Genomic DNA, 54611 nt, shown 5'->3' with positions numbered 1-54611 from the left:
GGAGATGTCACTGTGGGTTTGCGTGAACGCATAACCCTTCAGCTCGAACGGCGTGGGTGTGGGATCGCCCTTGAAAGTGAGCGGTACCTGCGCATCCGGGTTGTCGGCGCGAGCGATGGTGTCGGCATCGGCCTTGGCGGTGGCGGCGAGCAGGGCGGCAGGATGGCGGTCGATGTCGTCCAGCAGCACGGCGAGCAGATCGTAGATGGCGTGCACGCGCACCGCATAGGTTTTCAGCATATGCGTTTCCAGCAACAGCGCGGGGCGGTTCTGCAGTGCCGCGTAGCCGGTGGAGAAGCGCGGGCCGGAGCCGAAATTCTCGATGCCCTTGCGCGGATCGCGGCCGTCCTTGAACTCCAGGTAGATCGAGGCGAGATGGCCGCGCTTTTCATAAGCGGGCATGGCTTCGTCGACGATGGTTTTGCGCTGCCACTGGTCGATGGCCGGATCGAGCTTGTGCGGATCTTCGGTGTACCAGGTCAGGTCGTACTGGTAGTCGGCGCCGTCGGTGGTGTGCACATCGACCAGGAAGTCGGGCAGCCAGGTCTGCCACAGCTTCAGCCACGCCAGCATTTCGGGCGCATCGGCCTTGATGTAGTCGCGGTTGAGGTTGAGGTATTGCGCCTGGCCGCGGAAACCCATGCTGTCCGGGCCGTTCTGGTTGATGCGGTTGTAGGGCGAGCTGTTTTCGTGCCCGTCCACGCTGAACACCGGGATGTACACCAGCACCACATGGTCGAGCAGGTGCGCGTATTTGCCGGTGATGGCGATATCGCGCAACAGCATCAGGCCCGCGTCCTTGCCTTCGATTTCGCCGGGGTGGATGCCGGCCTGCACCAGCACCACCGGCCTGTGCGCCGCGCGTGCCGCTGCCGGCGTAAACGTACCGTCGCTGCTGGCGATCACCACCGTCATCGGCCGGCCTTGCGGCGAGATGCCGAAGCTTTCCAGCTTGATCTTGCCCGGCGCCGCCTGCTGCAGCCGCTGCAGATACGCCAGCGTCTGTGCGTAGCTGGGTGTGGTGCGGAACTGCGCCGTTTCGGCCGGCGTGATCCAGGTACTGTCCTGCGGGGTGGCAGCATGGGCGGCGATGGCGAATGCCCCCAGCAGGAAAGACAGCAACACGCGGCGATGACTCATTCACGATCCCCTGAAGATGCGGCCGGCAAGGCGGTGGCCGAGGCGGGCAAGGTATCAGGGGCGGCGGCACCGCCGGAAATGATAAAAGCCATGGCCTGGTCCATGGTCCAGTCGGTGGGCGTGAGTTCTTCCACCGGCACCATCTCCAGATAACCGCCAGTGGGATTGGGCGTGGTCGGGATATACACCGCCGCGATCTCGCGGCCGCTGCCTTGCTCGGTCATCACGCGGGTGACGAAGCCCACCGCCTTCATGCCCTTGCGCGGAAAATCCACCAGCACCACGCGCTGCGTTCCGCTGGGCTTGTTCTGCAGCACGGCGGTGAGCTTCTTGGTGCCGCCGTAAATGGTCTGCACCAGCGGAATGCGTTGCAGCAAGGTATCGAAGGCGTGCAGCAGACGCTGGCCGACTACGCGGTTGGCCAGAAAGCCGATCAGGTACAGCGCCAGCAAAGTCAGCAATAGCGCCAGCACGAACGTGGCCCAGCTGTGATTGAGCTGATCGGCGGTGCGTGGCGCCACGAAGCCGAGAGTGCCGAGCAATGCGGTGACCAGCGGCGCACCCAGTTCGGCCAGCACGCCGAGAATGAATTTGAAGACCAGCCAGGTCACCCACAAGGGCATGAAAGTAAGCAGGCCGGTGATGATGTAGCGTTTGAAGCGTAGCCGCTGCATGGCAAGATTTTTCGGGGGATGGGGAAGGGCTCATTGTAGGGAAAGCCCTTCACCACCGCTTGACACGGCGCTGCACGGATCGATGCTTCGGTGCCTATGCCTATGCCTATGCCTATGCCTATGCCTACGCAGATGCGGCCGTATTCGGCCGTTCGCGCGGCTTCAATCGCACATAGATCTGCTTGCGCACCACCGCGACCAGCTCGCCGGCTGCCGTTCTGATTTCCACCTCGAACCAGCGCAGCACTTTTTCGCCGACAGCAGCTGCGGCGCGCAATTCATCCAGTACCTGCGGCGTGAGCTGGAAGTGGGCGTATACATCGGCCCGCCCCGGTGCCACGAAATCGATCGCGCCGGCCTTGTCCCATACGTAGTGGTCTTTGCCCAGGTGTTGCAGGATCAGCAGCATCCAGAACGGATCGGTCATGGCGAACAGGTTGCCGCCGAACTGGGCCCGCACGTAATTGCGATTCCAGGGCCGCAACCGCAATACCACGCGCGCCTCGGTGTACGCCTCGTCCAGGCTCAGCACGCGGATGCTATTGCACAAGAACGGCGGCCACAGGTTGAGCAGGCGGCGAAACAGGGAAGCGCGCATACGAAAAGTGCTCCGGGGCGGAGCACTCAGTTTGCCATACTTATGCGTATGGTTTGCGGATCAGAACAGCAGCGAAGCCATCCGGCGGCGGTAACGACCGACCAGTTCGGCGTCGTCCAGCGTATTGAATGCGGCCAGCAGGCGCTTCTTGGCGTGGCCATCGTTCCAGTCGCGCGCTTTTTCCAGCATCAGCAGCCAATGCTCCAGGCCGGCCTCCGGCTCGTTGCCGAGCAGCAGGCGCACGCCGAGCAGGTCGTGCGCTTCCCAGTCCTGCGGATTGGCCTGCACGCGCTGTTGCAGCACATCCAGCGCAGGTTTGCCTTCCAGTGCGCGCACCAGGTCGAGCTGGCTGCGCAGGCGCACTGCGCGCGTGTCGGTGGCGAGATTGGCGGGCAGGGCGTTGAGCTCGGCTTCGGCGGCCGACGCATGCCCGGCCTGCGCCAGCGCAATGGCCAGGTCCAGCTTGAGCTCGGGCTGCTCCGGCTGGGTCGCAATTTCCTGCTGCAGGCGGTTGATGGTCTGTTCCGGCGATTCCGGCGCCGCCGCCTCGGGCGCGGCATCGTTGGCGCTGCCTTCCAGCGCCTGCACGTGGCGCGCCAGGAATTCGCGCAACTGGCCTTCCGGCAGCGCGCCGGCAAAGCCATCGACGATTTGGCCGTCCTTCACCAGCATCACGGTAGGAATGCTGCGGATGCCGAACATGCCCGCCAGCTCCTGGTTCTTGTCGACGTCGACCTTGCCCAGGCGGAAGCCGCCGTTGAATTCATTGGCCAGCTTTTCCAGCAGCGGGCCCAGGGATTTGCACGGACCGCACCAGGTTGCCCAGAAATCGACCAGCACCGGGGTGCTCAGCGAGGCCTGTAATACATCTGCCTCGAAATTTTCCTGGTCTACGTCGAAGATGTGCTGGGTGGTGACGGCGGCGTTCACGATAGGCTCCTGGAATTCATCCGGGTTAGATGCGGGGCGGCGCGGAGCATATCAAGTGCGCAAGAAAGCTGTGGATTTGCGAGAATCGGCCGCATGAATTCACCCATCACCGACCGCGGACAGATCGATCCGGCGCTGAGCTCGCCGCTGCTGATCTGCGAGCACTGCGACACGGTCTATCGCCGCCGCCCGCTGGCCTGCGGCGACGTGGCCCGTTGCGCGCGCTGCGGTGCGGTGCTGGAGCGGCATCAGCGGATCAGTCTCAATATGATGCTGGCGCTGGTCGCCACGGTGATGGTGGTGTTCGTGCAGGCCAACCTGTGGCCGATCATCACCTTGAGCTTGAACGGCGAGCAGATCCATACCCGGCTGTGGGGCATCATCGTGATGATGTGGAATGCGCATTCGCAGGTGGTGGCGGTGCTGGCCGCGGGCACGCTGTTCTTTTTCCCGCTGTGCAAGATGCTGGCGCTGGGCTGGCTGCTGATCTACGCCAGGCTGGGGCGTCGCGCGCCCGGTTTCCGGCAGACCATGGTGGTGTTGCATTACATCGGGCCGTGGACGATGAGCGAAGTGTTCGTGCTGGGCGTGCTGGTGTCGATCGTGAAGGCGCATCTGTATTTCGACGTAACGCCCGATGCGGGCGTATTCGCCTATGCGGCGCTGGCGATCCTGATCACCGTCTTCGCCGGCATCGACGTGCGCCAGCTGTGGGACAAGATCCCGGATACAGAGGGCGCCGCGTGAGCGCCCTGCCGCGCGCGCACGAACTGGGCCTGATCGGCTGCCATATTTGCGGGCTGGTTTGCCGCGATACGCAGGTGGCCGATGCGGCCTGCCCGCGTTGCGGCAGCGCGTTGCACCGGCGCAAGCCCAACAGCTGCGCGCGTACCTGGGCGCTGCTGATCGCCGCCTTCATTCTGTATCTGCCGGCCAACCTGCTGCCGATCATGCGCACGGTGAGCCTGGGTGACGTGGACGACAACACCATCCTCAGCGGCGTGATCGAGCTGTGGGTGAAAGGCTCGCCGGACCTGGCGGTGATCGTGTTCACCGCCAGCATCGTGGTGCCGATGATGAAGTTCCTGGTGCTCGGCACCTTGCTGCTCAGCGTGCATCGCGGCACCAACTGGGCGCGTGCGCAACGGGCCAGGCTGTATCGCCTGGTGGAATTCATCGGCTACTGGTCGATGCTGGACGTGTTCGTGGTATCGCTGCTGACCGCGCTGGTGCAGTTCGGTTTTTTCAGCGAAGTGGAGCCTTTGCCCGGCGTGGTGTATTTCGGCCTGACCGTCGTGCTCACCATGCTGGCTTCGATGAGTTTTGATCCGCGCCTTATTTGGGATTGCCAGGACGAAGATGACTGACAACAAACAACCCGGTGTTGGGAGCAACGACGCGCTGCCGGAACCGGTGGTGCGCCATCGTCGCGTCAGTGCTTCGCTGATCTGGCTGGTGCCGATCGTGGCGGCGCTGGTGGGGCTGTCGCTGGTGATCAATGCGTGGATGCAGCAGGGGCCCACCATCACCATCAGCTTCGAGAGCGCCAACGGCCTGGATCCGGGCAAGACGGTGGTGAAGTACAAGGATGTAGTGATCGGCAAGGTCGCCACCATCCACCTCAGCCCCGATCGCCACAAGGTGATCGTGAAGGTGGATCTGGAAAAGAGCGCGGCCGGCATCGCGGTGGCCGATACGCGCTTCTGGGTGGTGCGCCCGCGTATCGGGCTGGGTGGCGTGTCGGGTATCGACACCTTGCTGTCGGGTTCGTTTATCGGTGTGGACGTGGGCTCCTCGCAACAGCAGCAGACCGATTTCACCGGCCTGGAAACGCCGCCTTCGGTAACCCACGATGCGCGGGGCAAGAGTTTCATCCTGCATGCCGGCGACCTCGGCTCGCTGGATATCGGTTCGCCGGTGTATTTCCGCCGCATCCAGGTCGGGCGCGTGGCGTCCTACAAGCTCAACGACGACGGCAAGGGCGTGACGATGCAGATCTTCGTCGAGAACCCCTACGCCCGTTTCGTTACCACCGATTCGCGTTTCTGGAATGCCAGCGGCGTGGATGTGTCGCTGGGCGCCGATGGTCTGAAGCTCAACACGCAGTCGCTGGCCACGGTGCTGGCCGGCGGCGTGGCCTTCCTGGATGCGCCGGGCCCGCATAGCGGCAGCCAAGTGGCGAACGAGGATTCCGCCTTCACCCTGTTCGATACGCAGACCAATGCGATGGCGCCGCCGGATGGCGAGCCGCATTACATCCGCATGCGCTTCGACCAGCCGCTGCGCGGCCTGGCGGTGAACGCGCCGGTGGAATTCCTCGGCATCAATATCGGCAACGTGGTGTCGATCCGCATGGACTACGACGAAAAGACCGGGAACTTCCCGATCTACGTCGGCGCCGTGGTGTATCCGGAACGCCTCGGCAAGGCGCACGACAAACTGGTGGCGCTGGCCAAATCGCGCGGCGACAACGACGATCTTTCGCACATGATGGGCACCCTGGTGGAGCATGGACTGCGCGCGCAGGCGAAGATCGGCAACTTGCTTACCGGGCAGTTGTTCATTTCGATGGACTTCATCAAGAACGCGCCCAAGGCTGCCTATGACGCGAATGCACGGCCGCTGGAAATTCCCACCGCGCCGGGCAATTTCGACAAGCTGCAGGAACAGCTGGCCGACATTGTCGACAAGATTCAGAAAATTCCGTTCGACAGCATCGGCAACAACCTCAACCAGACCCTGGCCAATCTCAACAAGACCCTGGTGCAGGTGAACGGGCAGGTGCTGCCGGAATTCCAGAACACGCTCAAGGGTGCCAACCAGACCTTCGGCACGGCCAACAATGCCCTGTCGGCGGATTCGCCCTTGCAGCAAAACCTCGCCGGCACGCTGGAAGAATTGCAGCGCATGGCGCGTTCGCTGCGTGCGCTGACCGATTACCTCGGCGCCCATCCGAGTTCGCTGATCCGCGGACGCGGTGCCGATGCGCCGCCGCCGAACGCCAACCCGCCCGCCGCCACGCCGCAACCAGGGAGCAAGCCATGATTCGTATGCGACATGTGATGGCGCCCCTGGCGGCCCTGGCGCTGGCGGCCTGCGCCTCGGCGCCGATGCATTACTACACGCTGATTCCGGCGCCGGACAGCAGCCCGGCCGCCGCCGCGCCGCCGGCCAGCTTCCAGTTCGAGCTGTTGCCGGTGGGCATTCCGGCGCAGGTCGATGTGCCGCAGCTGGTGGTGCGCCAGGGCGGCCAGTCGGTGGCCCTGCTGGATGGCCAGCGCTGGGTCGCACCGCTGGCGGACGAAGTGCGTGGGGCGCTGTCGGTCGATCTGTCGCAGCGGCTCAATGCGCAGGACATCGGCAGCGGCCTGCCGGTCGACGGCAAGCCGGTGCTGCGTATCAAGCTCGACGTGCGCCGTTTTGAATCCGCGCCGGGTCAGTACGCACTGATCGATGCCACCTGGTCGGTGCGCCCGACCAAGGGCGACGCGGTGCTTACCTGCAGCAGCCACATCAGCGAGAACCCTGGGCAGGGCTACGACAGCCTGGTCGCCGCGCACCAGCAGGCCCTGGCTGCGCTGGCCGGGCAGATCGCCAGCGTGGCGCCGGCACTGGCTGCAGGCAGCACGCCAGCCTGTCCGGCGCCCTGACTTCCTCTCCCCTGCGGGGAGAGGGCTGGGGTGAGGGGCAGCCTCGCGGTGGGCTGCAATGGTGCGTTGATCAAAAATCTGAGCGGCGCTTCGGCCAAGCATTTGTGCAAGTCGTGGCCCCTCACCTCAATCCTCTCCCCGAAGGGGAGAGGAGGCGAACGCAAAGAGCCATGCTTTTCGCCCATTTCTGCTAGTCTGCCCCGTTCAACGCAGCGCACGGCGACGGACGCCCTGTGCTGGCGAACACGCATAACGGCGCCGGATCATGCAGGACATTCAAGACCAGGGTTCCCCCAACGACTACAACCCGCAGGCGGTGGAATCCGCCGCGCAGCAGTATTGGAATGCGCAGCGCGCGTACGAGGTGAAGGAGGATCCCTCCAGGCCCAAGTACTACTGCCTGGCGATGCTGCCGTATCCCTCCGGCGCGCTGCACATGGGCCATGTGCGCAACTACACCATCGCCGACGTGATCAGCCGCTTCCAGCGCATGAACGGCAAGAACGTGCTGCAGCCGATGGGCTGGGACGCGTTCGGCCTGCCGGCGGAAAACGCGGCGATCAAGAACAACACCGCGCCGGCCAAGTGGACCTACAAGAACATCGACCACATGCGCGAACAGCTCAAGTCGCTGGGCTACGCCATCGACTGGTCGCGCGAATTCGCCACCTGCCGCCCGGAGTACTACCGCTGGGAACAGCAGATGTTCACCCGGCTGATGAAGAAGGGCATGGCCTACCGCAAGAACGCGGTGGTGAACTGGGATCCGGTCGACCAGACCGTGCTGGCCAACGAGCAGGTGATCGACGGCCGCGGCTGGCGCTCCGGCGCGCTGGTGGAAAAGCGCGAGATTCCGCAGTGGTTCCTCAAGATCACCGATTACGCGCAGGAACTGCTCGACGGCCTGGATACGCTGCCCGGCTGGCCGGATGCGGTCAAGACCATGCAGCGCAACTGGATCGGCCGCAGCGAAGGCCTGGAAATCCATTTCGCGGTGGAGCACGAAGCCGAGCCGCTGACGGTGTTCACCACGCGCCCGGATACCTTGATGGGCGTGACCTTCGTGTCGATCGCCGGCGAGCATCCGCTGGCGCTGAAGGCCGCGCAACACAATCCCCAGCTCGCCGCTTTCCTGGATGAGCTCAAGCACGGCGGCGTATCCGAAGCCGAGCTGGAGACGCAGGAAAAGCGCGGCATGGATACCGGCGTGTTCGCCATCCATCCGATCAGCGGCGAAAAGCTGCCGGTATGGGTCGCCAACTTCGTGCTGATGGGCTACGGCACCGGCGCGGTGATGGCGGTGCCCGGCCATGACGAGCGCGATTTCCAGTTCGCGCACAAGTACAAGCTGCCGATCAAGCAGGTGATCGCCGTGCAGGGCGACGATGCCGGTTACGATCCGCAGCAGTGGAAAGAGTGGTATTCGGACAAGACCCGCAGCGACATGCGCGTGGTCAATTCCGGCGAGCTCGACGGCAAGAATTACCGCCAGGCGTTCGATTTTCTTGCCGACCGCCTGCAGGCCGACGGCAAGGGCCATCGCCGCGTGAACTGGCGCCTGCGCGATTGGGGCGTCAGCCGCCAGCGCTACTGGGGCTGCCCGATCCCGGTGATTTATTGTCCCAAGTGCGATGCCGTGCCGGTGCCGGAAGACCAATTGCCGGTGGTGCTGCCCGAAGACGTCGCTTTCTCCGGCGTGCAGTCACCGATCAAGGCCGACCCGGCGTGGCGCAAGACCACCTGCCCGCAATGCGGCGGTGCCGCCGAGCGCGAAACCGATACCTTCGATACCTTCATGGAATCGAGTTGGTATTACGCGCGCTACACCAGCCCGGGCGCCAACGGCCAGGTGGACGAGCGCGCCAACTACTGGCTGCCGGTGGATCAGTACATCGGCGGCATCGAGCACGCGATCCTGCATCTGCTGTATTTCCGCTTCTATCACAAGCTGATGCGCGACGCGGGCATGGTGCAGTCGGATGAGCCGGCCACCAACCTGCTGTGCCAGGGCATGGTGATTGCCGAAACCTTCTATCGCGAAAACGCCGATGGCTCGAAGGATTGGATCAACCCTGCCGAGGTGGAAATCCATCGCGACGAAAAAGCCCGCGTTACCGGCGCGGTGCTCAAGGCCGACGGCCAGCCGGTGCTGATCGGCGGCACCGAGAAGATGTCCAAGTCCAAGAACAACGGCGTCGATCCGCAGACCATGGTGGACAAGTTCGGCGCCGATACGGTGCGCCTGTTCTCCATGTTCGCCGCGCCGCCGGAACAATCGCTGGAGTGGAGCGAGGCCGGTGTGGAAGGCATGGCGCGCTTCCTGCGCCGCTTCTGGCGCGAAGTGCTTACTCATGTCGGGCAGCCCGATCATCCGGAAGTCGATCCGGCAGCACTCGATGCCGGCCAGAAAGCGTTGCGCCGCCAGCTGCACGAAACCATCCAGAAGGTCAGCGACGACTTCGGCCGCCGCCACGCCTTCAACACCGCCATCGCTGCGCTGATGGAACTGCTCAACGCGGTCGGCAAATTCACCGACCAGAGCGACCAGGGCCGCGCTGTGCGCCATGAAGTGCTGCAGACCATGGTGCTGCTGCTCAACCCGGTGGTGCCGCACGTAAGCCACACCTTGTGGCAGGCGCTGGGCCACCCGCAGCGGGTGGTCGACGACCAGCCGTGGCCGACGGTGGATCCGCAGGCACTGGTACGCGATACGCTGACCCTGGCCGTGCAGGTGAACGGCAAGCTGCGCGGTACCATTGACGTGGCCGCCAACGCCTCCAAGGAAGAGGCCGAGGCGCTGGCGCGGGCAAACCCGAACGTGGCAGCTTTCCTCGAAGGACAGACCGTGCGCAAGGTGATCGTGGTACCCGGCAAGATCGTCAATATCGTCGCAGGATAAAAGCATGACTCGCGTATTGAAATCAGTGTTGCTGTTATCCGCCTGCGCCATCCTGGCGGCCTGCGGTTTCCATCTGCGCGGCAGCGCCGCCTTGCCCGATGGCATGCAGCGCGTGTATCTGACGGTGAACGGCAGCGGTGATTTCCAGCGCAAGCTGGCACGCGCCCTGGCGGCCTCGAACGTGGTGCTGGAAGACAAGCCCGGCCCGGGTATCGGCGAACTGCATGTGCCGGCGCAGAACTTCAACATCCAAAGCCTGACCATCAACGGCGCCGCGCAGGTAACCGAATTCGCAGTGCGCTACCACGTAGCGTTCACCGCGCAGGATCCCAAGGGCAAGACCATCGTGCCGATGGAAACCATCGACCTGCAGCGCGAATACAGCTACGACGCCAGCCAGCCGGTGGGTACGCAATCGCAGATGGAACAGATCCAGGGCAGCCTGATCGACGACGCCATCCAGGCCTTGCTGTTCCGCCTGCAGGCGGTGGCCAGGCACGGTACGGAAGCGGCCGCCAAGGCGGCGGGTCCGCTGCCGGCGGGTGCCAGCACCACCCAGCAGCCGACCCAGTACATGTCTGCGCCGATCGACGTCAATTAAGCCGTATGCCGCTTAATCACGCGCAGTGGCAGAAGGCTCTGGCGGCGAATGCCCTGAGCCCCGTGTACCTGCTCGCCGGCGAGGAACTGCTGGTGCTGGAAGCGGCCGATGCCCTGCGCGCGCAGGCGCGCACGCTGGGCTACAGCGAGCGCACCGTGCTGGATGTCGGCGCGCATTTCGACTGGGACGAACTGGCGCGCTCCGCGGCCGGCATGTCGCTGTTCGCCACGCGCCGGCTGCTCGACCTGCGTCTTCCCACCGGCCGCCCCGGTACCGAGGGCGCCAAGGCCATCGTCGAGTTCTGCGGCAATCCGCCGCCCGATGTCACGCTGTTGATCAGCGCGGTGGCGTGGAGCAACAAGCACGAAGGCGCGTGGACCAAGCAGGTGGATGGCGCCGGTTCGATGGTGGTGTTCAATGCGCCGCGCCCAAACGAATGGCAGGCGTGGATCGGCGCGCGCCTGGCCTCGCGCGGACTGGCTGCTGTGCCCGAAGCGGTCGCCTTGCTGGCCGAACGCGTGGAGGGCAACCTACTCGCCGCGGCGCAAGAGATCGACAAGCTGGCGGTATTGCACGGGCAGGGCAAGATCGATGCCGCCGAAATGGAACACCTGGTGGCCGACAGCGCACGCTACGACGCCTTCAAGCTCACCGACGCGGCGCTCGGCGGCGATGGCGCGCGCGCGCTGCGCATCCTCGAAGGCCTGCACGCCGAAGGTGAGGAACTCATTGCCTTGATGGGCTGGCTGGTGAATCAGTTGCAGCTCGCCCTGCGCCTGGCCAACGCGCAGGATTTCGCCGCGCAGGCGCGCGCCGAACGCCTGTGGCCGGCGCGCGAGCAGTTGTTCCGCAAGGCACTGCGCCGCGCGCCGCGCGAACACTGGATGCACTGCCTGGCCCGCGCCGCGCGCATCGACCGCATCGCCAAGGGCCGCGAGGCCGGCGATGCATGGCTGCAAGCCCAGCGTCTGATCGCCGCCATCGCCGAACCGCGCGCCGCGCAGGCGCTGGCGTGACCAACGGCCGCCACGGCCAGTAGGAAGCTTTGCATGAAACCGCTCGCGATCTTTGGCGGCACGTTCGATCCGATCCATATCGGCCACCTCAGCGTGGCCTGGGAAGCGGCCGAGCTGCTCGACGCCGAAGTGCGCCTGATGCCGGCCAGTGTGCCGCCGCATCGCTCGTCGCCCACCGCTACGGCGGCCCAGCGCGTGGCGATGCTGCGCGCTGCGCTGCGCGGACAGTCGCGACTCAGCCTGGATACGCGCGAACTCGATCGCAGCGGCCCCTCCTACACCATCGATACCCTGCACGAACTGCGCAATGAATTCGGCGATCGCCCGCTGGTGCTGCTGCTCGGTGCCGATGCCTTTGCCGGCTTGCGCAGCTGGCATCGCTGGCGCGATCTGTTCGAGGTTACGCATATCGGCATGATCAACCGCCCCGGCATCGATGCCTGCATGCCGGTGGAACTGGAGCGCGCGGTCGCGCCGCGGCGCACCGAAGATCTCAACGTGATTCGCGCGCAGCCGGCCGGCCGCGTGATCGAACTGGTGGTGACGCCGCTGGAAGTTTCCGCGACGCGCATCCGCGAATTGCTTGCCGCCGGACGCGATCCGCGTTACCTGCTGCCGGCCGGCCTGTTTGACGATACCACCTTGCTGGCCCCCTACCGCGATTCCTTCGGCCACTGACCCGACACCCATCCGTAGGTTGGGTTAGCGCAGCGTAACCCAACGATTTATCTTCGATAGCGACATCGTTGGGTTACCCCGGATCAAGCCCGGGGCAACCCAACCTACGCATCAATCACGGTGTGGCGATCAGCTCACCCGAAACGCCACAAACTCCATCGCCACCGAGTTCATGCAATAACGCAAACCCGTCGGTGCAGGGCCATCATCAAACACATGGCCGAGATGGCTGTCGCACCCCGCGCAATTGATGGCGGTGCGAATCATGCCGAAGCTGGAATCGCGACTCTCGATCACGTTCTGCTTGGCGATTGGCTGCCAGAAGCTGGGCCAGCCGGTGCCGGAATCGAATTGCGTGGCGGCATCGAACAGTGCGGTACTGCAGCCGGCGCAGCGATACAGGCCTTTGCTGCGTGGCTTCTCGTGCGCACCGGTGAAAGCCACTTCGGTGCCGTCGCGGCGCATCACGGTGAAGGCGACATCGGAGAGACGCAGGTGCCATTGCGCATCGGTCAGCACCAATTTGGTCACGTGGCAGGGGCCGAGCTGATGGCCGTCGTCATCGGAAAAACATTCCAGCAGCAGATCCTGCGCGGGTGTCGCTACGGGTGCCGCGGCGGTCATCACGCCGTTGCGCTTGCCGCCCGGCCCGAGCAGGCGGATGGCTGTCACGCTGCTCACGGCAAGCGCGGCGCCGCCGCCGAATACGGTGAGCAGGAAACGGCGCCGGTCCATGGTCTTGCTGGCGTAGGTGGAGCTCATGCGAATCTCCTGGAGCCGTGGGGAAGGGGCTCAGCCGAAAGTGAAGGCGTAGACGTGTACGTCCGGATCGAGGAACGTGATGTCGAATACGCGGTCGCCGGTGCCGTGCGCCTGGCGCACCAGCTGATACAGGCGCTGGCCGTCGACGGTGCCATTGCCATCGGCATCGATATCGGTGCCGTGGTCTGCGCCGGGCGCCTTGCCGTCGAGCGTGACGCGAAAGCGCACTGGCTTGCCGTCCTTGCCGGGGCCGAGCACCAGATGCAGATCGCGCCCGCGGAAGCGATAGATCACGCTGCCGTCGGCCTGGGTAAGTTGCGCGCTCTGCTTTTGCACGGTCCAGTGTCCGTTCAAGGACCATTGGTTGGTGAGCAGGGTTGTGGGCGCGCGGTAGTTCCAGCTGTCATCGTGTGCGATCTGGCCGCCGGCAAAATTCTCGCTGCGTGCATAACCGACATAGGTTTCGGGCGAGCGATGCGCGTCGCCGGAGTCGGCAATCTCGGCGCCTGCCGCATTCGGTTGCACGTAGCCGCCCGGAAGGTCCTTGTAGCCGGCGTCGCTGAGCAGGCGGCGGATCAGATCTTCGCTGCCGATGTAATTGCCTTCGCCGAAATGATGGCCGCGAATCTGGCCATGGGCATCGATAAAATAATGCGCCGGCCAGTATTCGTTATTGAAGGCTTGCCAGATCGCGTAGTCGCTGTCGACCGCCACCGGATAGCTGATGCCGAAATCGCGCACCGCCTTGGTCACGTTGGCGGGATCTTTCTCGAAGGCGAATTCCGGCGAATGCACGCCAATCACTACCAGGCCGTGATCGCGGTATTTCTGCGCCCATGCATTCACGTACGGTAGCGAGCGAATGCAGTTGATGCAGGAATAGGTCCAGAAATCCACCAACACCACCTTGCCGCGCAGCGATGCGGGCGTGAGCGGCGCGCTGTTGATCCATTGCGTGGCGCCGGCCAGTGACGGCAGTTCGCCTTCCACCGGCAAGCTCGCGCCGGCCTTGGGCGGCGGCATCGCCTTGGCGGGCGCAGGGCGCGCCACATCCAGCAGGCGTTGCTCGATGCTATTGGTGCCAGCCAGCGAAACGCGCGTCAGCCAGCCGGTATCCATGCCCAGCGCGATCGCCGCGACACCGCACAGCACCAGCGCGCCCAGTCCGCGGCGCAGCCATTCGCCGGCGCCGAGCGAGCGCTTCATCAGCGTAAACACACGTCCACCCACCAGCAGCGCCAGCGCCAGCGATACCGCTGCGCCGCCGGCATAGGTGAGCAGCAACAACGCCGTTTGTACGTTGGCGCCGTTCAAGGCTGCGCCGGTAAGAATGGTGCCGAGAATGGGGCCTGCGCACGGTGCCCACAGCAGTCCGGTGGCGATGCCCAGGCCGGCCGCCGACCAGGGTGAATCGGTCTGCAGATCCGAACGCTGGCTGAGCCGGTTGCCAAGCTTCACGAAGGGGCGGCTGATCCAGTCGGCCACTCGCGCGGACAGCAGGCTGATGCCGAATACCGTCAGCACCACCAGCGCCAGGTCGCGCCCGTATTGATTGGCATGCACCGCCCAGCCGCCCGCGACCGCCGCCAGCGAGGCCACCAGCGTGAAAGTCACCGCCATGCCGGCAAGCATCGGCAAGCCGTTGCGCATGAAGGGGCGATCCGCCCGTGCAAATACAAACGGCAGGATCGGCAGGATGCACGGGCTGAGAATGGTGATCAGGCCGCCCAGGAATGTGGCAATCAGCAGAAGCATGCATCGGCTCGTGAAGTTCGTTTCAGTCGGCTATTCGGTGTGCATGATGCGCCGGTTACGCCTGCGCCGGCCTGGCGCGCGTTGTAACCCGCGCCTACTGTGGACCGAATACAGCGGCAAGTGTCCAAATGCATGCCGTCATGTCGATATCTGCGGGCCCGAATACCTTGACCTTTGATGGCGCGTGGGTACTACTACGCGGGCCTTCACGCCGGGTCCCGGGTAACGTCAAGTCCGTGCAAGCCGAATCCAACAGTGCCAGCGAACAGGCTGACCGGCAGCGGGCAGCGTGGATGGGCGCCGCGCAAGCGGGCGACCAGCGCGCCTATGCGCGCCTGCTGAAGGATTCGGTGGCGCTGATCCGCGCGGTGGCACGGCGCCAGGGCGTGGCGGTGGATGCGCTCGATGACGTGGTGCAGGAAACCCTGCTCACTGTGCACCGCGTGCGCCATACCTTCGATCCGTCGCGTTCCTACGATGCGTGGCTGGCGGCGATTGCCGCGCGCCGCGCCATCGATGTGCTGCGCGGACAGGGCCGGCGCGACCGGCGCGAAGTGCACGACGAGCATGCCTATGAAATGCACGCCGACCGTGAGGATGCCAGCGCCGATGCCGAGCGCGCGCAACAGGCGCTGCGCCTGCGCAAGGCCATCGACACTTTGCCGCCGGGACAGCGCGAAGCGGTCGAGCAGTTGGGCCTGAAGGAACGTTCGCTGGCCGAGGCCGCTGTGCAGACCGGCCGCAATACCGGCGCGCTGAAAGTGAATTTGCATCGCGCGCTGAAAAGCCTGCGCGATCGACTGAACGGAGAATCCTGAACCCGATGTCCGACGCACCACGCCATGAAGCCCTGATCGACGCACTCGGCGCCGAGCTGACGCCGGTGCGGCGTCTGCTGCCGCCGTGGCGGCGCGCGCTGGGCTGGCTGGTGGTGGTGGCGGCGGTCGCGGTGCTGCTGTTCTTCCACTATGGCGCCAGCACTATGCTGCATCGCTGGGTGGCGGCGCCGGACCTGGGCTGGGCGGCGCTGGGCGCGGTGGTCACGGCGGTCACCGCCGCGCTGGCCGCGTTCATGCTGGCGGTGCCGGGACGCTCGCCGTTTTGGATGTGGTTGCCGGTACCCAGCGCGGTGCTGTGGATCGGCGCCAGCGGCCTGGGCTGCTTGCGCGCGCATATACCGGGCATGCCGGTGCTGGATTTGCACGGCGCCAACGACTGCCTGATCTTCATCATCAGCTTCTCGATCCCGCTGTCCGGCCTGCTGATCTGGCTGCTGCGGCGCGCCTGTCCGCTGCGGCCGACGGTTACGGCGGTGATGGTGGGGCTGGCCAGCGCCTCGGCCTCGGCCAGCCTGCTGGAGATCTGCCACAACTTCGACGCCGCGGCCACCGACCTGATGATGCACGCGCTGGCGGTGGCGATCGTGGTGGTCGCCAATGTGCTGATGGGCGGACGGCTGCTCTCGCGGGCCTGAGGCCGCTGCCGGCGAGGTTCCGCTTGACGTGGCCTCATGGCAGGGCGGATATACTCCATCCGCGCGTCCCGCGCTGCCGATACGCCTAAGAGGCCCCGACTCTTGACCACCTCCCGCCATATCAAGGCCGACACCACGGCCGCCCTGCGCAAGACTGTCATCGCCGCACTTGAAGATCTCAAAGCCAAAGACATTCGCGAGATCGATGTACGCGGCAAAACCTCTATCGCCGACCTGCTCGTGATTGCTTCCGGCACCTCGGCACGCCACGTCAAATCCATCGCCGACGAAGTGGTCAAGTTCGCCAAACAGGCGGGCGTGATGCCGCTGGGTGTCGAAGGCGAGCGCGAAGCGGAGTGGGTGCTGGTGGACCTGGGCGACGTGATCGTGCACGTCATGCTGCCGCGCATTCGCGAATTCTATGGGCTGGAGCGCCTGTGGACCGTGGGTGACCGCGACGCCGAGGGCGAGGCCGCCCTGGCGACCGGGTAAACAAATCCGGCATGCGCGCGCGCCTGATCGCCATCGGCGAACGCATGCCTGCATGGGTTGCAGAAGGGTTTGCCGAATACCGCAAACGGCTGTCCCACGATTTGCCCCTCGAATTGATCGAACTCAAGCCCGGCGTGCGCGGCAAAGGCCGCGACGATGCGCGCGCGATGCAGGACGAAGGCGCCGCCATCCTCGCCGCGCTGCCGCGCGATATCCAGGTGATTGCCCTGGACGGGCGCGGCAAGACCTGGTCCAGCGAAGAACTGGCCGAACAACTGGCGAAGTGGCGCATGGCCGGGCGCGATCTGGCATTTCTGATCGGCGGTCCGGATGGCCACTCGCCGGACGTTTTGGCGCGCGCCGATCAAAAGTGGTCATTGGGCCCGCTGACCCTGCCGCATATGCTGGTGCGGCTGGTGCTGGCCGAGCAGCTTTATCGCGCGACGACCTTGCTGGCCGGCCATCCTTACCACCGCGCGTAACGGCAGGCTGACCGTCTCCGCTGCCGGCGCATCGGAGATCGCATGTATTTCGCCATTCGCCAGGCCGGCATCCACGATCTGGATACGCTGGTGCCGTTGTTCGACGCTTACCGGCAGTTCTATCGGCAGCCTGCGGATCCCGCTCGCGCGCGACACTTCCTCGCGGAGCGCTTTGCGCATCACCAATCGGTGATCCTGCTGGCCTGCGACGAGCAGCAGGCAGGCCTCGGCTTCGTGCAGCTCTATCCGCTGTTTTCCTCGGTGCGCACTGCGCGCATGTACTTGTTGAACGATCTCTTCGTCGCCGCCAGTGCGCGCCGGCATGGCGTGGCCAGGGCGCTGATGCACGCCGCGGCCGGGCAGGCGCGTGCGCTTGGTGCGGCAAGCCTGACCCTGGCCACGGCGCTCGACAACCAGCCGGCGCAGGCCTTGTACGAATCGCTGGGATGGCAGCGCGAGCAGCGCTTTTGCGAGTACGCCCTGAGCGTGAGCTAGGACGTTTCGCAGCCGGCATGCGGCCGCAAGGCGAAGGACTACATCGCAACGGCTGCCACAGAGGTGAATATCCAGCGCTGCGCAGATATGGCGTTCTTTCGGCTGGTGCGATGGTTCGCGCAAGCACTTGGCACGGAACCACACCATGGCAGTTACCTCGGAAAACATCATCCAGACCGGCAAGCCCAGTCGCACGGCGTGGCTGATGGCCAACTTGCGCGCAGTGCATCAGCTGCTGGACCAGCCGCTGGTGCTCGACGATCCCGTCGCGCTGCGCATACTCGGCACCGAAGCCGCGGCGTTATTGCGTGACGATCCCTATGTCTACAACGATCCGTTCGCACGCGGCCTGCGCGCGATCCTGATCGTGCGCAGCCGGGTAGCCGAAGACGAACTGCTGCGCAGCGTGGCCGCCGGTGCGAGGCAATACGTGGTGCTGGGTGCGGGGCTGGATACCTTCGCCTATCGCAATCCGCATCGTGCGGCCGGCTTGCGCGTGTTCGAGGTGGATCATCCTTCGACCCAGCAATGGAAACGGCGCTGTCTGCGCGATGCGGGTATTGCATTGCCGCGGGAGCTGGTCTTTGCGCCGATCGACTTCGAGCGCGGCACGCTGGCCCAGGGCCTGGCCGAAGCCGGTTTTCGCAGCGATGTGCCGGCCTGTTTTTCCTGGCTCGGCGTAACGATGTATCTCAGCGAAGAGGCGGTGCTGGAAACCCTGCGCTTCGTTGCCACGCTGCCGCAGGGCAGCTCGATCAGCTTCGACTATCACGTCCCGGAATCGATGCGCAGCCCGGTGCAGCGCATCTTTACCGAAGTGCTGGGACAGCGCGCCGCGGCGGCGGGCGAGCCGTGGATTTGCGAATTCGATCCGGCGCTATTGCGCCAGCGCCTGCTGCAACTGGGCTTCAGCGCGATCGAGGATTTTTCGCCGGAGGCGCTCAATCGCCGCTATCTGGACCGGCGCAAGGACGGCCTGCACATGGGCGGCCGGATCATGTGCGCGCGGGTCTGAGTTCCACCTGGACAAAATAAAGCGCCCTCCCCGGTGACAGGGAGGGCGCTGGTGTTGCATCGGGACAGCTTGCCGCGGATTACAGGCCGATCGCGGTTTCCGCCTTCACGTACGGCAGGTTGTGCGCCTGGGCCACCGGCTCGCAGGTGACCTTGCCTTCGCATACGTTCAGGCCGTTGCGCAGGTGCGCGTCCTGTGCCAGCGCCTTCTTCCAGCCGTGGTTGGCCAGGGCCAGCGCGAACGGCAGGGTGACGTTGTTGAGCGCGAAGGTGGAGGTGCGCGCCACGGCGCCCGGCATGTTGGCCACGCAGTAGTGCACCACGCCGTCCACCACGTAGGTCGGGTCGGAATGGGTGGTGGCGTGCGAGGTTTCCACGCAGCCGCCCTGGTCGATGGCAACGTCCACGATCACCGAGCCCGGCTTCATGGTGCGCACCATATCGTGCGTGACCAGCTTCGGCGCGGCAGCGCCCGGCACCAGCACGGTACCGATCAGCAGGTCGGCGCGGCGCACCAGTTCCTCGATCGCCGAGCGGGTGGAGAACACGGTGGAGATCGAGGTACCGAACTGGCTGGCCAGGCGCTTGAGCGCATCGGCCGAGCGGTCGACCACGGTGACCTTGGCGCCCATGCCCACCGCGATGGTGGCCGCGTGGGTGCCGGACACGCCGCCGCCCAGGATCACCACTTCAGCCGCCGCCACGCCGGGCACGCCGCCGAGCAGCACGCCGCGGCCGCCCTGGGCCTTTTCCAGCGAGTGCGCGCCGACCTGGGGAGCCAGGCGACCGGCCACTTCGGACATCGGCGTCAGCAGCGGCAGCGCGCCGTTGGCGGCCGTGACCGTTTCATAAGCCACGCAGATGGCGCCGGAGGCGACCAGGTCGTGGGTCTGCTCGGCGTCGGGCGCCAGATGCAGGTAGGTAAACAGGATCTGGTCCTTGCGGAGCTTCTTGCGCTCGACCGCCAGGGGTTCCTTTACCTTCACGATCATGTCGGCTTCGGCGAAGATCTGGTCGGCATTGTCGACGATCGTGGCGCCAGCGGCGACGTAATCGGCGTCGGACAGGCCGGCGCCCACGCCCGCATCCTTCTGCACCATCACTTGGTGGCCGTTATGCACCAGCTCCTGCACGGAGGAGGGGACGAGGCCTACGCGGTACTCGTGGTTCTTGATCTCTTTCGGCACACCGATGCGCATGGATGTTCTCTCTCAGAAGGATGCGCGCACCGGACCGCCCGGTTCTGCGCGGACCGCAGTATGATCGAGGTATTGCGCAATTTCTCGCTCATTGTGAGCCTATAAGGGCTAGAAATTCGCACTGAATTCTATGTAATCGAAAATGTGTGGAATGTATGGCGAATAATCTTCCCCCGCTCGACGACCGCGACCGCGCCATCCTCCGGCTGCTGCAGCAGGACGGGCGACTGGCCAATCAGGATCTGGCGCTGCAGATCAATCTGTCGCCATCGGCCTGCCTGCGGCGGGTGAAGCTGCTGGAGGAGCGGGGGCTGATTTCCGGCTACGTGATGCTGCTGGACGAGAAAGCCGCCGGGTTGGCCGGCACTGCCTTCGTGCTGGTGACGCTGGACCAGCAAGGCCGCGCCGCGCTGGATGCCTTCGAGGCGGCCATCCAGCGCCATCCCGAAGTGACCGAGTGCTGCCTGCTGGCCGGCGCAGCCGACTACATGGTGCGGGTCGCCTATGCCGACTCCGCCGATTTCGAGCGCATCCACACCGAGATCCTCACCCAGCTGCCCGGCGTGGTGCGGGTGCAATCCACGCTGGCGCTGCGCACGGTGAAGAAGACCACGGCCTTGCCGGTATGAGCCGCGGCCTGGGTGGCATGCGCAGCGTCGGAGCCGGCCATGCAGCTTGCTCCCACGCTATGCTCGCCACCCTCACTGCTAATGGAGCAAGGCGTGCTTTATCTCGCTTCGCAGTCGCCGCGCCGGCGCGAACTGCTGCAACAGGCCGGGCTGGATTTTGCCGTGCTTGAGGTCGATATACCCGAACTTCGCGACGCCACCGAATCGCCGCAGGACTACGTGCAGCGCGTCGCGCGCGCCAAGGCGCGCGCAGGTCTGGCGCAACTGGCGGCGAGCGAGGGCGGCGTGGTGCTCGGTGCCGATACCGAAGTAGTGCTCGACGGCGATGTGTTCGGCAAACCCGTCGATGCCGACGATGCGGCGGCCATGTTGCGCCGTCTTTCCGGTCGCACGCATGAAGTGATGTCGGCGGTATGGCTGGTGGCAGAAGGGCGCGAGCAAGGCGATGTCTGCCTATCGCGCGTGCGCTTTGCCACGCTCAGCGAAGTCGATATCGCAGCCTATGTCGCCAGCGGCGAACCGTTCGGCAAGGCCGGTGCCTATGCCATCCAGGGGCACGGCGCCACGCTGATCGAGCATCTCGACGGCAGTTATTCCGGCGTGATGGGGCTGCCCTTGTTCGAGACGGTGCGTTTGCTCAGGCGCTTCGAGCTTGCCGCGGCGCGCTAGTTTTCAGGTCGCCGCAAACAGCGCGATCAGCGCGAACAAGTTGTAGACGCCATGCGCGATCACTGCCGGCCATAGCGACGCGGATTTCAGCCGCAGCCAGCACAGCACGGCGGCCAGCAGGATCAGGTTAGGCACGGCATACCATTGGAAATCCAGTCCGGCCAGGTGCACGGCGCCGAACAGGCACGAGCACAACACCACCGACCAGAGCATCGACAGGCGATGCATCAGCGCGGACAGCAATACGCCGCGGAACATCAGTTCTTCGATCATCGGCCCGACCGTGACGGCCACGATGCCCAGCGGCAGGCGCAGACTGCCGGACACCTGCCTGCTCAGCTCTTCCACGTTCTGCGTGACCTGGTGGCCGTGTGCCAGCAATTGCGTCAGCACCGCGCCGATCGGCGGCATCGCCAGGCCGATCAGCAGCGCCACCAGATACCAGTTGGCCGAGGATGGCGCCGACCAGCCGAAACCGGGCGGCCGTCGGCCGGTCCACAGCAGCGGCCAGTGGCGGCGCACAAACCACAGCATCAGCAGCGCAATCAGCGGCAATACCACGATCACCAGCAGCGCGTTGCTGTCGGGGCGCTGCAGCAGCTCCATGACGCGCGCATGCACTTGCGCCTGGGACAGTTCCGGATGGCGCACGCGCGCCACCAGGCTGAGCGTAAAACTGATCAGTGCGCTGGCGATCAGCTGCAGCAGGAAATAAATCGCGATCAGCGCCAGCGCATACAGCACGCCTGGCGCTCGCGGCGCCTCGGGCGGCGACGGCGTTGCCGCCGGCTTGATCGGCCATGCCGCCATGCGGATCTTTCAGCCGACCAGCATGGCGCGGCCCAGGCCCAGCGCGGCCATCACCATCACGGCCGCCCAGCCGATCATGCTGACCAGATAGCCCGGCCCGCGCTTCTTGGCGTCCTGCAGATAGGCCAGCGCATACCAGCTGCGGCCCAGGATCCACACCAGCCCGGCGACGCCGGCCCACAATACGTAGCCGTAATGCGCGGCCAGCCATAGCGCGGGCAGGAACATCACCGCGTTTTCCAGCGTGTTCATCTGCACGCGATACGCGCGTTCGAAGCCCGGATGGCCGCTGGTCGCCGGCGCCTGGATGCCGTATTTGCCACGTGCGTGCCCGACGGCGTAGACGGTGCCGAACAACAGCAGCAACGTCAGCAGTGTGACCAGGGCGGGCAGGTTTTGGATCATGGCCAGGCTCATGCAAGAAGGTGCTGCCACTGTAGCCGTTTGGTGCGATGCTGTGGGACGGGGGCTGAAGGGGCAGCCGGCGATGGCAGCGCACTGCGCGGGGGATCTATGGACTGGCAGAAGGGCGAAGAAAGTCAGAACGTCGAAGTCGACAGCGGCGGTGGCGGCGGCCGCGGTTTCGGCGGCGGACGCATGGGCCTGGGCGGCCTGATCATCCTGGCCCTGCTGGGCTGGATCTTCTTCAAAAATCCGCTGGCGCTGCTGGATCAGGGCGGCACTCAGCCGGGTGCTTACGCACCCAGCGGACAGCCGGCGCAGGTGGATCCGCAGCAGAAGGAATTTGTGTCGCGCATTCTGGGTTCGACGGAAAAAACCTGGGGCGACATTTTCAGCGGCATGGGTCGCAGCTATGTCGATCCCAAGCTGGAGCTGTTCAGCGGCGGCGTGAACACCGCGTGCGGCGCGGCGTCCACGGCGGTGGGGCCGTTCTATTGTCCGGGCGACCAGAAGGTGTACCTGGATCTGGATTTTTTCCGCGAGCTGGGCACGCGTTTTCATTCCAGCGGCGATTTCGCCCGCGCCTACGTGATCGCGCATGAAGTAGGCCATCACGTGCAGAATCAGCTCGGCATTTTTGCCAAGGTCAGCCAGCTGCAGCGGCAGGGCGTGCCGATGGAAGGCGCCGATGGACTGTCGGTACGGCAGGAATTGCAGGCCGATTGCTTCGCTGGCGTGTGGGCCAATCGCACCCAGCAACGCCTGCAGTGGTTGCAGCCTGGCGATGTGGAATCGGCGCTCAATGCCGCCAGCCAGATCGGCGACGATACCTTGCAGCGCGAAGCGCGCGGCACGGTGGTGCCCGATTCCTTCACGCACGGTACGTCCGCGCAGCGCGTGAAATGGTTCAAGGCCGGTTTGCAGAGCGGCGATATCCAGCAGTGCAATACCTTCAGCGGAGCGCTTTGAAGTAAGGCTTCGGCGCGACATGCAAGGTCATTCCGGCGCGATCCGGAATGACCTTCAGCAACTCAGCGCATGACCGGCGTCGCGTCGTCCTGGAACGCCAGCACGAACTGGCGCAATTCGCTTTGGTTGAGATCGGACACCGCCACATAGCGCATGCGTCCGCGGGTCCAGCACAGCACGTTGTAGCCATGCCATTGCGTCGCCGCTGTATCGGCGGCGTCTGTGCTGACCGGCCATTGATAGAGATTGATGATGTGCAGGCCGTGCTTATAGACCAGCGCCGCCACGCTATGGCCTTCGAGTGCGTCGAGGCGGCCACCGACCAGCGGATAGCCTGCACCGGCCAGGTCTTTGACTCGTGGCGCGAAATCGAGCTTGCCGTCGAACCAGGGTTTGACCGTGTGCTGATCCGTGGATACCACGTCCATCAGGTGCTGCTGTTGCAGCGAGCGGATGTGACTGGAAACGACCTCGCTGAGGCCGGTATCCGCACCGCCGGCCTGCTGCCGCGATGCGTAGAACCACAGCGGTGTGGCAAACAGCAAGGCTGCCGCGAATCCCGCCGCCATGGCCAGGGCGATCGGTGCACGCCTTGGCCTGGGTGAGGAAGCCGGCGCCGCCGCCGCAGGCATGGCTGCGGTCCATTGCGCGCGCAGTGCATCGGGTGCGCGCCGATAAAGCGATCCCTGCGTCATGGCCTGGCGCAACTGGGCGAAATCGGCATAGTGCGCCGTGCAGTCGGCGCAAGCCTGCATATGCCGGGTCATCGCCACGCTTTGCGCGGCATCCAGTTCATCGTCGAGGTAGGCGTGCAACAGCAGCCTGGCGTCATGGCACATCATGCTGGCGTGCCTCCTTCGATGGGCAGCTGAGTTCGAGTCGGAGCCGTTCGCGTGCGCGGGCCAGCCGCGACATCACAGTGCCGATCTTCTGTCCGGTAATGGATGCGATTTCCTTGTAAGAACATTCTTCCAGTTCGCGCAGCACAATCGCCTCGCGCAACGGGTGCGGCAGGTTTTCCAAAGCGCGTTGCAAGGAGCCCACATCGAGCGCCAGCAACGTCTGGGCTTCGGGGCCGGGTTGTTCGTCTGGCGGTGCATGCATTTCATCGTCGAATGCTTCATGCACGCCATCGGCCGGGACCTTCATGCGCAGCGAATAGAACGTATTGCGCACGATGGCCAGCAGCCACACGCGCGCGTCGCCGCCGTGGAAACTGGCGTAGTAGCGCAGGGCGCGCAGCAGCGCTTCCTGCACCACATCCTGTGCGTCGGTGTCGTCCCGGGCCAGCCAGCGTGCGAGGTTGTAGGCCGCATCCAGATGCGGCAATACCACCCCTTCGAAGCTCGCGCTTGCGCTGGCCTGCGGGTTTGGCGGATGGCGGTGAAGCTTGTTGGGCATAAGGGTTATTACCGCGTCTGCGGCGACTTTATTCCCGACCCGAAAAAGGCGGAATAGGCCGCCGGTCAGGCCGGTAATGCACAAGAGGGCCGCAGCGGGCGGCCCGCCTCCACGGAGTACCCGACGATGCAAGACACCCATGACAGCCGGCGGCAATTTCTCAAATGCATGGCCTGGGCCGGAGCCGGCACCGTCTGGCTGATGAAAGGCGGCGTGCTGCAGGCGCAGGCACTGGGCGGCGATCCAGCGACGGTGAAGGATGCCAGCTTCAGCTTCGTGCAGATCAGCGATTCGCATATCGGCTTTCACAAGGCGCCGAACATGGACGTTGCCGGCACGCTGCGGCAGGCGCTGGCGCGGATCCAGGCAGAGCAGACACGGCCGGCGTTCCTGTTGCATACGGGCGATCTCACCCACCTGTCCAGGCCCGAAGAATTCGACACGCTGGCAGGGCTGATGCAGGAAGCTCGTGTGGGCCGCAGCTTTTATGTGCCGGGCGAGCACGACGTGATCGGCGACAACGGCGCCGAGTTTTTTCGCCGTTTCGGCGAGCGTGGGCCGGCCGGCGGCTGGTACAGCTTCGACCATGGCGGCGTGCATTTTGTCGGTCTGGTCAATGTGCTCAATCTCAAGGCCGGTGGCCTGGGTTCGCTTGGCGCAGAGCAACTGGCCTGGCTGAAGAACGATCTGGCCGGCCGTTCCGCGTCGACGCCGATCGTGGTGTTTGCGCATATGCCGTTGTGGTCGCTGTACCCGGCATGGGGCTGGGGCACGGACGATGCGGCCGAAGCACTTACCTATTTGCGGCGCTTCGGTTCGGTCAGTGTGTTGAACGGGCATATCCACCAGATCCAGCAGAAGGTGGAAGGCACCGTCACGTTTTATACCGCGCGCTCCACCGCTTATCCGCAGCCCGCGCCTGGTGTTGGCCCGGGCCCCGGTCCCTTGCAGGGCGTTGCGCCGGATGCCTTGCATCGCTATCTGGGCATCCGCGATGTGCGGCATGTGCAGGGCGCAGGCACGCTGGCCGTGACCGAAGAGGTGCTGGCATGAAGCCCCTGGTCGGTAGCATCAAGCTGTTGATCGGATTGCCGCTGCTATGCACGTTCGATACATCGGCGCTTGCCGCGAATACGCCGCTTGCAGCGGACGCCGGGACGTATCACGTGGAGATACGCAACTTCGCGTTCGCGCCGAAGACGCTGACCGTTCCGGCCGGTACCCGGGTGGAATGGACCAACCGGGATGACGAGCCGCACGTGGTGACCAGCGCCGGTGCCTCGTTCGCCTCGTCCAAGGCGCTGGATACCGGCGACTCGTACACGGCGACGTTTGCCAAGCGGGGAACCTACACCTACTACTGCTCGATCCACCCGATGATGGTGGGCACGATCATTGTGCAGTAGCGGTCGCCGCCTGCGTGTCGAAGCGATAGGCGTCCATGGCCAGGAAACCCAGATCAATGCCGGCATCGATCCGTTGCGCCGCCGGGTGTGCGCCGGCAGCGCTCCATGCCACGTAGAGCGGCAGCAGATGCTCGTCGGTGGGATGCGCACGTTCGGCGAACGGTGCCTGGCGGCGATAATCCAGCAGCGCCGCTACATCGCCGTCGTGCATCTTCTGTTCGATCCATTGGATAAACGGACGCACATAAGGTGCTTCGCGCTCATCGCTGTAGCCGGCGCGGAAGTCGTGCAAGTTGTGCGTGATGCTGCCCGAACCGATCACCAGCACGCCTTGTTCGCGCAGCGGTGCCAGCGCGCGGCCCACTGCATACTGGTGGGCCGGCCCAAGTTCCGGCTGGATCGACAGCGGCACTACCGGGATATCGGCCTGCGGATACATCAGGCGCAACGGCACCCAGGCGCCGTGATCGAGGCCATGGGTGGCGTCGAATTGCGGTGACAGCCCCGCCTGATCCAGCAATTGCGCCACCTCCATTGCAAGCTGGGGCGCACCCGGTGCGGGATAGCGCAGCTCGAACAGTTCGCGCGGGAAACCGTAGAAGTCGTGGATGGTGTCCGGCCGCGCAGCGCCGCCCACCGTCGGGTGGTGCGCAAGCCAGTGCGCGGTAGCGATCACGATCGCCTTGGGGCGCGGTATGGCGCGGGCCAAATCGACCAGGCGCTCGCCGACCTTGCCGGGGTGCAGGGCGGTCATTGGCGAGCCGTGGGAGATGTAGAGGCTGGGGAGGGTGCTCATAGCCCCCAAAGTATGGGCTGGCTTGGGCATTTGCAGCAGTCGACAAATGGGAACGCAGCGTCGTCGAGACAGAACAATAAGACGGCCAGCGAGTAGGTTGGGTTAGCGCCGCGTAACCCAACTGTTCGAAGTGCCATGCTTGCGTTACCCCCGGATCAAATCCGGGGTACCACACCGCGCCCTTTCCCGGAATTACTTCCGGCGCGGCGGCTTGCCACCGCCCTGTCCATGCGGCCGCGGCTTGCCGCCATGGCCACGCGCTTGCGGCGGGCGAAAGCCGGGCTTGCGCGGTGCGCGTTCGCCGCTGTCGCCGCCATCGTCCTGGCCATCCCATTCCCTGATCTGCAGCATCTGCTGGTTCACCCACACCTTCTTCAGGTGCTGGAAGATCTCGCCCGGCATGCCGTCGGGCAGATCGATCAGGCTGTAGTCGCCGCGGATGCTGAGGCGGCCGATGTACTGGCTTTCCAGTCCCGCTTCATTGGCGATGGCGCCGATGATGTTGCCGGGCTTCACGCCATGCTCATGGCCCACTTCGATGCGATAGGTGCGCTTGCCGTTTTCGGTGACGTGGGCGCGCACCTGGCGCGGTGCGAAATCGCGTTGTTCGCCATCGCGGTGGGAACGCGGTTCGCGCGCCGGGCGGCGGCCTTCGCCATCGTGCGCATGCGTGGGCCGCGGTTCGCGCTCGCGCGTGTGTTCGCGCTTGGCCGGCGGTTCCAGCAGCAGCGGACGATCGCCCTGCGCAATGCGCGCCAATGCGGCGGCAATCTCGATCGCGGGAATGTTGTATTCCTGCTCGAACTGCTCGATCAGCTGCTGGAACTGCTCCAGGCCGCCGACCGCAAGCGTGTCGCTGATGCTCTGCTTGAAGCGCGCGATGCGGCGATCGTTGACGGCTTCCACCGTGGGCAGCTTCATTTCCTCGATCGGCTGGCGGGTGGCGCGTTCGATCGCGCGCAGCATGCCTTTCTCGCGCGGCGTGACGAACAAAATCGCCTCGCCGCTGCGGCCCGCGCGGCCGGTGCGGCCGATGCGGTGCACGTAGCTTTCGGTGTCGTAGGGGATGTCGTAGTTCAGCACGTGGCTGATGCGCTCCACGTCCAGGCCGCGCGCGGCGACGTCGGTGGCGACCAGAATATCCAGCTTGCCGTCTTTCAGCTGCTGGATCACGCGTTCGCGCTGCGGCTGGGCGATATCGCCGTTGATCGCGGCGGCGGCCAGGCCGCGTGCCTGCAGTTTTTCGGCCAGTTCCTCGGTGGCCTGCTTGGTACGCGCGAAGATGATCATCGCGTCGAACGGCTCGGCTTCGAGAATGCGCGTCATCGCATCCAGCTTGTGCATGCCGCTGACCCACCAGTAGCGCTGGCGGATATTGGCCGCGGTAGTGGTGGCGGCCTTGATGGTGACTTCCACCGGCTCCTTCAGATGCTGCTGGGCGATCTTGCGGATCGGCGGCGGCATGGTGGCGGAGAACAGCGCCACCTGGCGCTGCGGCGGCGTGGCCTGCAGCACTTTTTCCACATCGTCGATAAAGCCCATGCGCAGCATTTCATCGGCTTCGTCGAGCACGATGAAGCGCAGTTCCGACAGATCCAAGGTGCCGCGGTCCAGATGGTCGATCACGCGTCCCGGCGTGCCCACCACGATATGCACGCCGCGGCGCAATGCCTGCAACTGCGGTCCGTAGCTCTGTCCGCCGTAGATCGGCAGTACCTGGAAGCCCTGCATGTGCGTGGCATAGCGCTGGAATGCTTCGGCCACCTGGATGGCCAGCTCGCGGGTCGGTGCCAGCACCAGTGCCTGCGGCTTGCCCGGGCGCATTTCGATGCGCGAGAGGATCGGCAGCGCGAAGGCGGCCGTCTTGCCGGTGCCGGTCTGCGCCTGGCCCAGCACGTCGCGTCCTTCCAGCAGCGACGGAATGGTGGCGGCCTGGATCGGCGAGGGCGATTCATAGCCCACGTCGGTCAGGGCGCGCAGCACTTCCGGCGTGAGCGCAAGCGCAGAGAAGCCAGCGGACGCCGGTTCGGACTCAGGAGAGGGGGACGACATGGGGGGACCTCGACAAGGCATGCACGGCGGCATGCAGGAGAATGGTCACTATTGTAACAGCCTCGGCCGCACTTACCCTTGCTTTGCCACGTCTTATGGGAAATAAGCATGAAAAATCGCTTGCGAGACCGTGTTGCCCTGGTGACGGGCGCTTCCTCCGGCATCGGTGAAGCCACCGCACTGGCCCTGGCCGAGCAAGGGGCGAAGGTGGCGATCGCGGCGCGCCGCAAAGACCGGCTGGAGCAATTGGCCGGCAAGCTGACCGAGCTCGGTGCCGAACCTTTGCTGCTGGTGGCCGATCTGGTGCGCGAAACCGAAGCGCAGCGCATCGTGCGTGAAGCCGAAGCGCACTATGGCCGCCTGGACATCCTGGTCAACAACGCCGGCGTGATGTATCTGGAGCCGGTGGCCGAAGCGGATCTGCCGCGCTGGCGCAGCATGCTGGAATTGAATGTGCTCAGCCTGATCGCTTCCACCCAGGCGGCGCTGGCCGGCATGCGTGCGCGTGGCGACGGGCATATCGTGAATGTGGCGTCGGTGGCGGGACGCGTAGCCAATCCGGGCTCGGCCGCCTATGCCGCCACCAAGTTCGGCGTGGTGGGGTTTTCCGAAGCGCTGCGGCGCGAGGTGTACAAAGACAATATCCGCGTCAGCGTGATCGAGCCGGGCATGGTGGATACCGAATTGCGCGAACATATCGCGCATGCAGCCAGCCAGCGCGCGGTGAACCTGCGTGCCGGCGAGATGCGCCAGCTGCAGGCCGAAGATATTGCCGATGCCATCCTGTTCTGCGTGACGCGACCGGATTACGTGTGCATCAACGAAGTGTTGATGCGGCCCACCGACCAGGAGCGTTGAGCACGTGCCCGCTGCGCCTTTTTTGCAGACTCCGCGCACGCGCATTCGCCTGCCCGACGAAGCCGACGCTGCCGTGCTGCTGCGTTATCGGGTGGAAAATAAGGCGCATCTGACGCCGTGGGAACCGTTGCGAGCCACCGAGTACTACACGCTGGCGCACTGCACGCAGACCATCGTCGAGGCAGGTGCGCTGGCCGCGCAGGATCGTGGCTATCCGCTGCTTATGTTCGATCCGGATCAACAGCAGGTGCTGGCCACCTTCACCTTCGCCAATATCGTGCGCGGTGCGTTTCAGGCCTGTCATCTCGGTTATGGCGCGGCGGCCGCCATGCAAGGGCAGGGCCTGATGCAGGAAGTGCTGCGCGCCGGCATTGCCTGGGCCTTCGGCGAACTGGATCTGCATCGCGTGATGGCCAACTACATGCCGCGCAATGAACGCAGCGCGTCATTGCTGACGCAGCTTGGCTTCGAGCGTGAGGGCTATGCCAAACGTTATTTGCAGATTGCCGGAGTGTGGGAGGACCACATCCTCACTGCGCTGGTGCGCCCCGAAGGCTAGGCTTGCGGGTTGGCAGGTTGGGTTGGCGCAACGTAACCCAACGATGTTTGATCGCGCCGCTGGCGATCAGTTGGGTTGCTCCGCACCAAGTCCGGGGCAACCCAACTCACGCTTATGCCTTCGCCGCAGGCCTGCGGCCACGCGAACGACGCTTGCGATTGCCCATCGCATGTTCGCCGCCATTGTTCTGCTGCGCATGGCCATGCGGACGATGCGAGCCGCCCTGGCGCGGCGGACGTGCCTGGCGCTGGCCCTGCTTGGGCCGCGGTGCCTGCGCATCCAGGCGCAGCGGCGTAGATAGCTCGAAACCAGGCACTTCGTTGATCGCGATGTCCTGCTTGAGCAGCTTGCGAATATCGCGCAGCAGACCCGATTCCTCGTGGCTCACCAGCGACAGCGCGATGCCTTCGGCGCCGGCGCGACCAGTGCGGCCGATGCGGTGCACGTAATCCTCGGCCACCATCGGCAGGTCGTAGTTGATCACGATCGGCAACTGGTCGATGTCGATGCCGCGAGCGGCGATATCGGTAGCCACCAGCACGGTGATGCGGCCGTTCTTGAAATCGCCGAGTGCGCGCGTGCGCGCGTTCTGGCTCTTGTTGCCGTGGATGGCAGCGGCACGCAGGCCGGCCTGCTCCAGCTGGCGCACCAGCTTGTCGGCGCCGTGCTTGGTGCGGCTGAACACCAGCGTCTGGCGGCGGCTATCCTGGCTCAGCACGTGCAGCAGCAGATCGCGCTTGCGCGCTGCATCCACCGGGTGCACATGATGGCTCACCGTGGTGGCCACGCTGTTGGCCGGGGTTACCGATACTTCCTGCGGCGCATGCATGAACTGCATTGCCAGCGCCTTGATCTCCGGCGCGAAGGTGGCCGAGAACAGCAGCGTCTGGCGCTGCTTCGGCAGCGCGCTGATGACGCGCTTGAGCGAGGGCAGGAAGCCCATGTCGAGCATGCGGTCGGCTTCGTCCAGCACCAGCACTTCGACGCCGCTGAGGTCGATCGTGCGCTGCTGCATGTGATCGACCAGGCGGCCGGGCGTGGCGATTACGATGTCGACGCCGCGACGCAGCGTCTGCACCTGCGGTCCCATGCTCACGCCGCCATAGATGGCGGCGCTGCTGATGCGCAGATGCTTGCCGTAGTCGCGCAGGTTGTCGTGGATCTGCGCGGCAAGTTCGCGCGTGGGGGTGAGGATCAGCGCACGCGGACGGCGCTTGCCGCCGGCTTCGGTGCTGGCCATGCGCTGCAGCAGCGGCAGCGCGAAGGCAGCCGTCTTGCCGGTACCGGTCTGGGCGGCGGCGAGCAGGTCGTGGCCTTCCAGGACTACCGGGATGGCGCCGGCCTGGATCGGGGTGGGTTCGGCGTAGCCTTGTTCGGCAAGCGCGCGCAGCAACGCAGGGGCGAGGCCCAGCGATTCGAATGACATGTAGAGCTCCTGTGCAACCCGGAGCTCCAATACAGAACCGCGTTGCTGTTATCGATGAGTGTGGATCTAGCTGGGATCGAAGAGGGTGTAGCGCCCGGAAGGGCCTGCCCAGCCGGCGAAGTATACACCAGCCGGAATTTCGCCGTCGGCACAGGGCCGGGGGCATGCTAGCCTCGCGCCGTCGCAAATCGGGAGCACCGTATGTCCGTCCTGTCCGCCCTGCGTGAGTTGAACCATGAGCAGCGGCATACCGTGCTGGCGAGTTTCCTCGGCTGGACGCTCGATGCCTTCGACTATTTCATCTTCACATTCGTGATCGTGGGCATTGCCAGCGAATTCCACGTCGACCGCACCGAAGTCACCCTGGGCGTGTTCTTGACCCTGGTCGCTCGCCCGATCGGCGCCTTCCTGTTCGGCCGGCTGGCCGACCGCTACGGGCGCCGGCCGGTGCTGATGATCGACGTGATCCTGTTTTCGGTGTTTGAGCTGGCTACGGCGTTTTCGCCGTCGCTCACCGTGCTGCTGGTGATGCGCTTCCTGTTCGGGGTGGCGATGGGCGGCGAGTGGGGCATCGGCGCCTCGCTGGTGATGGAGTCGATTCCGCCGAAATCGCGCGGCCTGGTCTCGGGCCTGCTGCAGAGCGGCTATCCCTGCGGCTTCTTTATCGGCGCGCTGGTGAACTGGCTGCTGGTCGACCATATCGGCTGGCGCGGCCTGTTCGTGGTCGGGGCGATACCGGCCTTGCTGGTGCTGTACATCCGCCGCAAGGTGCCCGAATCGCCGGCCTGGGAGGCCAGCCAGGCGCAGCACGGCAAGCTTGGCCTGCGCGATGCAATGCGCGGCCACTGGAAACTGGCGATCTACCTGATGTGCCTGATGGCGGCCTTCAATATGTTCAGCCATGGCTCGCAGGACATGTATCACACCTTCGAGGAAGTGAATCTGCATCTGCCGACCGGCTCGGGCGCGGCCTTCGTGCTGGTGGCCATGCTCAATCTCGGTGCGCTGGTGGGCGGCATCTATTTCGGTGCCTGGTCGGAGCGCATCGGGCGCCGGCGCGCGATGATCATTGCGGCTTTGCTGGCCATTCCGGTGATTCCGCTGTGGACCTATGGCGGCTCCATGCTGCTGCTCGGCCTGGGCGCCTTCCTGATCCAGGTGATGGTGCAGGGCGCCTGGGGTGTGGTGCCGACCCATCTCAATGAGTTGTCGCCGGATGCGGTGCGCGGCACCTTGCCGGGCTTCGCCTACCAGATGGGCAACCTGATCGCCGCGGGCACCGCTACCGCGCAATCCTGGCTGGCCAGCCGCGACGGCCTGAACCTGCCGCTGGTGATGTCGCTATGGATCGCCGCGGTGGCGGTGTTGCTGGCCCTGCTGGTGTGGCTGGGGCCGGAAGCCAGGGGTGTGGGCTTCGGCGCGCGGCGTAGCTGATAGAATCGCCGTTTTCGTTCTATCGAGAGACAGGCAATGAAGGCTGGCAAGGACAAGGTCATCGCATTCCACTACACGCTCAGCGTGGACAGCGAGAAGGTGGAAAGCTCGCACGAAGGCGGACAGCCGCTGTGGATCCTGCTTGGCCACGGCCAGCTGATTCCGGGCCTGGAAAAAGCGCTGGAAGAGCATGGTGCGGGCGATACGCTGCAGGTGGAAATCGCCCCGGTCGACGGCTATGGCGAGCGCCAGGAAGACCAGGTCCAGCGCGTGCCGAAGAAGTATTTCCAGCAGGCCAAGCATCTGAAGCCGGGCATGGTGACGGTGCTGGCGCTCAAGCAGGGCGGCCAGCGTGCGGTGACGGTGCAGAAGGTGGGCATGAGCACCATCGACGTGGATCTCAACCATCCGATGGCCGGCAAGACGCTGAACTTCGATGTGGCGATCGAGGAAGTGCGCGAAGCCACCGAGGAAGAAATCCAGCACGGCCATGCGCATCCGCCGGGTGCCGAAGCGCACTGAGGCGTTGCCGCGTAGTTTGGGTTAGCGCAGCGTAACCCAACGATGCCGCTACGAAGAAAGATCGTTGGGTTACGCTGCGCTAACCCAACCTACGCAAACAACAACGGCGCCCCAGGGCGCCGTTGTTGTTTGTACGTAGGGTTGTGCTCAGACCAGCACGATCTGCACATCCACATTGCCGCGCGTGGCATGCGAATACGGGCAGATATCGCGATGCGCGATGTCGACCAGCTCCTGCGCCACGGCGTGATCGACACCCGGCAGGCTCACTTCCAGCTTCACCGCAATGGCGAAACCGGCCGGATCGCGCGGACCGATACCGACATGGCCGGTCACCGAGGCATCCTTCAGCGTCACTTTCTTTTCGCGCGCCACGTAGCGCACCGCACCTTCGAAACAGGCCGCGTAACCGGCGGCAAACAGCTGCTCCGGATTGCTGCCGTGGCCGCCCGGGCCGCCCAGTTCCTTCGGCACCTTCAGATCGAAATCCAGCACGCCGTCGCTGCTGTGGATGTGGCCTTCGCGGCCGCCCTTGGCGGTGGCAGTGGCGGTGTACAGAACCTTGGTCGGATTGCTCATGGTCGTGTCTCTCTCAGTCATCGGTGGGAGCGGCAAGTTGTGCCGCCAGGGATTTCAGTTCGTCGCGCAAATTCACGAAGCGATCGACGGACAAGCAAATGCGTTCGGCCAGGCAGCGCGGGATATCCGCCGCGCGCTCGTGCAACTTACGGCCGCTATCGGTCAGGGTGATTTCCACTTCGCGCTCGTCGCTCTGGCGGCGCTGGCGCGCCAGCAGTCCGGCCTGTTCAAGGCGCTTGAGTAGCGGGGTGAGGGTGCCGGAGTCTAGTTGCAGGCGGGCACCCAGTTCGCGCACGGTCACGCCGTCGCGTTCCCATAACACCAGCATCACCAGGTATTGCGGGTAGGTGAGATCCAGTGCTTCGAGCAGGGGCCGATACGTCGCCGTCATGCGGCGCGAGGCAGCGTACAGCGCGAAGCAGAGCTGTTCGTCCAGCAGCAGTGAGGGGGCGGTCGGTGGGTTCATGGGAATAAAGCTAGCATCAAATTTAATTGTGCACAATATAATTTTTGTGAAGGCGGCACGAAATGGGTCTGGAGCGGGGGAAGGTCAGTCCAGCAGGCGCTTGCCGTAGACGAAATGATCGCGCCAGTAGGGGCCGTCGATATCGTCCAGACGCACAGTGCCGCCGCTGTTCGGCGCATGCACGAAGCGGCCTTTGCCCACATAGACGCCGACGTGGTTGATGCCGCTCAGGCTGCCGAAAAAGACCAGGTCGCCACTGATCAGGTCGTCCATGCTGCGCACTTTCTGGCCATCGATCGAGGCCATGTCGCGCGAGCTGTGTGGCAGGGCGATATTGGCGGCGTTGCGATAGATGTAATCCACCAGTCCGCTGCAGTCGAAGCCGCCGGCCGGGGTATTGCCGCCCCAGTGATAAGGCGTGCCCACCAGGGCCATGGCGCGGAACAGCACGTCGTTGGCGGTGCCGACGGAGTTCTCCGGTGCACGCGCCGGTTCGTCGGCCAGTTCCGAATGCGAAGGTTTGAAAGTGGCTTCGCGGCGGGGCGAACTGGCGCAGGCGGCCAGCAGCAACAACAGGCCGATCAGCACGATATGGCGCAGCACCCGGATGGGTGATGGGTGGTTGGCGGCGGCGCTGGCCCGTGCCATAAAAAAACCTCGGCGTGTTTGCGCCGAGGTTATAGCAAATCAATAGCTTGGGTGGAAGTTTTCAGGAATTGGAAGAAGTGGGCTGAGCCGGCCCGCCCATCATCGGCGGCGGTGGGGGCGGCGGCAGTTCCGCGCCAGGCGGGGGCGGTGGCATCGGGCCATGCGGCGGCGGCGGTCCGTGCGGATGCGGCGGCAACGGACTCAGGCTAAACAACACCGGCACCTTGACCCAGGCCTCCACCGCCTTGCCGTTCTCCAGCTTGGGATTGAAGTGCCATTTCATAGCCGCATCGCTGGCGGCTTTGCCGAGTTCGGGCGTGGCCTTGGTGCTGCCGTTGTCGACATTGATCTGGTGTGCCGCGCCATCGGTACCTACCAGCACATTGAGGATGACCATGCCCTGTTCGCGGTTCTTGATCGCATCCGGCGGATAAGCCGGCGGCATGCTCGCGTTGTACGGCGTGTCTTGCGTAGGGCCGACACTGCTGGCCGCCGGTGGCGGATTGCCCGTTTGCGCGATGGCCGCCCCGCTGACAAGCAAGGCAGCCAGCGTCGCGTAGCCGAATCGGCGACGCCGAGTGCTGCATGGTTGACGACTGATCATGGTGAGGCGCTCCTTCAGTTGTGGCTCGGCGAGCCAGGGGATCAAGGCCGGTTGGGCATCCACGCCGGTGCTGTGCAGCAGGGTCTGGGCGTAGCGCAAACCGCGGCCGGGAACGGTACGCAGCACGCTTTCATCGCAGGCGAGCTCCTGGTCGAGCTGGAAGCGCGCCAGCGCAAACCAGGCGAGCGGGTGGAACCACAGCAGCACCAGCGCGCATTCGCCCAGCAGGCACCACCACGCATCGCCGCGGCGCAGGTGGCCGCACTCGTGGCGCAGCACCATCTCGCGCGCATCGGCGTCGTGGCGTTCGAAGAAATCTGCCGGCAACAGCAGCCGCGCGCGCGGTGCCCACATCACGGCGGGGCCTTGTTCGTGCAAATGCAGGCGCTGCACGGATAGCGCGGGATGTTCCTGCAACAAGCGCCGACGCATGGCGTCGGGCAAGCTGCGGCAGCCGCGTGCCAGACGTACATAACGCACGATCAGATTCACACAACCATAGGCCACGCCCAGCAGCCACAGCGCGATCAACCAGGAATATGTGTTCGAGCCGGTGTCGCTGGCGACGATCCAATTCTGCGCGGGCAGCGCGGTGATGATCGGCTGCATCATCGTCCAGCGCGCCGGCAACGCCGGCAGGCATGGGACGGCGGCGAGCAGCAGCGGCAGGCACCATAAGGTGAACGCCGGCCCGGCGCCGAATACGTGGCGCAGCGGCCTGCGCAGCAGCAACACGCCGGCCAGGCCCAGCGTGGCCATCAGCAGCATGCGTAGCAGGATCGCGCTCATCTCAACGCTCCTTCTGTTCGATGGCGTCGATCAGCTTGCGCAGCTCCGCAATGTCCTTGGCGGAAAGTTTTTCGTGCTGGCTGAAATGTGCGAGCAACGGCGCCACGCGGCCGCCGAATACGCGATCGAGCAGACTGTGGCTTTCCTGCGACTGCCATTGCGCGCGGCTCAGCAGCGGGGCATAGAGATAGCGGCGCCCATCGCGGGTGGCCTCGACCGCGCCCTTGCCGAGCAGGCGGTTGAGCAGGGTGCGGATGGTTTTTTCATGCCAGTCGCTGTGCTGCTGGATAGCGGCGACGATCTGTTCGGACGCCAGCGGAGCCTGCTGCCACAGCACTTCCATGACGCGGCTTTCGGCTTCGCTGATAGGCACATTGATCGGAGGCATCGGTGCGATCCTTTGGATTACGCGTGTAGTCTTGACTGGAGATTACATCTGTAATTTCCAGTCTGCAAGATGCTCGGAGCCTAGATGCCCGCCGGGTTGGCGCGCATCGGCCGCCGGGTGGACGGCCGGGACAAGTGGCGGTTAGCGCGCGGGAACCTCGATGTCCTGCTGCGAGAGCGTGGTTCCTGCGGCATTCCATGCGCGCAGCCGATAGCGCCCTGGAAACAGATACAGCACGTTGCGCGAATGCGTGTGGGTAAAGGTGTAGCGATCGGCCGGCACGGCGGTGTCCGGCTCGTTCGCATAGTAGGCATCCACCACGCAGGGGGCCTGTCCGTTGCACATGTCCTGCGAAATAGCGGTGGGTAGGCGCTTATGTCCCAGTGTCAGCCAGTCCGGCCTCTGGCTGAGGTCGAACGGTGTGTTCGGCAGGAAGATTTCACGGCGCAGCACATCTGCGCGCATGGTGCCGTTGATGTCGAGATCACGCTCGCTCGCCGGCGGCAGGATCACGCTGATGTCGTGGCGACGTGGATCGGACGTCCATACGTCGTCGGTATGCCGATTGCGCAACACGATCGGCCCGTTCGGTTTGAAGCGCGCGGCCACCGTGCTGTAGAAGCCAAAATCCAGGCCACCGACGGCGACATCGCGAAATTGCATCTGATCCACGCAGAGCGGGTCGTGGCCGCTGAGCCGCTTGAGCTGCATCGCCATCGGCTGGATGGTGCCGCCCAGATTGCCGGGCGCCTTGTCGATATGCGAATAGCCGGCATGCACGAACAGCTTGGCGTCCGGATCCTGGGCGAACACCTTGGCATAAAGCGCCTTCGCCTCGTCGCTGTCGCGACGGTCCAGCGTGGCGTCCTGCGGATCGTAGGGAATCAGGATGTAGCCGAGCTTGATCGCCTGGCGGATGATTTCCCCGTACAACGGTTCCAGCAGATATTCGGTGCCGGACGTATCGATGGCATAGCCGCGCTGCATCAGCGCGGTGTCCTTGTCGCCCAGTGCTTCTACCGCGAAATAGCGGAAACCCAGTGCGCGCAGGCGCGGCAGCAGTTCCAGCGTAAGTTCGCGGGTATGCGCATCGTGGTGCGCTTCGTTGATCATCACGATGTGCCGTTGCGCGGCCAGTTCCGCCACCGCATCGGCGGCATCCACACTGCGCCAGTCGTCGGTGCCGGGCAGCGGCTGCGAGCGAGGCGGCGCGATACGGTTGTCGAACGGAAAGGCCATGATGGCCTCGTTGTACAAGCCCAGTTCGCTGTCCACCGTGGCCAACAGCTGCTGCGCCAGGGATTTGTCGTCGCCTTGCAGGGTGGGCAGTACCGAAGTCAGATAGTTGTAGCGTGCCAGGCCGTTCGGCGCCGCGCCGAAGCGGCTGACCAGTTCACTGGCGGAAGGTGGCGCGGACTGGGCGTGCGCACTGCCGGATGCCAGCAGCACGGTGGTGCAAAACAGGCACATCACAGTCGTGTTGAACATCGGTCGATGCGGGGAAGGGACGATGTCTTGATTGTGTGGAGCCAGCCTGCGACGAAGACCGGGCGGGCGCAAGTACCAATCGTGATCGATTCCGGCCCGCCGCCATCCCGCCGGCCCCTGTAAGCCATCGCGGACAGGCCGCTACAATGCCGCGATGGATGCTTCCCGCAGTGATGTATTGATCCTTGGTGGTGGTGTCGTCGGCCTGGCCTGTGCGCTTTATCTGCTGCAGTCCGGGGCGAGCGTGCGCGTGCTGGAGCAGGGCACGCCCGGTTGCGGCAGCTCGCATGGCAACTGCGGCACGATCACGCCCAGCCATGCGGCGCCGCTGGCGATGCCGGGCATGCTCGGTGTGGCGCTGCGCTCGGTATTGCGCGCCGATGCGCCGCTCTATCTCAATCCTCGGCTCGATGGCCCGCGTCTGCGCTGGCTGCTGGGTTTTGCGCGGCACTGCAACTGGCGCGACTTCGAGCATGCGGCCCAGGCACGTGCCGCCATCCTGCAGCGTTCCCGTCGCCTGCTGGCGGCGCTGGTGCGCGACGAGAAGCTGGACTGCGAATTCGTCGAATCCGGCGTGATGTATGTGTATCGCCAGCACGCGCCGATGGCGGCAGATGAGCATCATCATGTATCGGTGCTGGAGCGCCTGGGCATTCCGGTGCAGCGGTTGCGCGGCGAAGAAGTGGCCGCGATGGAGCCGGCGCTGAAGCCCGGCGTCGTGGGCGGCCTGCTGCATCCGGAAGATGCGCGCCTGCGCCCGGATCGCTATGTGGCCGAACTGGCGCGCCTGGTGCGCGAACGCGGCGGCGTGATCGAAACCGGTACTCGCATCGAACGCATCGATACCGAGCAGCGGCGCATTGTGCGGGTGGGTACCACGCGTGGCGACTTTGCCGGCGAGCGCGTCGTGCTTGCGCTGGGCGCGTGGTCGCCGCTGCTGGGACGCAAGCTGGGCCTGCGCCTGCCGATGCAGCCGGGCAAAGGCTATTCGCTGACTTATTCGCGACCGGCGCTGGTGCCGCACCATCCGCTGGTGCTGCGCGATGTATCGGTGTGCGTCACCAGTTGGGACAGCGGCTTTCGCCTGGGCAGCACGATGGAGTTCTCCGGCTACGCCGAGGGCCTCAACCGCACCCGCATCGATGCGCTGCGGCGCGGTGCTGCGCAGGGCTTGCGCGAAGCCGAAGGCGCGCAGCTGCAGGAAGAATGGTGGGGCTGGCGTCCGATGAGCGTGGACGAAATACCCATCATCGGCGCCAGCGCGCGCTGGTCCAACCTGCACCTGGCCACCGCGCACGGCATGCTCGGCGTGAGCATGTCCGCCGCTACCGGCGAACTGGTCGCCGCACAACTCAATGGCACTGCACCCGCTTTCGATCCGGCGCCGTATGCGCCTGCGCGTTTCGGCTTGTAGCCGCGCGTCGATGATCGAGGCCCTAGGAGATGGATGATGAGCGAACGCTTCGATCTGATTGTGCTGGGCGCGGGATCCGGCGGACTGAGCGCCGCGCAGCACGCCGCCAGGCTGGGTGCGCGGGTGGCGCTGTTCGATCCGGATGCGCTCGGTGGCACCTGCGTCAATCGCGGCTGCGTACCCAAGAAGGCGATGTGGTACGCGGCGCAGATCGCCGATATGCATCGCCTGGGCGCCGAGATCGGTTTTGAAAGCGTGCCGATGCGCCTGGACTGGGCGCGCTTCCGGCGCTTGCGCGACCAATACATCGCCGGTATCCGCCAGCGCTATGCCATGCGGCTGGATATGGCCGGCATCCGCGTGGTGCCCGAGTCGGCCCGCGTGCTGGCGAACGATACGGTGGTATCCGCCTCGGGCTGGCAGGCCAGTGCACCGCATATCGTGGTGGCCACCGGCGCGCGGCCGCGCCGGCTGGAGATACCGGGATTCGAGCTCGGCATGTTGTCGGATGACATCTTCGAGCTCGAGGCAGCCCCGCAGCATCTGGCGGTGGTTGGCGGCGGCTACGTGGCAGTGGAGTTCGCCTGCGTGATGCATGCGCTGGGTTGCAAAGTGGATCTGCTGGTACGCGATCGTCTGCTGGCCGGCTTCGATCATGAAGTGGCCGAAGACCTCGCCGCGAAGATGCAGGAGCGCGGCATCCGCCTGGTGCGCAACGTGCAGGTCCGGGCAGCGCGCGGCAAGCCCGGCAGCATCACGCTGGAAGCTGGTGAAGACGCTGTTTACGGCCTCTACGATGCGGTGCTGTGGGCGGTGGGGCGCGTACCGAACAGCACCGGTTTCGGGCTGCAGGAGCTGGGCGTGATCTGCAATCAAGACGGCCATGTGTGCGTGGACGCGTTCCAGAACACCCATGTGTCAGGCATCTACGCGGTGGGCGATGTGACCGATCGCAAGGCATTGACGCCAGTGGCAGTGGCGGCCGGGCGCGCGTTGAGCGATCGGTTGATCGGCGGCCATGCGGATGCGAAATTCGACGATAGCGTGATACCGAGCGTGGTGTTCTCCGAACCGCCGATGGGCGCGGTCGGCCTGACCGAGCAGGAGGCGCGTGCGCGTTACGGTGATGCCATCAGCGTGCATCGCGGCCGCTACACGCCGCTGTTGATGATGGTGGCGGGTCGCACCGAGCAAAACGTGGTGAAGCTGGTGTGCGTGGGCGAAGACGCGCGGGTGGTTGGCATCCATGTGCTTGGCGCCGGCAGCGACGAGTTGCTGCAGGGCTTTGCGGTGGCATTGCAAAAGGGTTTGTACTGGCGCGACCTGAAAGCGGCCATCGCGATCCATCCCACGGCGGCCGAAGAACTGCTGTTGCTGCATTGAGCGCGGAAGGGTCAAACTCGGGCAATGGAAACCTTCAGCCTCAAGCACGGCAGCGCCCCGCTGCTGATCAGCCTGCCGCACAACGGCAGCTTCATTCCCGATGAACTGGCTGCGCGCATGCATCCGTCGGCGCGCCGTTCGCCCGATACCGACTGGCATGTCGCACAACTTTACGAGCCGCTGGCCGAAGCCCTGGGCGCAAGCGTGCTCAAGCCGGTCGCCTCACGTTATGTGATCGACCTCAATCGCCCTGCGGATGGCCAGGCGCTCTATCCCGGGCGGCGCGAAACCGGCCTGGTGCCGACCATCGGCTTCGACGGCGAACCGCTCTATCTGGATGGCCAGGAGCCCGATGCCGAGGAAATCCGCCAGCGCATCGAGCGCTGGTGGCGGCCCTATCACCAGGCGCTGGCCGGGGAAATCGCGCGCCTGAAGGCCGAGCATGGCCGGGTGGTGCTGTGGGAAGGTCATTCGATCCGCAGCCACGTGCCGATGCTGTTCGAAGGCCGCCTGCCGGACTTCAACCTGGGCACCGCCGATGGCGCGAGTTGCGGCGCCGACCTGCAATGGCAGCTCACCAACGTGATGGAAGCTCAGTCCCGCTACGACTTCGTGATCAACGGGCGCTTCAAGGGCGGCTACATCACCCGCCACTACGGCAAGCCCGCGGAAGGGGTGCAGGCGGTGCAGTTGGAGCTGTCGCAGTGCCGCTATATGGATGAGCAAAGCTTCGCCTGGGATGCCGCCAAGGCGCCGATGGTGCAGGACACCATCGGGCAGTTGCTGGGCCAGTGCCTGGGCTGAGCTGATTGCGTAATTTCTCAGCAAATCTAGTGGTTTTCGGGATTTCGTTCAGTTCCGGTATGCCGAGGGCGAGGCATTGTTAAGGCCGTCACGCCGCCCGTGAAAGCCGGGTTCCGGCCGGGTCCGTGGCAATCAAAAATCTCGAGGCTCATGATCATGATGCGTAAACTTGCGATCGCTTCTCTGCTCGTTGCAGGTGTGGCCCTCTCCGGTTCGGTGTTCGCCCAGGACCAGTCGTCGGCCGCTCCGGCTTCTTCGTCGAGCTCGGCGGCTCCGGCCAAGCACCACAAGGCCAAGTCGAGCTCCTCGACCAGCCACAAGTCGCACAAGAAGTCGAGCAGCAGCGAACCGGCTTCCAGCAGCACCGCCGGCAAGTAATTTTCCGTAATACGGTTCGGTATACCGAGAACCCCGATCGGCTCGCCGGTCGGGGTTTTTAATGCCTGTGGGTCAGCGCAGGGCGGCGATGCACTTGAGCTCGATGGCGATCGGCGTGGGCAGCGCGGTGATGCCCAGGGTGGTGCGGCAGGCGTCGACACCCTTGAAGTATTCCGCATAGAGGCGGTTGTAGGCGGGAAAGTCGCGCGCCATGTCGGTCAGGAACACAGTCACGTCCACCAGTTGTTCCCACCGCGCACCGCTGGCTTCCAGCACGGCGCGCACATTAGCGAACACTTGCCGGCATTGCTGCTCGATGTCGTAGTGCAGCAGCTTGCCATCCGCATCGTAGACATTGCCCGGGATGGCATTGCTGCCAGGCTGGCGCGGGCCGACGCCCGAAAGAAACAACAGATCGCCGACGCGCCGCGCATGCGGATACGCGCCGACCGGCGCCGGTGCGCTCTCGGTGCGCACCACGTCGTTCATTGCGGCTCTCCGCTGCGGCGCATGACTTGCACCAGCGCCTGCTCGTAACTCGGACGCAGCGATTCGCGCGAATTCACGTGCATGTCCAGATCGTGCATGTGTCCGTTGGACAGGCTGTAGCACCAGGCATGCACTGCAAGCGATTGGCCGCGCTCCCACGCTTCCATCACGATGGTGGTGGCGCACACGTTGACCACCTGCTCGATCGCGTTGAGTTCGCACAGGCGCGTATTGCGCTGGGGCATCGAGCTCAAGGCATTGAGCTGGTCGATATGCTTGTGCGCCACATCGCCCACATGCCGCAGCCAGTTGTCCACCAAGCCCAGGCGCCGCTCGTCCAGCACCGCCTGCACGCCGCCGCAACCGTAATGGCCGACGACGATGATGTGTTCCACTTTCAGCACATCCACCGCGAACTGGATGGCGCTCAGGCAGTTCAGGTCGCTGTGCGATACCACGTTGGCGACATTGCGCTGCACGAAGATTTCGCCCGGCGGCAGATCCACGATCTGGGTGGCGGGCACGCGCGAATCGGAGCAACCGATCCACAGGTATTTGGGGGATTGCTGTTTGGCCAGCCGCTCGAAAAATTGCGGATCGGCTTGGGTGACGGATGCCGACCAGCGGCGGTTGCTGTCGATCAGATCCTGCAGTGGGCTGCTCAAGGCGTTTTCCTCAGTAACGAATACAGATATTGCGCGGCTCGGTGAAGAAGCGCAGCGCTTCGGCGCCGCCTTCGCGGCCGACGCCCGATTGCTTGCTGCCACCGAACGGGGTGCGCAGGTCGCGCAGCAACCAGCAGTTGATCCACACGATGCCAAATTCCAGCTGCGCGCCGAGCCGGTGCGCACGCGACAAGTCCGTGGTCCACAGCGATGCGGCGAGCCCATAGCTGGTGCCGTTGGCGATGGCGACTGCATCGGCTTCATCGTCAAACGGAATCAGCGTGACCACGGGGCCGAAGATTTCCTGTTGATTGGTGGCAGTGTCGTTGGCCAGTCCGTCGATCACGGTGGGCGCCACAAACCATCCTTCGGCGCAACGCCCTTGCAGCGAAACCGCATCGCCGCCGGTAAGCACCTGGCCGCCTTCGTCGCGCGCCTTGGCGATGCAGCTCATCACTTTGTCGAAATGCTCGCGCGATACCAGCGCGCCCAGATCGGTGGCGGCATCGTGTGGGTCGCCCACTTGCAGGGCTTTTACCCGGGCCAGATAGCGTTCGCGGAAGCTGGCATAGATCGCGCGCTGCACCAGCAGGCGCGAACCGCACAGGCAGATCTCGCCCTGGTTGGCAAAGCCCGAGCGCACGATGGTGTCCAGGTTCTGCTCGGAAAGATCGGCATCGGCGAATACGATGGCCGGATTCTTGCCGCCCAGCTCCAGCGACACTTTCTTGAATTGCGGTGCTGCCGTGGTGGCGATGCTGGCGCCGGTGCGCGTGCTGCCGGTAAACGACACGGCCTTGATCGCGGGATGCTCCACGATCGCCTGACCGGTGGTCGGGCCGCGCCCCTGCACGATATTGAGTACGCCCGGCGGAAAGCCGGCCTCGATGCTCAATTCGCCCAGCAACGCGGCAGTGCAGGGCGTTACTTCCGACGGCTTGGCCACCACGGTGTTGCCGGCAGCCAGCGCCGGCGCGATCTTCCAGGTGAACAGATACAGCGGCAGATTCCACGGACTGATACAGCCCACCGCACCCAGCGGACGGCGCAGCGTGTAATTGATCGCGCCGCTTTCCATCGCATGCGATTCGCTGTCCCAGGCCATGATGGCGGCGGCGAAGAAACGCAGGTTGGATACCGCGCGCGGGATGTCCAGGCGCCGGGCCAGCGCGACCGGCTTGCCGCTGTCGCGCGATTCGAGTTCGGCGAATTCGTCCAGCCGTGCCTCGATCAGGTCGGCCAGGCGGTGGAGCAGGCGGGCGCGTTCGTCCGCAGGTGTGGCAGCCCATGCGGGGGCCGCTTGCTGCGCTGCCAGCGCAGCCGCTTCGACATCGGCAGCGCCGGAATCGGGGCAATGCGCGAAGACCGCGCCGGTGGCCGGCTCGTAGATATCCAGCCAGCGATTGTCGCGCGGCGCCTGCAGGCGACCGTCAATGAGATTGGCGAGGCGTGTGCTTGGCATCCGCACAAGCTTAGAACCTGCGCGCCTGGAATGCACCGGACTCTGCCGTATGTGGGCGTCGGCGCGAACTCAGCTCAGCGCTTTGGTGCGGCCGCCATCCACGGCAATGCTCACACCGTTGACGTAGGCCGCCGCCGGTGTGCACAGGAAGGCGATCACCGCCGCCACTTCGCCCGGTTCGCCGAAGCGGCGTGCGGGGACGGCGGCGATCATGTCCTTGGCCAGCTCCGCTTCGCTGCGGCCGCTCTTCTGCGACTGCGCAGCCAGCAGCCCATCCAGTCGCGCCGTGCGGGTATAGCCGGGCAGCACGTTGTTGACGGTGATGCCATCGGCAGCCAGCTCGCCCGACAAGGTCTTGGCCCAGGCGGCCACCGCGGCACGCACGGTATTGGAAACGCCAAGTCCTGGAATCGGTTCCTTCACCGAGGTGGAGATGACATTGACCAGCCGGCCATAGCCACTGTCGCGCATGCCTGGCAGCACGGTCTGCAGCAGCACCTGTCCGGCCAGCAAGTGCTGGCGGAACGCGCTCTCGAACGCGGCGGGTTCGGCGCTGTACGCGGGGCCGCCGGGCGGACCGCCGGTGTTGTTGATCAGGATCTGCACCGGATGCGTGGCAACCAGTTCGGCGGCAATTGCCTGCAGCCCGGCGGTGTCCTGCATATCGACGCTGCGCCAGTCATGGCGTTGCGCCGCATGCTTGCGCGGCAGGCTTGCGGCTACTGCCTGCAGCGTTTCGGCTGAGCGTGCGAACAAGGTGACATCGGCACCCAGTTCGGCCAGCTCCACCGCCGCAGCGCGGCCAATGCCTTGGGAGGCGCCGCATACCAGCGCGTGACGACCACTCAGGTTCAGATCCATGCCAGTTCCTCGATAGCCAATCAGGCGCGGCTGTGCCACTGCATGGCCAGCGCCGCGATCCAGCATCCCCATGCCAGCCACTGACTGTAGCGCCAGCTGCGCCACAGGCGCGTCAGCGACGCATCGCCGATCGCGCGGATGGCCGGCGAGCGCAATACGGCCTGCATGCGCAGCCACAATTGCGGTCCGCGCGCGGACTGGCCGCTTACGCCGGTATCCACGATCACCTGCCAGTGCTGCGGATAATCCTGGCGCAGGCGTTTGGCGATGCGGAACGGCAGCAGGGCATGCAGCAGAAAGCAGGCAAGGCCGATCAGCAGCAATCCGATATAAACCACAAACAGAATCAAGGACGACTCCAGGTTCAGAAGCTCAAGTGCACGGGAATGTCGTGCAGTACGCCATCGCCCGCCGGCGCCTTGCCGCACACGGCCTTGTTGACGGCTTCGGCATAGTTCTTGTCCATCATGCCGACCCATACTGTGCCATCCGGACCGTGCTGAATCTTGTAGCTGCCGCCCATGGTCGTCGCCGCCGGCGCCGTGCTGCTGGTGGTGGAAAAGGTGCTGGCCGACTGTTCCCAATAGGTGTTGTCGGTCTGCTGCTTGTTGGAGCTGTAGACCACCAGATAGTGCGCGCGCTTGTCGGTAACGGTAACGCTGCCGAAGGCGCCGCTATCGCTGGAGAACCAGCCCATGTATTCGCACAGTTTCACGTCCTGGCTGTCGATCGGCTGGAACGCGTCGTTGAGCTGCACCAGGGTTGGTGCGAACAGATAGCTGCCGCTGCCCGCCGAGCGGCCGACCAGTTCCGACTTGATCGCGATCTTGTACGGCAGCTTGGCATCGGCCGGCAGCTTGAACGCCAGAAAATAGCTGTGCACGCCGTTCACCGCGGCAACCTGGCTGCCGTTGCCCAGCACGTATTGCTGCGGCGTCCAGGGCAGCTGATTCTGATAAGAGAAATCAGCAAAGCTGCTGCAGCAGGGCGTGGCATCCTGCAGCACTTTCCTGGCATCGGCCAGCGTCTTGGGCGGCGGACTCTGCGGCAGCAGGGTCGGCAGCGTGGGCAGCTTGACGCTATGGCAGGCGGCAAGCAGCAAGATCAGGGCAAAGGTAAGAAGCAGTCGAAAACGCATAGGCTGGTCTGGATCAGAATTCGGCACTCCCGGCGACGCGGGGGTAGGGGATGGCATCACGGATGTTTTGCAGGCCGCACACGTACACCAGCAGGCGCTCGAAGCCGAGGCCGAAGCCGGAATGCGGCACGGTGCCGTAGCGGCGCAGGTCACGGTACCAACCATAGGTGGCAGTATCGAGACCGAACTTGGCCATGCGGCGGTCGAGATAGTCCAGGCGCTCCTCGCGCTGGCTGCCGCCGATGATTTCGCCGATGCCGGGGGCGAGCACATCCATCGCGGCGACGGTTTTCTCGTCGTCGTTCAGGCGCATATAGAACGCCTTGATCTGTTCGGGATAGTTCATCACCACCACCGGCCGGCCGACGTGCTTTTCGGCCAGGTAGCGCTCGTGCTCGGTCTGCAGGTCCACACCCCAGGCCACCGGGAATTCGAACGAGTGACCGGACTTTTTCAGGATCTCGACGACTTCGGTGTAGTCGATGCGCTCGAACGGTTGCGCGATGAAGGTTTCCAGGCGGGTGATCGCCTCCGGCAGCACGCGTTCGGCGAAGAACGCCATGTCGTCCGCGCGTTCTTCCAGCACGGCCTTGAAAATGGCCTTGAGGAAGGCTTCGGCGCAATCGGCGTCGGCGGACAGGTCGGCGAAGGCGATTTCCGGCTCCACCATCCAGAACTCGGCCAGATGGCGCGGCGTGTTGGAGTTTTCGGCGCGGAAGGTGGGGCCGAAGGTGTAGACCTTGCTCATCGACAGCGCATAGGCCTCGACATTGAGCTGGCCGGACACGGTCAGGAAGGCCTCGCGACCGAAGAAGTCCTTGCGGAAATCGATCTTGCCCTTCTCGTCGCGCGGCAGGTTGGCCAGGTCCAGCGTGGACAGGCGGAACATGTCGCCCGCGCCCTCGGCATCGGAGGTGGTGATGATGGGCGTGTTGATCCAGAAGAAGCCCTGTTCGGTGAGATGGCGGTGGATCGCCGTCATCATGGTGTGGCGCACGCGCGTGACCGCGCCGAACAGGTTGGTGCGCGGGCGCAGGTGGGCGACCTCGCGCAGGAATTCCATCGAGTGCTGCTTGGGCTGGATCGGATAGGTTTCCGGATCGTCGACCAGGCCGGTGACGATCACCTCGTCCGCCTGCAATTCGAACGACTGGCCCTTGCCCTGCGACGGCACCAGAGTGCCGCTGACAATCACGCCCGCGCCGGCGGTGAGATGCTTGACCTCGCTCTCGTAGTTGCCGAGCGTGGCCGGCACCACGGCCTGAATCGGATCGAAGCAGGAGCCGTCGCTCACATTCACGAACGACAGGCCAGCCTTGGAGTCGCGCCGGGTCCGCACCCAGCCGCGCACGGTCACCTTGCTGCCGGCTTCGGTTTTGCCGGAAAGAGCCTGTTTGACGCTGACCACCGTCATGAATTGAAACTCCTGGGAGATGCGCCCATGTGTAAGGGGGCGTGAAGGCAAGCGGGCATGATAATGTAGCCCTTGCCGCACTGCGACATTCCCGCTGCGCAAAAGTGCCGACCTAGAAGTTTCTTGCGAATGACCATCTCGATCACTCCCACCGCCAATCAGCGCATGCGCCAGTTCCTGGCGCAGTCTCCGTCCGCCGCTGGCGTCCGCTTCGGCGTGAAGCGCACGGGCTGCTCGGGTTTTGCCTATGTGGTGGATCTGGCCGAGGCGGCCGGCGCCGAGGATCAGACCTTCCAGATCGACGGCGTGCCGGTCATCGTGGACACCAAGAGCCTGCCGCTGGTCGATGGCACCGTGATCGACTTCCAGCGCCAGGGCCTCAACGCCAGCTTCGTGTTCCACAACCCCAATGCCACCGGGGAATGCGGCTGCGGGGAAAGCTTTACGGTCGGCTGAGCTTCGGCCGTTCCGCTCGGCCGCTTGTGCTGAGTGATTGATTCCGCTTAGAATTCCGCTTCTGCCCGCGTGAAAAAGGCGCGGACAGTCCCTTGCCTCACCGCATCGACGGGAGGCTGCCGGGCCCGTAAGGGCCACATCCATAAGGAGTTTTCCGATGACCTTGCGTCATTACGAAGTAGTGTTTCTGGTCCACCCTGACCAGAGCGAGCAGGTTCCGGCGATGATCGAGCGCTACAAGGCGCTGATCACCTCCGACGGTGGCACGATCCATCGCCTGGAAGACTGGGGCCGCCGCCAGCTGGCCTACCCGATCGTGAACCTGGCCAAGGCTCACTACGTGCTGCTCAACATCGAAGTGAGCCAGAGCGTGCTGAACGAGCTGGAATCGGGCTTCCGCTTCAACGACGCCGTGCTGCGCCACCTGGTCATCAAGCGTGACGAGGCCGACACCGATCAGTCCTTCATCCTCAAGAGCAAGGAAAAGGATGATGCCAAGTCTTCGCGCCGCCGCGATGACGACAGCGATGGCGATGACCGCCGCGTCGGCCGTGCCGACAGCGACGATGCCGATTCCGACGACTGATTAGGAGCCTGAGCCATGTCCAAGTTCTTCCGCCGCCGCAAGTTCTGCCGCTTCACGGCCGAAAACGTCAAAGAGATCGACTACAAGGATCTCAACACGCTGCGCCAGTACATCACTGAGAACGGCAAGATCGTTCCCAGCCGCATCACCGGCACCAAGGCCCGCTACCAGCGTCAGCTGGCTGCCGCCATCAAGCGCGCCCGTTTCCTGGCGCTGCTGCCGTACACCGACAACCACGACGTCTAATGTCGTGTCGCGCCTCCTCTCCCCGCCGGGGAGAGGAGCGCATGCAACACTTCGGACAACCGTCCACGGCTGCGCCGGGCCACTCCGGTGCTAACGAATTGAGGATGTACCCATGGAACTCATTCTGCTCGAAAACGTGCGCAACCTCGGCAAGCTTGGCGACAAGGTCAAGGTGAAGCCGGGCTACGGCCGCAACTACCTGCTGCCGCAGGGCAAGGCTGTGCGCGTCAATGCTGAAAACCTGGCCGCGTTCGAAGCGCGCCGCGCCGAATACGAAGCCAAGGCCAGCAAGTTGTTCACCGATGCCGAGTCGCGCAAGGCCAAGCTGGTCGACGTGTCGGTCACCATCTCCGCCAACGCCAGCCCCGAAGGCAAGCTGTACGGCTCGGTCGGTCCGCGTGAAATTGCCGATGCGCTGCAGGCCGCCGGTCACGACATCCATAAGGGTGAAGTGATCCAGGGCGAAGGCCCGATCCGCCACATCGGCGAATTCGAGGTCGTGATCAGCCTGCACGCCGACGTGCAGGGCACGGTCAAGGTGATCGTGGTCGGCGAGAAGTAATCGCTCGCGCCACCCTCCGCCGGATGCAGACGGGCGCCGCCAGGCGCCCGTTTGTTTTGGGCGCCTCGCTGGGGCGCCCAGGTTTTATCCCCAGCTTTTCCCAGGTTATCCACAGCGTAGCCACAGACTTATTGTCTTAACGGCTGCGACTGCGTTGCGTATGCTCCTCTTTCGTGCCTGCCCGCAGGGTATGCGCACCTTTCCTCGCCGCAGGGAATGTCCATGTCCTTCGTGCCCGATCGCAAATCCGGCAACAGCAGCAATAGCGCCATCGAGGCCTTGCGCGTACCCCCGCATTCCATCGACGCCGAACAGGCGGTGCTCGGTGGCCTGATGCTGGCGGCCGATGCGCTGGACAAGGTCGCCGACAAGCTCAGCGAGCAGGATTTCTACCGCAAGGATCACCGCCTGATCTGGCGCGCCATCAGCGAGCTGGCCAATAAGGGCATGCCCTGCGATGCGGTGACCCTGGGCGACTGGTTCGAGGCCAATGAACTGGCCGAGATGGTGGGTGGCGCCGGCTACTTGATCGAGCTGGCCAATGCCACGCCCAGCGCGGCCAATATCGCCGCCTACGCCGAAATCGTGCGCGAGAAATCGGTGCTGCGTCAGCTGATCGACGCAGGCACTGCGATTACCGAAGACGGCTACCGCCCGGAAGGCAAGGGCGTACATGAAGTGCTGGAACTGGCCGAGCAGCGCGTGTTCCACATCGCCGAATCCGGCGCACGCGGCAAGAAGGAAACCGTGTCCATGCGCGAGGCGGTGAAAGACGCCTTCCGCTTGCTGCACGAGCGCTACCAGAACCGTGGCCAGCTCACCGGTATTTCCACCGGTTTTACCGACCTGGACAATCTCACTTCCGGCCTGCAGCCCTCGGATCTGATCATCGTCGCGGCGCGTCCGTCGATGGGCAAGACCGCGTTCTCGGTCAATATCGCCGAGGCCTGCGCGCTGCGGGCAAAAAAGCCGGTGGTGATCTTTTCGATGGAAATGTCTGCTTCGCAGCTGGCCTTCCGTCTGATCTCCTCGGTAGGCCGCATCCACCAGCAGCATCTGCGCAACGGCGATCTGGCCGAAGAAGATTGGCCGCGCGTCACCAATGCCATCGCGTTGCTGTCCGAAGCAAAGATCTTCATCGACGACACCCCCGGCCTGTCGCCGGTGGAAATGCGCTCGCGTTCGCGCCGCATCGCGCGCGAGCACGGCGGCCTGGGCCTGATCGTGATCGACTACCTGCAGCTGATGCAGGTGCCCGGCAACAAGGAAAACCGCGCCACCGAAATCTCGGAAATTTCGCGCTCGCTGAAAGGCCTGGCGAAAGAGCTGAACGTGCCGGTGATTGCCTTGTCGCAGCTCAACCGTTCGCTGGAACAGCGTGCGGACAAGCGCCCGATGATGTCGGACCTGCGCGAATCGGGCGCTATCGAGCAGGACGCCGACGTGATCATGTTTATCTACCGCGACGAGTACTACAACAAAGAATCGCCGGATAAGGGCCTGGCCGAAATCATCATCGGCAAACAGCGTAACGGTCCCACCGACACGGTGAAGCTGACCTTCCTGGGTCACTACACCAAGTTCGAGAACTACAGTCCCGATAGCTATACCGGCCATTTCTGAGCGGGTTTCGCCCGCGCATTGCCATGGCCTTGCCCTGATCTGCGGTTCGCGGGTGAGTACCCTATGATGCTGCTGGCGCAATGATCGGCGCCCGCGCATCTTCTTCGAGCAAGCAGGACCGCATGAGCCGTACCACCGTCGCAACCATCCATCTAGGCGCGCTGCGCCACAACCTGGAGCGGATTCGCAGCATGGCCGCGCCGGCCATGGTGATGGCCGTGGTGAAGGCCGATGCCTACGGCCATGGGCTGGAGCGGGTCGCCCGTGCGCTCGACGGCGCTGCGGACGCGTTTGCCGTGGCCGCACTGGGCGATGGCTTGCGCCTGCGTGCAGCAGGACATCGGCAGCGCATCGTAGTGTTGTCCGGCCCCGATCAGCCCGGCGATATCGCCGAGATGCAGCGCCTGGGCCTGGATGCCGCGATCCATCACGAAAGCCAGCTGCGCTGGCTGTCCGAAGCTACGCCCGCGCGCGGCCGTCTGCGCGTGTGGCTGAAGGTAGACAGCGGCATGCATCGGCTGGGCTTCGCGCCCGAGTGCGCCGCAGCGGTGCATGCGCAGCTGGCGGCGATGTCCGGCATCGATCCGGATATCGGCTTGATGACCCACTTTGCCGAATCCGAAGTGTTCGATGGCGCGCGCACGCGCGAACAGATCGAACGCTTCCAGCAAGCCACCAAGGGCCTGGCCGGCCCGCGCTCGCTGTCCAATTCCGCGGCTGTACTCGGCTGGCCCGATGCGCGCGGCGATTGGGTGCGTACCGGCGGCCTGTTGTATGGCCTCTCGGTAGTGGAGGGGCAGGCGGGTGAGGATTTAGGCTTTCGCGCCGCCATGACTCTGTCGACGCGCCTGATCGCCATCAACACCATTCGGCGTGGCGAACGCATCGGCTACAACGGTTTGTGGCAATGCCCCGAAGACATGCCGGTGGGCGTGGCCGCCGTCGGCTATGGCGACGGGTATCCGCGCAGTGCCGCATCGGGTACGCCCGTGCTGGTCGGCGATCAGCGGGTGCCCCTGGTCGGGCGCGTGTCGATGGATCTGATCACGCTGGACTTGCGTTCGGCGCCGCACGCGAAAGTGGGCGACCGGGTGGTGCTGTGGGGGCCGGAGCTGCCGGTGGAAATCGTCGCGGCCCAGTCCGGCACCATCAGCTACGACCTCACCTGCGGCATGACGCGGCGCGTGCTGTTCGTCGAGGACGAGCAATAACATCCCCGTCTCGGCGCCTGCGATAAGCGCAGGCTAAGCTCCCTTTATTCAGCCCACGCAGATCACCCCATGGCCAAAGCCAAAACCGCCTACGTCTGCGCCGATTGCGGTGCCGAGCACAACAAATGGCAGGGCCAGTGCGTGGAATGCGGCGCGTGGAACACGCTGTCGGAATTCGTGGTGCAGCCGTCGCAGAAATCGATCGCGGCGGCGCGGCAGGGCGGTTATGCGGGAGCGGCCAATCAGGCGCCGCGCGTCACGCCGCTGACCGAAGTGCTGGTAACCGCCGAGTCGCGCACGCTGACCGGTATCGGTGAGCTGGATCGGGTGTTGGGTGGCGGTCTGGTCGATGGTTCGGTGGTGTTGATCGGCGGCGATCCTGGCATCGGCAAATCCACCTTGCTGTTGCAGATGCTGGGCGTGCTGGGCGAGAAGTTGCCCAGCGTGTATGTCACCGGCGAAGAATCGCTGGCACAGGTGGCCGCGCGCGCGCAGCGGCTGGATCTGCCGCTGCAGCCGCTGCATGCGCTGGCCGAGACGGGTATCGAGCGCATTCTCGACCAGGTCGCCGCCTCGCGTCCGCGCGTGCTGGTGATCGATTCGATTCAGACGATCTGGACTGATCTGCTTACCGCGGCGCCCGGTTCGGTCAGCCAGGTGCGCGAATCGGCGGCCAAGCTGACCCGCTTTGCCAAGGAAACCGGCACCTCAGTATTCCTGGTGGGGCATGTCACCAAGGAAGGTGGTATCGCCGGTCCGCGTGTGCTGGAGCACATGGTCGATGCGGTGCTGTATTTCGAAGGCGAATCGGGCAGTCGCTTCCGCGTGCTGCGCGCTTTCAAGAATCGCTTCGGTGCGGTGAACGAGCTGGGCGTATTCGCGATGTCGGAAAAAGGGCTGCGCGAAGTGCCCAATCCTTCCGCGATCTTTCTTTCTGCGCACAGCGGCCCGACCTCGGGCAGTGCGGTGATGGTGACGCGCGAAGGTACGCGGCCGCTGCTGGTGGAAGTGCAGGCGCTGGTCGATCAATCCTCGCTCGGCAATCCACGCCGCGTGGCGCTGGGCCTGGAGCAGAACCGCCTGGCCATGCTGCTCGCGGTATTGCATCGCCATGGCGGCGTGGCGGCTTACGACCAGGACGTATTCGTCAACGTCGTCGGCGGCA

The 54611-nt window shown here is 64.8% G+C and carries 61 protein-coding genes (2 of these 61 only partly in view); 34 read left to right on the top strand and 27 right to left on the bottom strand.

Features of this window, described 5'->3' with window-relative positions:
- From IGX34_RS06670 to trxA, 4 genes are all read right to left on the bottom strand, one after another.
- A protein-coding gene (locus IGX34_RS06670; RefSeq protein WP_192554903.1) for a M14 family metallopeptidase crosses the window boundary here: on the bottom strand, positions 1-1140 show its 5' portion. It extends 669 nt beyond the left edge of the window; 1140 of the gene's 1809 nt are visible here — the first part of the coding sequence; the start codon lies at positions 1138-1140; the stop codon falls past the left edge of the window.
- Positions 1137-1814, bottom strand: a complete 678-nt coding sequence (locus tag IGX34_RS06665; RefSeq protein ID WP_192554902.1) for a DUF502 domain-containing protein — start codon at positions 1812-1814, stop codon at positions 1137-1139. Before IGX34_RS06665 ends, IGX34_RS06670 begins: the two co-directional genes overlap by 4 nt.
- A gap of 124 nt (positions 1815-1938) precedes the next feature.
- Positions 1939-2412 (bottom strand): DUF4442 domain-containing protein, encoded by a 474-nt coding sequence (locus IGX34_RS06660; protein WP_192554901.1) that lies wholly within the window; start codon positions 2410-2412, stop codon positions 1939-1941.
- Positions 2413-2472: 60 nt separating this feature from the next.
- A complete protein-coding gene (trxA, locus tag IGX34_RS06655; RefSeq protein ID WP_192554900.1) occupies positions 2473-3342 on the bottom strand; it encodes a thioredoxin in 870 nt (289 codons plus the stop codon).
- Between the two features lie 93 nt (positions 3343-3435).
- Here trxA and IGX34_RS06650 point away from each other — a divergent pair, with 93 nt between their 5' ends.
- The 8 genes from IGX34_RS06650 (at position 3436) to nadD (ending at position 12186) form a co-directional block, all read left to right on the top strand.
- Entirely contained in the window at positions 3436-4089 is a 654-nt protein-coding gene (locus IGX34_RS06650; RefSeq protein WP_192554899.1) for a paraquat-inducible protein A, read from the top strand.
- Complete coding sequence (locus IGX34_RS06645; protein WP_192554898.1) at positions 4086-4709, top strand: paraquat-inducible protein A; 624 nt, start codon at positions 4086-4088, stop codon at positions 4707-4709. Before IGX34_RS06650 ends, IGX34_RS06645 begins: the two co-directional genes overlap by 4 nt.
- Entirely contained in the window at positions 4702-6387 is a 1686-nt protein-coding gene (locus IGX34_RS06640) for a PqiB family protein (protein WP_192554897.1), read from the top strand. The genes IGX34_RS06645 and IGX34_RS06640 overlap by 8 nt, the downstream gene beginning before the upstream one ends.
- Complete coding sequence (locus IGX34_RS06635) at positions 6384-6992, top strand: PqiC family protein (protein WP_192554896.1); 609 nt, start codon at positions 6384-6386, stop codon at positions 6990-6992. Before IGX34_RS06640 ends, IGX34_RS06635 begins: the two co-directional genes overlap by 4 nt.
- 265 nt (positions 6993-7257) lie before the next feature.
- Entirely contained in the window at positions 7258-9891 is a 2634-nt protein-coding gene (leuS, locus tag IGX34_RS06630) for a leucine--tRNA ligase (protein WP_192554895.1), read from the top strand.
- A gap of 4 nt (positions 9892-9895) precedes the next feature.
- The gene (locus IGX34_RS06625; protein WP_192554894.1) at positions 9896-10492 is read left to right on the top strand and encodes an LPS-assembly lipoprotein LptE; all 597 of its coding nucleotides are present in this window, start codon (positions 9896-9898) and stop codon (positions 10490-10492) included.
- Between the two features lie 5 nt (positions 10493-10497).
- Positions 10498-11508 carry a DNA polymerase III subunit delta gene (gene holA / locus IGX34_RS06620; RefSeq protein WP_192554893.1) on the top strand — a complete coding sequence of 337 codons (1011 nt, stop codon included), beginning with the start codon at positions 10498-10500 and terminating at the stop codon, positions 11506-11508.
- 33 nt (positions 11509-11541) lie between these two features.
- Positions 11542-12186, top strand: coding sequence for a nicotinate-nucleotide adenylyltransferase (gene nadD, locus IGX34_RS06615; RefSeq protein ID WP_192554892.1), 645 nt, complete (start codon positions 11542-11544; stop codon positions 12184-12186).
- A 129-nt stretch (positions 12187-12315) separates the two neighbouring features.
- Here the strand turns inward: nadD and msrB are convergent, their stop codons facing one another.
- Positions 12316-12948 (bottom strand): peptide-methionine (R)-S-oxide reductase MsrB, encoded by a 633-nt coding sequence (gene msrB, locus IGX34_RS06610; protein WP_225737265.1) that lies wholly within the window; start codon positions 12946-12948, stop codon positions 12316-12318.
- A 30-nt stretch (positions 12949-12978) separates the two neighbouring features.
- Positions 12979-14703 carry a cytochrome c biogenesis protein DipZ gene (locus tag IGX34_RS06605; RefSeq protein WP_192554891.1) on the bottom strand — a complete coding sequence of 575 codons (1725 nt, stop codon included), beginning with the start codon at positions 14701-14703 and terminating at the stop codon, positions 12979-12981.
- 236 nt (positions 14704-14939) lie between these two features.
- Between IGX34_RS06605 and IGX34_RS06600 the strand changes: the two genes are divergently transcribed.
- From IGX34_RS06600 to IGX34_RS06575, 6 genes are all read left to right on the top strand, one after another.
- On the top strand, positions 14940-15521 hold the full coding sequence (locus IGX34_RS06600; RefSeq protein WP_338015421.1) for a sigma-70 family RNA polymerase sigma factor: 582 nt from the start codon (positions 14940-14942) through the stop codon (positions 15519-15521).
- Between the two features lie 5 nt (positions 15522-15526).
- The gene (locus IGX34_RS06595) at positions 15527-16177 is read left to right on the top strand and encodes an NrsF family protein (RefSeq protein ID WP_192554890.1); all 651 of its coding nucleotides are present in this window, start codon (positions 15527-15529) and stop codon (positions 16175-16177) included.
- A 102-nt stretch (positions 16178-16279) separates the two neighbouring features.
- Positions 16280-16669: a ribosome silencing factor gene (gene rsfS, locus IGX34_RS06590; protein WP_225737264.1), complete on the top strand. Its 390-nt coding sequence runs from the start codon at positions 16280-16282 to the stop codon at positions 16667-16669.
- Between the two features lie 11 nt (positions 16670-16680).
- A complete protein-coding gene (gene rlmH / locus IGX34_RS06585) occupies positions 16681-17151 on the top strand; it encodes a 23S rRNA (pseudouridine(1915)-N(3))-methyltransferase RlmH (RefSeq protein WP_192554888.1) in 471 nt (156 codons plus the stop codon).
- A 42-nt stretch (positions 17152-17193) separates the two neighbouring features.
- Complete coding sequence (locus tag IGX34_RS06580) at positions 17194-17646, top strand: GNAT family N-acetyltransferase (protein WP_192554887.1); 453 nt, start codon at positions 17194-17196, stop codon at positions 17644-17646.
- A gap of 145 nt (positions 17647-17791) precedes the next feature.
- Complete coding sequence (locus IGX34_RS06575) at positions 17792-18661, top strand: class I SAM-dependent methyltransferase (protein ID WP_192554886.1); 870 nt, start codon at positions 17792-17794, stop codon at positions 18659-18661.
- 79 nt (positions 18662-18740) lie between these two features.
- Here IGX34_RS06575 and ald read toward each other — a convergent pair whose 3' ends face one another.
- Positions 18741-19859, bottom strand: a complete 1119-nt coding sequence (gene ald / locus IGX34_RS06570) for an alanine dehydrogenase (RefSeq protein ID WP_192554885.1) — start codon at positions 19857-19859, stop codon at positions 18741-18743.
- Positions 19860-20014: 155 nt separating this feature from the next.
- Here ald and IGX34_RS06565 point away from each other — a divergent pair, with 155 nt between their 5' ends.
- Together IGX34_RS06565 and IGX34_RS06560 are read left to right on the top strand one after the other, a co-directional pair.
- Positions 20015-20488 carry an Lrp/AsnC family transcriptional regulator gene (locus tag IGX34_RS06565; protein ID WP_192554884.1) on the top strand — a complete coding sequence of 158 codons (474 nt, stop codon included), beginning with the start codon at positions 20015-20017 and terminating at the stop codon, positions 20486-20488.
- Positions 20489-20581: 93 nt separating this feature from the next.
- Positions 20582-21157 carry a Maf family protein gene (locus tag IGX34_RS06560; RefSeq protein ID WP_338015420.1) on the top strand — a complete coding sequence of 192 codons (576 nt, stop codon included), beginning with the start codon at positions 20582-20584 and terminating at the stop codon, positions 21155-21157.
- Positions 21158-21160: 3 nt separating this feature from the next.
- Here the strand turns inward: IGX34_RS06560 and IGX34_RS06555 are convergent, their stop codons facing one another.
- Both IGX34_RS06555 and IGX34_RS06550 read right to left on the bottom strand, forming a co-directional pair.
- Positions 21161-21967: a CPBP family intramembrane glutamic endopeptidase gene (locus IGX34_RS06555; protein ID WP_192554883.1), complete on the bottom strand. Its 807-nt coding sequence runs from the start codon at positions 21965-21967 to the stop codon at positions 21161-21163.
- A gap of 9 nt (positions 21968-21976) precedes the next feature.
- The gene (locus IGX34_RS06550) at positions 21977-22369 is read right to left on the bottom strand and encodes an MAPEG family protein (protein WP_192554970.1); all 393 of its coding nucleotides are present in this window, start codon (positions 22367-22369) and stop codon (positions 21977-21979) included.
- A gap of 111 nt (positions 22370-22480) precedes the next feature.
- Here IGX34_RS06550 and ypfJ point away from each other — a divergent pair, with 111 nt between their 5' ends.
- Entirely contained in the window at positions 22481-23338 is an 858-nt protein-coding gene (gene ypfJ, locus IGX34_RS06545; protein WP_192554882.1) for a KPN_02809 family neutral zinc metallopeptidase, read from the top strand.
- A gap of 62 nt (positions 23339-23400) precedes the next feature.
- Here ypfJ and IGX34_RS06540 read toward each other — a convergent pair whose 3' ends face one another.
- Together IGX34_RS06540 and IGX34_RS06535 are read right to left on the bottom strand one after the other, a co-directional pair.
- Positions 23401-24180, bottom strand: coding sequence for an anti-sigma factor family protein (locus IGX34_RS06540; protein WP_192554881.1), 780 nt, complete (start codon positions 24178-24180; stop codon positions 23401-23403).
- Entirely contained in the window at positions 24167-24823 is a 657-nt protein-coding gene (locus IGX34_RS06535) for a sigma-70 family RNA polymerase sigma factor (protein ID WP_225737262.1), read from the bottom strand. The genes IGX34_RS06540 and IGX34_RS06535 overlap by 14 nt, the downstream gene beginning before the upstream one ends.
- 42 nt (positions 24824-24865) lie before the next feature.
- On the opposite strand from IGX34_RS06535, the gene IGX34_RS06530 reads away from it, so the two are divergent.
- Both IGX34_RS06530 and IGX34_RS06525 read left to right on the top strand, forming a co-directional pair.
- Complete coding sequence (locus IGX34_RS06530; protein ID WP_192554880.1) at positions 24866-25792, top strand: metallophosphoesterase family protein; 927 nt, start codon at positions 24866-24868, stop codon at positions 25790-25792.
- Entirely contained in the window at positions 25789-26145 is a 357-nt protein-coding gene (locus IGX34_RS06525) for a cupredoxin domain-containing protein (protein WP_192554879.1), read from the top strand. Before IGX34_RS06530 ends, IGX34_RS06525 begins: the two co-directional genes overlap by 4 nt.
- On the opposite strand, the gene IGX34_RS06520 is transcribed toward IGX34_RS06525, so the two are convergent.
- Together IGX34_RS06520 and IGX34_RS06515 are read right to left on the bottom strand one after the other, a co-directional pair.
- Complete coding sequence (locus IGX34_RS06520) at positions 26132-26941, bottom strand: dioxygenase family protein (protein WP_192554878.1); 810 nt, start codon at positions 26939-26941, stop codon at positions 26132-26134. The two genes, IGX34_RS06525 and IGX34_RS06520, sit on opposite strands and share 14 nt — an antisense overlap.
- A gap of 192 nt (positions 26942-27133) precedes the next feature.
- Positions 27134-28993, bottom strand: coding sequence for a DEAD/DEAH box helicase (locus IGX34_RS06515; RefSeq protein ID WP_192554877.1), 1860 nt, complete (start codon positions 28991-28993; stop codon positions 27134-27136).
- Between the two features lie 108 nt (positions 28994-29101).
- Here IGX34_RS06515 and IGX34_RS06510 point away from each other — a divergent pair, with 108 nt between their 5' ends.
- Both IGX34_RS06510 and IGX34_RS06505 read left to right on the top strand, forming a co-directional pair.
- Positions 29102-29851: an SDR family NAD(P)-dependent oxidoreductase gene (locus tag IGX34_RS06510; RefSeq protein WP_192554876.1), complete on the top strand. Its 750-nt coding sequence runs from the start codon at positions 29102-29104 to the stop codon at positions 29849-29851.
- 4 nt (positions 29852-29855) lie between these two features.
- Positions 29856-30410, top strand: a complete 555-nt coding sequence (locus tag IGX34_RS06505; RefSeq protein ID WP_192554875.1) for a GNAT family N-acetyltransferase — start codon at positions 29856-29858, stop codon at positions 30408-30410.
- 112 nt (positions 30411-30522) lie between these two features.
- On the opposite strand, the gene IGX34_RS06500 is transcribed toward IGX34_RS06505, so the two are convergent.
- Complete coding sequence (locus tag IGX34_RS06500) at positions 30523-31836, bottom strand: DEAD/DEAH box helicase (RefSeq protein WP_192554874.1); 1314 nt, start codon at positions 31834-31836, stop codon at positions 30523-30525.
- A 201-nt stretch (positions 31837-32037) separates the two neighbouring features.
- Between IGX34_RS06500 and IGX34_RS06495 the strand changes: the two genes are divergently transcribed.
- Together IGX34_RS06495 and IGX34_RS06490 are read left to right on the top strand one after the other, a co-directional pair.
- On the top strand, positions 32038-33270 hold the full coding sequence (locus IGX34_RS06495; protein WP_192554873.1) for an MFS transporter: 1233 nt from the start codon (positions 32038-32040) through the stop codon (positions 33268-33270).
- Between the two features lie 36 nt (positions 33271-33306).
- A complete protein-coding gene (locus tag IGX34_RS06490) occupies positions 33307-33792 on the top strand; it encodes an FKBP-type peptidyl-prolyl cis-trans isomerase (protein ID WP_192554872.1) in 486 nt (161 codons plus the stop codon).
- Between the two features lie 147 nt (positions 33793-33939).
- Here the strand turns inward: IGX34_RS06490 and IGX34_RS06485 are convergent, their stop codons facing one another.
- From IGX34_RS06485 to IGX34_RS06460, 6 genes are all read right to left on the bottom strand, one after another.
- Positions 33940-34371: an organic hydroperoxide resistance protein gene (locus tag IGX34_RS06485; RefSeq protein WP_192554871.1), complete on the bottom strand. Its 432-nt coding sequence runs from the start codon at positions 34369-34371 to the stop codon at positions 33940-33942.
- A 13-nt stretch (positions 34372-34384) separates the two neighbouring features.
- Positions 34385-34837 (bottom strand): MarR family winged helix-turn-helix transcriptional regulator, encoded by a 453-nt coding sequence (locus IGX34_RS06480; RefSeq protein WP_192554870.1) that lies wholly within the window; start codon positions 34835-34837, stop codon positions 34385-34387.
- A gap of 84 nt (positions 34838-34921) precedes the next feature.
- The gene (locus IGX34_RS06475) at positions 34922-35485 is read right to left on the bottom strand and encodes a C40 family peptidase (RefSeq protein ID WP_192554869.1); all 564 of its coding nucleotides are present in this window, start codon (positions 35483-35485) and stop codon (positions 34922-34924) included.
- A gap of 61 nt (positions 35486-35546) precedes the next feature.
- Positions 35547-36878, bottom strand: a complete 1332-nt coding sequence (locus IGX34_RS06470) for a M56 family metallopeptidase (RefSeq protein WP_192554868.1) — start codon at positions 36876-36878, stop codon at positions 35547-35549.
- 1 nt (position 36879) lies between these two features.
- Entirely contained in the window at positions 36880-37266 is a 387-nt protein-coding gene (locus IGX34_RS06465; protein WP_192554867.1) for a BlaI/MecI/CopY family transcriptional regulator, read from the bottom strand.
- Between the two features lie 141 nt (positions 37267-37407).
- Positions 37408-38754, bottom strand: coding sequence for a hypothetical protein (locus IGX34_RS06460; RefSeq protein ID WP_192554866.1), 1347 nt, complete (start codon positions 38752-38754; stop codon positions 37408-37410).
- Between the two features lie 154 nt (positions 38755-38908).
- On the opposite strand from IGX34_RS06460, the gene IGX34_RS06455 reads away from it, so the two are divergent.
- From IGX34_RS06455 to IGX34_RS06440, 4 genes are all read left to right on the top strand, one after another.
- A complete protein-coding gene (locus IGX34_RS06455) occupies positions 38909-40168 on the top strand; it encodes an NAD(P)/FAD-dependent oxidoreductase (protein ID WP_192554865.1) in 1260 nt (419 codons plus the stop codon).
- Between the two features lie 36 nt (positions 40169-40204).
- Positions 40205-41551 (top strand): glutathione-disulfide reductase, encoded by a 1347-nt coding sequence (gorA, locus tag IGX34_RS06450; RefSeq protein WP_192554864.1) that lies wholly within the window; start codon positions 40205-40207, stop codon positions 41549-41551.
- Between the two features lie 24 nt (positions 41552-41575).
- The gene (gene hutG, locus IGX34_RS06445) at positions 41576-42355 is read left to right on the top strand and encodes an N-formylglutamate deformylase (protein WP_192554863.1); all 780 of its coding nucleotides are present in this window, start codon (positions 41576-41578) and stop codon (positions 42353-42355) included.
- Between the two features lie 156 nt (positions 42356-42511).
- Positions 42512-42733 (top strand): hypothetical protein, encoded by a 222-nt coding sequence (locus IGX34_RS06440; RefSeq protein ID WP_192554862.1) that lies wholly within the window; start codon positions 42512-42514, stop codon positions 42731-42733.
- A 72-nt stretch (positions 42734-42805) separates the two neighbouring features.
- On the opposite strand, the gene IGX34_RS06435 is transcribed toward IGX34_RS06440, so the two are convergent.
- The 7 genes from IGX34_RS06435 to asnS form a co-directional block, all read right to left on the bottom strand.
- Positions 42806-43222 carry a RidA family protein gene (locus IGX34_RS06435; RefSeq protein ID WP_192554861.1) on the bottom strand — a complete coding sequence of 139 codons (417 nt, stop codon included), beginning with the start codon at positions 43220-43222 and terminating at the stop codon, positions 42806-42808.
- Positions 43219-43887, bottom strand: coding sequence for a carbonate dehydratase (gene can, locus IGX34_RS06430; RefSeq protein ID WP_192554860.1), 669 nt, complete (start codon positions 43885-43887; stop codon positions 43219-43221). The genes IGX34_RS06435 and can overlap by 4 nt, the downstream gene beginning before the upstream one ends.
- A 10-nt stretch (positions 43888-43897) precedes the next feature.
- Positions 43898-45349: an aldehyde dehydrogenase gene (locus tag IGX34_RS06425; protein ID WP_192554859.1), complete on the bottom strand. Its 1452-nt coding sequence runs from the start codon at positions 45347-45349 to the stop codon at positions 43898-43900.
- 69 nt (positions 45350-45418) lie between these two features.
- Positions 45419-46210 carry an SDR family oxidoreductase gene (locus tag IGX34_RS06420; protein WP_192554858.1) on the bottom strand — a complete coding sequence of 264 codons (792 nt, stop codon included), beginning with the start codon at positions 46208-46210 and terminating at the stop codon, positions 45419-45421.
- A gap of 20 nt (positions 46211-46230) precedes the next feature.
- Positions 46231-46560 carry a hypothetical protein gene (locus IGX34_RS06415; RefSeq protein ID WP_225737261.1) on the bottom strand — a complete coding sequence of 110 codons (330 nt, stop codon included), beginning with the start codon at positions 46558-46560 and terminating at the stop codon, positions 46231-46233.
- Positions 46561-46574: 14 nt separating this feature from the next.
- Positions 46575-47348, bottom strand: a complete 774-nt coding sequence (locus IGX34_RS06410; protein ID WP_192554857.1) for a MalM family protein — start codon at positions 47346-47348, stop codon at positions 46575-46577.
- Positions 47349-47361: 13 nt separating this feature from the next.
- A complete protein-coding gene (asnS, locus tag IGX34_RS06405) occupies positions 47362-48762 on the bottom strand; it encodes an asparagine--tRNA ligase (protein WP_192554856.1) in 1401 nt (466 codons plus the stop codon).
- 129 nt (positions 48763-48891) lie between these two features.
- On the opposite strand from asnS, the gene IGX34_RS06400 reads away from it, so the two are divergent.
- The 7 genes from IGX34_RS06400 to radA all read left to right on the top strand — a co-directional run.
- Complete coding sequence (locus IGX34_RS06400; RefSeq protein WP_192554855.1) at positions 48892-49218, top strand: HesB/IscA family protein; 327 nt, start codon at positions 48892-48894, stop codon at positions 49216-49218.
- A 157-nt stretch (positions 49219-49375) separates the two neighbouring features.
- On the top strand, positions 49376-49804 hold the full coding sequence (gene rpsF, locus IGX34_RS06395) for a 30S ribosomal protein S6 (protein ID WP_192554854.1): 429 nt from the start codon (positions 49376-49378) through the stop codon (positions 49802-49804).
- A 15-nt stretch (positions 49805-49819) separates the two neighbouring features.
- Entirely contained in the window at positions 49820-50050 is a 231-nt protein-coding gene (rpsR, locus tag IGX34_RS06390; protein ID WP_192554853.1) for a 30S ribosomal protein S18, read from the top strand.
- A 112-nt stretch (positions 50051-50162) separates the two neighbouring features.
- Positions 50163-50612: a 50S ribosomal protein L9 gene (gene rplI / locus IGX34_RS06385; RefSeq protein WP_192554852.1), complete on the top strand. Its 450-nt coding sequence runs from the start codon at positions 50163-50165 to the stop codon at positions 50610-50612.
- Between the two features lie 222 nt (positions 50613-50834).
- The gene (gene dnaB, locus IGX34_RS06380; protein ID WP_192554851.1) at positions 50835-52235 is read left to right on the top strand and encodes a replicative DNA helicase; all 1401 of its coding nucleotides are present in this window, start codon (positions 50835-50837) and stop codon (positions 52233-52235) included.
- A 122-nt stretch (positions 52236-52357) separates the two neighbouring features.
- Positions 52358-53446 carry an alanine racemase gene (gene alr, locus IGX34_RS06375; protein WP_192554850.1) on the top strand — a complete coding sequence of 363 codons (1089 nt, stop codon included), beginning with the start codon at positions 52358-52360 and terminating at the stop codon, positions 53444-53446.
- 69 nt (positions 53447-53515) lie between these two features.
- Positions 53516-54611, top strand: partial view of a DNA repair protein RadA gene (gene radA, locus IGX34_RS06370; RefSeq protein WP_192554849.1) — the 5' portion only. The gene runs 284 nt beyond the window's last position; the window shows 1096 of its 1380 coding nt (coding positions 1-1096); it begins with the start codon at positions 53516-53518; its stop codon lies beyond the right edge, outside the window.

Source organism: Dyella acidiphila (genome assembly GCF_014863405.1).
Taxonomy (GTDB): Bacteria; Pseudomonadota; Gammaproteobacteria; order Xanthomonadales; family Rhodanobacteraceae; genus Dyella_B; species Dyella_B acidiphila.
This window is presented reverse-complemented; position numbering and strand designations above follow the sequence as displayed.

Excerpts from the sequence above, each read along its gene's own strand:
- IGX34_RS06440 (WP_192554862.1), top strand. The coding sequence starts at position 42,512 with ATGATGCGTAAACTTGCGATCGCTTCTCTGCTCGTTGCAGGTGTGGCC.
- alr (WP_192554850.1), top strand. The coding sequence starts at position 52,358 with ATGAGCCGTACCACCGTCGCAACCATCCATCTAGGCGCGCTGCGCCAC.
- ald (WP_192554885.1), bottom strand. The coding sequence starts at position 19,859 with ATGCGCATCGGTGTGCCGAAAGAGATCAAGAACCACGAGTACCGCGTA.
- rpsR (WP_192554853.1), top strand. The coding sequence starts at position 49,820 with ATGTCCAAGTTCTTCCGCCGCCGCAAGTTCTGCCGCTTCACGGCCGAA.
- IGX34_RS06410 (WP_192554857.1), bottom strand. The coding sequence starts at position 47,348 with ATGCGTTTTCGACTGCTTCTTACCTTTGCCCTGATCTTGCTGCTTGCC.
- IGX34_RS06575 (WP_192554886.1), top strand. The coding sequence starts at position 17,792 with ATGGCAGTTACCTCGGAAAACATCATCCAGACCGGCAAGCCCAGTCGC.
- IGX34_RS06485 (WP_192554871.1), bottom strand. The coding sequence starts at position 34,371 with ATGAGCAATCCGACCAAGGTTCTGTACACCGCCACTGCCACCGCCAAG.
- rlmH (WP_192554888.1), top strand. The coding sequence starts at position 16,681 with ATGCGCGCGCGCCTGATCGCCATCGGCGAACGCATGCCTGCATGGGTT.
- IGX34_RS06515 (WP_192554877.1), bottom strand. The coding sequence starts at position 28,993 with ATGTCGTCCCCCTCTCCTGAGTCCGAACCGGCGTCCGCTGGCTTCTCT.
- IGX34_RS06595 (WP_192554890.1), top strand. The coding sequence starts at position 15,527 with ATGTCCGACGCACCACGCCATGAAGCCCTGATCGACGCACTCGGCGCC.
- gorA (WP_192554864.1), top strand. The coding sequence starts at position 40,205 with ATGAGCGAACGCTTCGATCTGATTGTGCTGGGCGCGGGATCCGGCGGA.
- dnaB (WP_192554851.1), top strand. The coding sequence starts at position 50,835 with ATGTCCTTCGTGCCCGATCGCAAATCCGGCAACAGCAGCAATAGCGCC.
- IGX34_RS06650 (WP_192554899.1), top strand. The coding sequence starts at position 3,436 with ATGAATTCACCCATCACCGACCGCGGACAGATCGATCCGGCGCTGAGC.
- nadD (WP_192554892.1), top strand. The coding sequence starts at position 11,542 with ATGAAACCGCTCGCGATCTTTGGCGGCACGTTCGATCCGATCCATATC.
- asnS (WP_192554856.1), bottom strand. The coding sequence starts at position 48,762 with ATGACGGTGGTCAGCGTCAAACAGGCTCTTTCCGGCAAAACCGAAGCC.
- rpsF (WP_192554854.1), top strand. The coding sequence starts at position 49,376 with ATGACCTTGCGTCATTACGAAGTAGTGTTTCTGGTCCACCCTGACCAG.
- IGX34_RS06605 (WP_192554891.1), bottom strand. The coding sequence starts at position 14,703 with ATGCTTCTGCTGATTGCCACATTCCTGGGCGGCCTGATCACCATTCTC.
- rplI (WP_192554852.1), top strand. The coding sequence starts at position 50,163 with ATGGAACTCATTCTGCTCGAAAACGTGCGCAACCTCGGCAAGCTTGGC.
- IGX34_RS06565 (WP_192554884.1), top strand. The coding sequence starts at position 20,015 with ATGGCGAATAATCTTCCCCCGCTCGACGACCGCGACCGCGCCATCCTC.
- IGX34_RS06420 (WP_192554858.1), bottom strand. The coding sequence starts at position 46,210 with ATGGATCTGAACCTGAGTGGTCGTCACGCGCTGGTATGCGGCGCCTCC.
- IGX34_RS06625 (WP_192554894.1), top strand. The coding sequence starts at position 9,896 with ATGACTCGCGTATTGAAATCAGTGTTGCTGTTATCCGCCTGCGCCATC.
- IGX34_RS06475 (WP_192554869.1), bottom strand. The coding sequence starts at position 35,485 with ATGGCACGGGCCAGCGCCGCCGCCAACCACCCATCACCCATCCGGGTG.
- IGX34_RS06665 (WP_192554902.1), bottom strand. The coding sequence starts at position 1,814 with ATGCAGCGGCTACGCTTCAAACGCTACATCATCACCGGCCTGCTTACT.
- IGX34_RS06455 (WP_192554865.1), top strand. The coding sequence starts at position 38,909 with ATGGATGCTTCCCGCAGTGATGTATTGATCCTTGGTGGTGGTGTCGTC.
- IGX34_RS06555 (WP_192554883.1), bottom strand. The coding sequence starts at position 21,967 with ATGGCGGCATGGCCGATCAAGCCGGCGGCAACGCCGTCGCCGCCCGAG.
- msrB (WP_225737265.1), bottom strand. The coding sequence starts at position 12,948 with ATGAGCTCCACCTACGCCAGCAAGACCATGGACCGGCGCCGTTTCCTG.
- IGX34_RS06530 (WP_192554880.1), top strand. The coding sequence starts at position 24,866 with ATGCAAGACACCCATGACAGCCGGCGGCAATTTCTCAAATGCATGGCC.
- IGX34_RS06465 (WP_192554867.1), bottom strand. The coding sequence starts at position 37,266 with ATGCCTCCGATCAATGTGCCTATCAGCGAAGCCGAAAGCCGCGTCATG.
- IGX34_RS06540 (WP_192554881.1), bottom strand. The coding sequence starts at position 24,180 with ATGATGTGCCATGACGCCAGGCTGCTGTTGCACGCCTACCTCGACGAT.
- IGX34_RS06425 (WP_192554859.1), bottom strand. The coding sequence starts at position 45,349 with ATGCCAAGCACACGCCTCGCCAATCTCATTGACGGTCGCCTGCAGGCG.
- IGX34_RS06510 (WP_192554876.1), top strand. The coding sequence starts at position 29,102 with ATGAAAAATCGCTTGCGAGACCGTGTTGCCCTGGTGACGGGCGCTTCC.
- ypfJ (WP_192554882.1), top strand. The coding sequence starts at position 22,481 with ATGGACTGGCAGAAGGGCGAAGAAAGTCAGAACGTCGAAGTCGACAGC.
- IGX34_RS06520 (WP_192554878.1), bottom strand. The coding sequence starts at position 26,941 with ATGAGCACCCTCCCCAGCCTCTACATCTCCCACGGCTCGCCAATGACC.
- leuS (WP_192554895.1), top strand. The coding sequence starts at position 7,258 with ATGCAGGACATTCAAGACCAGGGTTCCCCCAACGACTACAACCCGCAG.
- IGX34_RS06640 (WP_192554897.1), top strand. The coding sequence starts at position 4,702 with ATGACTGACAACAAACAACCCGGTGTTGGGAGCAACGACGCGCTGCCG.
- IGX34_RS06470 (WP_192554868.1), bottom strand. The coding sequence starts at position 36,878 with ATGAGCGCGATCCTGCTACGCATGCTGCTGATGGCCACGCTGGGCCTG.
- IGX34_RS06635 (WP_192554896.1), top strand. The coding sequence starts at position 6,384 with ATGATTCGTATGCGACATGTGATGGCGCCCCTGGCGGCCCTGGCGCTG.
- IGX34_RS06500 (WP_192554874.1), bottom strand. The coding sequence starts at position 31,836 with ATGTCATTCGAATCGCTGGGCCTCGCCCCTGCGTTGCTGCGCGCGCTT.
- IGX34_RS06580 (WP_192554887.1), top strand. The coding sequence starts at position 17,194 with ATGTATTTCGCCATTCGCCAGGCCGGCATCCACGATCTGGATACGCTG.
- IGX34_RS06400 (WP_192554855.1), top strand. The coding sequence starts at position 48,892 with ATGACCATCTCGATCACTCCCACCGCCAATCAGCGCATGCGCCAGTTC.
- IGX34_RS06460 (WP_192554866.1), bottom strand. The coding sequence starts at position 38,754 with ATGTTCAACACGACTGTGATGTGCCTGTTTTGCACCACCGTGCTGCTG.
- holA (WP_192554893.1), top strand. The coding sequence starts at position 10,498 with ATGCCGCTTAATCACGCGCAGTGGCAGAAGGCTCTGGCGGCGAATGCC.
- IGX34_RS06490 (WP_192554872.1), top strand. The coding sequence starts at position 33,307 with ATGAAGGCTGGCAAGGACAAGGTCATCGCATTCCACTACACGCTCAGC.
- IGX34_RS06480 (WP_192554870.1), bottom strand. The coding sequence starts at position 34,837 with ATGAACCCACCGACCGCCCCCTCACTGCTGCTGGACGAACAGCTCTGC.
- IGX34_RS06525 (WP_192554879.1), top strand. The coding sequence starts at position 25,789 with ATGAAGCCCCTGGTCGGTAGCATCAAGCTGTTGATCGGATTGCCGCTG.
- IGX34_RS06495 (WP_192554873.1), top strand. The coding sequence starts at position 32,038 with ATGTCCGTCCTGTCCGCCCTGCGTGAGTTGAACCATGAGCAGCGGCAT.
- hutG (WP_192554863.1), top strand. The coding sequence starts at position 41,576 with ATGGAAACCTTCAGCCTCAAGCACGGCAGCGCCCCGCTGCTGATCAGC.
- IGX34_RS06660 (WP_192554901.1), bottom strand. The coding sequence starts at position 2,412 with ATGCGCGCTTCCCTGTTTCGCCGCCTGCTCAACCTGTGGCCGCCGTTC.
- IGX34_RS06435 (WP_192554861.1), bottom strand. The coding sequence starts at position 43,222 with ATGAACGACGTGGTGCGCACCGAGAGCGCACCGGCGCCGGTCGGCGCG.